The organism is Pseudomonas sp. AC172 (assembly GCF_979258595.1).
Map to the genome: position 1 here is coordinate 3,195,223 of NZ_OZ409868.1, position 57,671 is coordinate 3,252,893.

Genomic DNA, 57,671 nt, shown 5'->3' on the forward strand with positions numbered 1-57,671 from the left:
TGAGTTCGCGCTTGGCATTGTTGTTCGCCGCTTGCACCGCTGTGGTCTCGCTGTTCGCCGGGGTGCTGTTCAACCGCGCCAGCGAGGCGCACTTCATCGAACTCGACCAGCAACAACTGGACGGTAAACTGATCGGCCTGCGCCGCGCCTTGCAGGATGTACAGCCCGGGCAACGCGAGGCGCGGTTGGCGGATGAGCTGAGCCGCCAGGCCGATCTGTCGCTGCGCATCACTGGCAGTGACGGTCAACGCTGGTACGACAGTTCGACACTGATCCCCAAGGATTTGCCGCAACAATCGGGTCTATCGACAATCAGCAAAGACGGCGCGGACTATCGCGTGCTCAACGCCCCGCTCTACCCGGACAAAAACGATTCGCCGCAACTGACTTTGCTTTTGGACATCACCCATCACCAACACTTTCTGCAACGCATGCAGCACTTGATCTGGCTGACCGTCGGCCTCTCGGCGCTGGCCACAGCGCTGCTCGGTGCCTGGGCGGCGCGCAGTGGATTACGGCCGTTGCTCCGCATGAGTGCAGTCGCCCGTGGGATTTCCGCACAATCGCTGAATGCCCGACTCCCAGAAGAACAAATACCGCCAGAACTTGCGGAAATGGCCCACAGCTTCAACGCCATGCTCGCACGCCTCGACGACTCGTTTCAGCGGCTCTCGGCGTTTTCCGCCGACATCGCCCATGAACTGCGTACACCGCTGTCGAACCTGCTGACCCACACTCAGGTCACCCTCACCCGGCCACGGCCGATCGAGGATTACCGCGAAGCGCTGCACAGTAACCTCGAAGAGCTGCAATGGATGGCGCAACTGGTCAACGACATGTTGTACCTGGCCAAGGCTGACCACGGTTTGCTGATGCCCAAACGTGAAGCGCTGGAACTGGCGGATGAGGCGGATGTATTGCTGGAGTTTTTTGCACCGTTGGCGGAGGACGCCGGGGTCAGGCTGTCGCGCGAAGGTCATGCGCGAATCGAAGGTGACCGCAGTATGTTGCGGCGAGCCTTGTCGAACTTACTGGATAACGCTCTGCGGTTTACCCCGGTTGAGGGCGCGGTGAATGTGCGAATCGTTGATGTATCGAACGCGGTGCGGGTTTCAGTCGAAAACAGTGGCGAGGGGATTTCTGCAGAGTTGTTGCCACGGCTGTTTGACCGTTTTTATCGAGCGGATCCGGCGCGGCAGGAAGGCAGCAGTGAACATGCGGGATTGGGGCTGGCGATTACCCAGTCGATCATCCGCGCCCATGGTGGGCAGATTCATTGCGAATCGGAGGCGGGATGGACGCGGTTTGTGATCGAGTTGCCCAAGGGCGATTGAGGCCAGCCATTCAGGCCCCTTCGCGAGCAGGCTCGCTCCCACATTGGATCTGCGTCGTTCACAAATCCCCTGTGGGAGCGAGCCTGCTCGCGAAAGCGGTCTAAAGGTTTACGAATATCTCAGGGCATGAGCCGGCTCGATCTTCGCCGCCCGCCAGGCCGGATACACCGTCGCCAGGAAGCTCAGGATAAAGCCCGCCGAGCAGATCAACAGCACATCCCCGCCCTGCAATTCCGACGGCAGATTGCTGACGAAATACACGTCGGAACTGAAGATATGCTGCCCGCTCACACGTTCGACCCAGCCGACCAACTCACTGACATTGAGCGCCGCGATCACACCGAGCACGCCGCCGATCAATGTGCCGACAATGCCGATCACCGTGCCCTGCACCATGAAGATCGCCATGATCTGCCGTGGCGTGGCGCCGATGGTGCGCAAAATCGCGATGTCCGCGCCCTTGTCGTTCACCACCATGATCAAGGTTGCGATGATATTGAACGCCGCCACCGCGACGATCATCAGCAACAGCAGGCCGATCATGGTTTTTTCCATTTTCATTGCGCTGAACAGACTGCCCTGGGTGTGGGTCCAGTCGTCAGCCTTGAAGTCCGCGCCCAAACCAGAGGCGATGTCCGAGGAGACTTTCGGCGCGGCGTACAGATCCTTGACCGCCAGACGCACACTCTGTACCTGATTCGGCTCCCAGTGCTGCATGGTCGCGGCGTCAGCCACGTGGATCAGGCCCATTGAGCCGTCCAGTTCAGCGCCAACCTTGAACACGCCGACCACATTCAGACGCTGCATGCGCGGGGTGATGCCGCCCGGTGCGGTGCTGACTTCCGGCACGATCAGGGTGATCTTGTCGCCAACATTGAGGCGGAAGCGCCGCGCAGTAATTTCACCAATCACCACGCCGAACTCACCCGGTTTCAACGCGTCGAGGCGGCCCTGCACGATGTGCTGGGCAACGATCGACACCTTGCCTTCCTGTGCCGGATCAACGCCGCTGATCTGGATCGGCTGCATCAGGCCCTTATAGGAGAGCATCCCTTCCATTTCGGTGAACGGCACGGCGGCAGTCACTTCAGGATTTTTCATCGCAGCGGCAGCCACCGGCTGCCAGTCATCAATCGGCTTGACGCCCACGATGGTCGCGTGCGGCACCATGCCGAGGATGCGCGAACTCATTTCACGCTGGAAGCCGTTCATTACCGACAACACCACGATCATCGCCAGCACGCCGAGGGCGAGGCCGATCATCGAGGTCATCGAAATGAACGAAACGAAGCGATTGCGGCGCTTGGCGCGGGTATAGCGCGTGCCGATAAAGATCGATAACGGTCTGAACATTCGCTGGGGCACCGTATAAAAATAAAAGACCCGACGCCGTTTCCGGCGTCGGGTTTCAGCCAATCAGATAGGCGTGAGGCGACCTTCTTGCAGGTGCAGTACGCGGTCCATCTGGCGGGCCAGGTTCATGTCGTGAGTCACCACCAGAAACGCGGTGCGCATCGAGGTGCTGAGTTCCAGCATCAAATCCTGAATGCCCTGGGCGGTGTGAGAGTCGAGGTTGCCGGTCGGCTCGTCGAGCATCACCAGGCCTGGCTTGTTCACCAGCGCACGGGCGATGGCGACACGTTGACGCTCACCACCGGACAGTTCGGACGGTTTGTGCTCCAGACGATGGCCGAGGCCGACGCGCTCCAGCAATGCCGTGGCCCGCTGACGCGCTTCCGGGATCGGCGTCTTGCCGATCAGCAGCGGCATGCAAACGTTTTCCAGCGCGGTGAATTCCGGCAGCAAGTGGTGGAACTGGTAGACGAAGCCGAGCGAACGGTTACGCAGCAGGCCACGCTTCTTCTCGCTCAGTGCCGACAGTTCTTCACCGTCGAGCCAGACGCTGCCTTTGGTTGGCGTGTCCAGACCACCGAGCAGGTTGAGCAAAGTACTTTTGCCCGAACCCGAGGTGCCGACAATTGCCACACGCTCGCCCGGGTGCAACTCCAGTTGCAGGCCGGCCAGTACTTCTACCGATTCCGGGCCTTCCTCGTAGGATTTGCCCAGGTTGCGGCAGCTCAAGATTGCTTGTTCACTCATGCCCGACTCACTCATAACGTAGCGCCTCCGCCGGCTGGGTGCGCGCAGCACGCCAGGCGGGATACAGGGTGGCGAGGAAACTCAGGACCAACGCCGCCGCGCAGACCATGACGACATCCTGGCTCTGCACTTGCGACGGAAGGTAATCAATGAAATACACGTCAGCATTAAGGAATTTATGGCCGATCAGGCCTTCCAGTGCCGAGATCGCGGCGCTGACATTAAGCGCGGCGAGAATCCCGAGCACCGCGCCAATCGCCGTACCGACCACGCCGATCACCGTGCCTTGCACCATGAACGTGCGCATGATCGTGCCCGGCGTCGCGCCCAACGTGCGCAGAATGGCGATGTCGCCTTTCTTGTCGTTGACCACCATGACCAGCGTAGAAATGATGTTGAACGCGGCAACAGCGACAATCAGCAGCAACAGCAGGCCGATCATGGCTTTTTCCATGCGGATCGCCTGATACAGATTGCCGTGGGTACGGGTCCAGTCGCGGGCGTAGTAATGGTCTTCGCCAAGCTGCTGGGCGATGTTCCACGCCACACGCGGCGCCTGGAACAGGTCGTCGAACTTCAGGCGGATGCCCTGCACCTGATCAGGCTTCCAGCGGTGCATCTTCGCCAGATCTTGCAGGTTGGTGACGCCCAGATAACCGTCGAGCTCACCGGCACCGACATGGAAAATACCGACCACGGTGAAGCGCTTCATGCGCGGAAACATCCCGGCCGGGGTCACGCTGACCTCCGGCGCAACAAAGGTGACTTTGTCACCGATGCCCACGCCGAGCTTGGTCGCGGCCTTGTCGCCGATGACGATGCCGAAGCTGCCCGGCGTCAAATCGTCGAGTTTGCCCTGCTTCATGAAGTTGTCGATGATCGAGACGTTGCGCTCGAGCGCAGGGTCGATGGCGTTGAGCAACACCTTGGACACCTGACCGTTATTGGTCAGCAGGCCCTGCATCTGGGTGAACGGCGCAACGGCCGTCACCTGCGGGTTCTGCTTGACCTTGGTGGCCAGGCTTTGCCAATCGTTGATCGGCTCAGTGGATTCAATGGTCGCGTGGGGCACCATGCCCAGCACGCGGGTGCGCATCTCATGATCGAAGCCATTCATCACCGACAGCACGACGATCATCACGACCACGCCAAGGGCGAGCCCGATCATCGAAGTCAGGGAAATGAATGACACAAAATGATTGCGACGCTTTGCACGGGTATAACGCGTGCCGATAAATACGAAGAGAGGTCTGAACATGTCGGGGCTTGTTCGGAGGGAAAAGGAACGTCCTTGTGGCGGGGGTCGATAACCAGCTTTACACTCAGACCACCGCCGCTACCATGGGTTCGCCATGTCGACATTAGATGAAGAAGATCGCCGCGAATACTACCGTATCGAGGACACGATCGCACTGGAAATTCGGCCCCTGTCCGCTCCCGAAGCCGCAGGCCAGGAAGTGTTGCAGGATGCTTCCCCACTCTTCAACCTGCTCAGCGAACTGCACCTGAGCGAATTCGAGTCGCAACACCTGTTGCGCCAGATCAGCGAGCGCGACCGGGCCATCGCCGCGTTCCTGAAATCCCAGAACAAACGCATCGACCTGCTCAGCCAGGTGGTCGCCCTGACCGTGCTCGGCCATATCGGCGAGCCGCAACCGGTGATCATCTCCGAAGGCGGAATCGACTTTCAGTACCCGACGCCGATTGCCACTGGCGCACACTTGTCGGTGAAACTGGTGCTGATGCCACAAGCACTGGGCCTGTTGCTGCGCGCCCGTGTCACGCATTGCGACCGCAAGGGCGAAGGTTATGACGTCGGCACAGAGTTCGAACACTTGACCGACGCCCAGCGCCAGCTGCTCGCCCGCTATATCTTGCAGAAGCAGGCTCAGGAACGACGTCTGGCCCGCGAACAGAACGAATCAGGCATTTAATTTAAGGAAGAACCGTGACCCTCATCTACGGCCACCGCGGCGCCAAGGGCGAAGCACCGGAAAACACCCTGAGCAGCTTTCAGGAATGTCTAAAGCACGGCGTGCGCCGCTGCGAACTGGATCTGCACCTGTCCAAGGACGGCGAGTTGATGGTCATCCACGACCCGACCCTCAAACGCACCACGGAACGGCGCGGCAAGGTCGTCGAGCACACCGCCGCTGAACTGGTGACCTACGACGCGCGCAAGGGTGGCCCGGGCTGGATCAAGCCGTGCCCGATTCCGACGCTGGAAGAGTTGTTCGAACAGTGTGATTTCGAGCACTGGCAGCTCGAGGTGAAAAGCGCTTCGCGCACGCGCGCCGCAACTACCGTGCTGGCGATTCGCGAAATGGCCCAACGGCATGGCCTGCTCGACAAGGTGACGATCACCTCGAGTTCGCGGGAAGTGCTGAAAGCGGCGCTGGATCTGGTGCCGGACGTGTCGCGCGGACTGGTCGCCGAGTACGCCTGGCTCGACCCGTTGAAGGTCGCGGCCAGCTATGGCTGTGAAATTCTGGCTTTGAACTGGACGCTGTGTACACCGGAACGCCTGCAGAAGGCGCAACGTCAGGGGCTGCATGTGTCGGTATGGACCGTCAACGAGCCTGCGCTGATGCGCAGACTCGCCGACTTCGGCGTTGACAGCCTGATTACAGACTTTCCCGGTTTGGCCACTGCCACCCTCGAGAATTGCTGAAATCGGTCTCCCCGGCCGGCTCAGGCCACCGGCCGGAGCCCGTCAAAAAAGCCGGTTGAGGCCGTCGTACGCTGCTACCCGATAGGCTTCAGCCATGGTCGGGTAGTTGAACGTCGTGTTGACGAAATACTTCAGGGTGTTCAGTTCGCCCGGCTGGTTCATGATCGCCTGACCGATGTGGACGATCTCCGATGCCTGATAACCGAAGCAGTGAACGCCCAGCACTTCCAGGGTTTCACGGTGGAACAGGATCTTCAGCATGCCTTGCGGCTCGCCGGCAATCTGCGCACGCGCCATGCTCTTGAAGAACGCCTTGCCGACTTCGTAAGGCACCTTGGCCTGGGTCAGTTCCTGCTCGTTCTTGCCGATCGAGCTGATCTCCGGAATGGTGTAGATGCCGGTCGGCACGTCATTCACGAAACGCCAGCTACCGTTATCAACGATGCTGCCGGCAGCCGAACGACCTTGGTCGTGGGCGGCACTGGCCAGGCTCGGCCAGCCGATCACGTCACCGGCACCGTAGATGTTCGGCACGCAGGTGCGGTAAGCCTCGTCGACTTCGATCTGGCCACGGCTGTTGACCTTGACGCCGATGTTTTCCAGACCCAACTGATCGGTGTTACCGGTACGGCCGTTGCACCAGAGCAAGGCGTCGGCCTTGATCTTCTTGCCGGATTTGAGGTGCAGGATCACGCCGTTGTCGACGCCTTCAACGCGATCGTAATCTTCGTTGTGGCGCACGGTGATGTTGTTGTTGCTGAAGTGGTAGCTCAACGCCTGGGAAATTTCCGAGTCGAGGAAGCTCAACAACTGACCACGGTTATCGACCAGCTCGACCAGCACACCCAGACCGCTGAAGATCGACGCGTATTCGCAACCGATCACGCCGGCGCCGTAAACGATCAGTTTGCGCGGGGTGTGGCCGAGGCTGAGGATGGTGTCGCTATCGTAGATACGCGGGTGGTGGAAATCGATGTCCGCCGGACGATACGGGCGCGAACCGGTGGCGATGATGATGTGCTTGGCCACCAGTTTTTCGACCACACCGTTGGCACAGACCACTTCGATGGTTTGTTCGTCGGCGAAGCTGCCGGTGCCGAAGAACACGTCGACGCGGTTGCGGGCGTAGTAGCCGGTGCGCGAAGCGACTTGCTTGGAAATGACTTTCTCGGCGCTTTTCAACACGTCCGGGAAGGAGAACCAGCGTGGCTCGCCGATCGCCCGGAACATCGGGTTGGTGTTGAACTGCATGATCTGCCGCACCGAGTGACGCAGTGCCTTGGACGGGATGGTGCCGAGGTGGGTGCAGTTGCCGCCGACCTGGCGACGGCTGTCGACCATCGCGACCTTGCGCCCTGCTTTGGCGGCGTTCATTGCCGCGCCTTCTCCCGCCGGGCCGGAACCCAGCACCACCACGTCGTAGTTGTAGACAGCCATGCGTACTCCTCAGAACAGGCCGCGGTGCCAGCAGCACCGGCGGCTAAATCACGCCGAACGGCGGCGCGAAGGAACAATTGGGGGTCAATCAAGAACCCGGACACAGTCTATAGAAGCGTCAACGCCGCGCACATTAACCCTTGGTCGCGTCGTAGGCTACTTTTGCCTGCACTACAACGCCAGCTTTCGTATTGTTCTCAGTCAGTTTTTGCGCCACTGAGGCGTTCGAAAGCCTTGTTTGTGCGGACGACAAAACCTGTATCGGCACGAATCACAAAGAATGCACCAATGTCATGTTTTTCGGCATAGTCCCAAGCCCGTTCGGGGCCGAGAATCAGCAACAGCGTCGATAGTCCATCGGCCATCAGCGCTGAAGGATGAATCACCGTGACTGACGCCAGGTCGTGTAGGACAGGTGCGCCGGTGCGCGCATCGAAGGTGTGGGAATAGCGCCGACCGCCTTGCAGGAAATAGTTGCGGTAGTCGCCGGATGTAGAAACACCGTAGCCGTCGACATCGATGATGCGCTCGGCGACCTGCTGATCGTCGCGGGGCTCTTCCAGAGCGATGCGCCACGATGAGCCGTCAAGCTTTCGACCCTTTGCCTTTAACTCACCCGTGGCTTCAGCGAGGTAATTGTGGATGCCCATGGCATCGAGCCTTGCCGCGATGGTATCGACGGCATAACCGGCGGCGATGCTGTTGAAGTCGACTTCGACGGCCGCGTCTTTGCACAACTGCTCGCCATTGATACGCAGGTGTTGGCGACCAATGCGCTGCAGCACCTCGACCAGCGCTGCAGCGTCAGGGACTTTCTCTTCGCGGCCTTGTGGGCCGAAGCCCCAGAGATTCATCAGTGGTTCGACGGTCAGGTCGTAGGAGCCTTCGCTTTGCGCTGAGAGCTGTTCGCCAACGCGGACCAATTCAAGGACCGATCCAGGCATTTTCTGACAGCTGTTGGCGGGCAAAGCGTTGAAACGCTCGATGTCCGAATCATTGCGATAGGTGGACAACTGCTGATCGACTTCGCCGAGGATGCTCTCCACTTCACTGCGAACCTGCGTCGCTTCAGGCATGCCAGCGTGACGCACGTACTTGATCGAATACGTGCTGCCCATGGTAGGCCCGCCGAAGCTTTCCATGGACTCGCCATTACCGCAGCCAGCCAATATGCCGCCAAGAATCACAAGCCCAAGCAATCGTCCAGTGAACAATTATTCATCTCTCCGTAAAACCGCGGCGGCCATTATGAATTAAAGGATCTGCAACATCTTTATACAAAATCCAATAGTGAGTACCTGAACATGTCCTCCACCACGGGCAAAGGCAAAGCGATCTTTCGCGTTGTCAGCGGCAATTTTCTCGAAATGTTCGACTTCATGGTCTACGGCTTTTACGCCACGGCCATCGCCAAAACCTTCTTCCCTACCGACAGCGCCTTCGCTTCGCTGATGCTTTCGCTGGCGACCTTTGGTGCCGGTTTCCTGATGCGACCGCTGGGAGCGATCTTCCTCGGTGCCTACATCGACCGTCACGGTCGTCGCCAGGGTCTGATCATCACGCTGGCGTTGATGGCGGCCGGTACTGTACTGATTGCCTGCGTTCCGGGGTACGCCACGCTTGGGGTCGCTGCGCCACTATTAGTGCTGTTCGGCCGTTTGCTGCAAGGTTTCTCGGCGGGCGTGGAGCTGGGCGGCGTGTCGGTGTATCTGGCAGAAATCGCCACACCGGGCCGCAAGGGCTTCTTTGTCAGTTGGCAGTCTGCGAGTCAGCAAGCGGCGGTGGTGTTCGCCGGGTTGCTCGGCGTCGGCCTGAACCATTGGCTGAGCCCGGAACAAATGGGTGATTGGGGCTGGCGCGTGCCGTTCCTGATCGGCTGCATGATCGTGCCAGTGATCTTCGTCATTCGTCGCTCACTGGAGGAAACCCCAGAGTTCCAGGCCAGAAAACATCGCCCTACCCTGCGGGAAATCGTACGCTCTATCGGTCAGAACTTTGGCATCGTGATCGCTGGCATGGCGCTGGTGGTGATGACCACGGTGTCTTTCTACCTGATCACCGCATACACCCCGACGTTCGGCAAGGCTGAGCTGCACTTGTCGGATTTCGATGCGTTGCTGGTGACGGTGTGCATCGGCCTGTCGAACTTCTTCTGGTTGCCTGTGATGGGTTCAGTGTCTGACAAGATCGGACGTAAACCCTTACTGCTGGCAGCGACGATTCTCGCGATCCTGACCGCCTACCCAGCGCTCTCCTGGCTGGTGGCGAACCCGAGCTTCAGCCATTTGCTGATCGTCGAGTTGTGGCTGTCGTTCCTGTACGGCTCGTACAACGGCGCGATGGTGGTGGCACTGACCGAGATCATGCCGGTGGAAGTGCGTACGACCGGGTTCTCGCTGGCCTATAGCTTGGCAACGGCCACTTTCGGCGGGTTTACCCCGGCGGCGTGTACGTATCTGATTCATGTGCTGGATAACAAGGCAGCACCGGGGATCTGGCTCAGTGGCGCGGCGGTACTGGGGTTGTTGGCGACGCTGGTGTTGTTCCGTGGCAACAAGCATGAATTGCGTACTGCGCAAGCTGCCATACCCGGCGGCGCCCGATAAATCGCCTTCGCGAGCAAGCTCGCTCCCACAGGGGATTTCTGAGCGACATAGATCCAGTGTGGGAGCGAGCTTGCTCGCGAAGGGGCCCGCACTGACAACACAGCTCAAAAAAGGCCCACAAACAAAAACGCCCCGACCAAAGTCGGGGCGTTTTCATGTGCAGCTATCGCTTAGCGCGGGAACGCTGGCGGATTCACATCAGCCATGTCTTCCATCACGCGGATAACCTGACAGCTGTAACCGAACTCGTTGTCGTACCAGACGTACAGAACAACGCGGTTGTCCTGAACGATGGTCGCTTCAGCGTCGACCACACCGGCGTGACGCGAACCCACGAAGTCAGTCGAAACCACTTCCTGCGAGTTAACGAAGTCGATTTGCTTGTGCAGATCGGAGTGCAGCGCCATGTAGCGCAGGTACTCGTTCATCTCTTCACGGGTGGCGGCTTTCTCAAGGTTGAGGTTGAGAATGGCCATCGACACGTTTGGCGTCGGAACACGGATCGCGTTACCGGTCAGCTTGCCGGCCAGCTCAGGCAGGGCCTTGGCAGCAGCGGTGGCAGCACCGGTCTCGGTGATTACCATGTTCAGCGCGGCGCTACGACCACGGCGATCGCCCTTGTGGAAGTTGTCGATCAGGTTCTGGTCGTTGGTGTACGAGTGAACGGTTTCGACGTGACCGTTGATGATGCCGAACTTGTCATTCACAGCTTTCAGCACCGGCACGATGGCGTTGGTGGTGCAGGAAGCGGCGGACACGATCTTGTCATCAGCGGTGATTTCACCGTGGTTGATACCGTGAACGATGTTCTTCAGCTTGCCTTTGCCAGGCGCGGTCAGAACAACGCGGTCGATACCCGGGCACTGCAAGTGCTGACCCAGGCCATCGGCGTCACGCCATACACCGGTGTTGTCCACCAGCAGCGCGTCTTTGATGCCGTACTGGGTGTAATCCACCTCGGTCGGGTTCTTCGCGTAGATCACCTGGATCAGGTTACCGTTGGCGGTGATGGTGTTGTTTTCTTCGTCGATGGTAATGGTGCCGTTGAACGAACCGTGTACCGAATCGCGACGCAGCAGGCTGGCGCGTTTGGTCAGGTCGTTTTCGGCGCCTTTGCGCACGACGATGGCGCGCAGACGCAGGCCGTCGCCACCACCGGTTTTTTCGATCAGGATGCGCGCCAGCAGACGGCCGATACGACCGAAGCCGTACAGCACAACATCGGTGCCTTTACGTGCGGAAGCGTTTTGCTGGCCAACCACGTCGGCCATTTCTTCACGAACGAACTGCTCGGCGCTGCGGCCATTGCCTTCGTTGCGGAATTTGAACGCCAACTTGCCCAGATCTACCGAAGCCGCGCCGAGCTTGAGCTCGCTCATGGCTTTGAGCAGTGGGAATGTTTCGTGGACGGAGAGTTCGCTGTCGTCGGAAGAACGGTGGCGCGCAAAGCGGTGAGCTTTGAGAATCGCGATGACAGACTGGTTGATCAGGCTGCGGCCATAGATCGAGCTCACCACGTTGTTATTGCGGTAGAGCTGACCGATAAGCGGAATCATCGCTTCTGCGAGTGCTTCACGGTCGATCCATTCACCAAGACACTGGTCGGGCTTCTGAGTCACGGTAACCTTCCACATGTAGGGGCAGAAAAAAGGGGCTACATTATGCCGCCGACAACCTCATTCAGCAATGCGCGCTTGTCGCGAAATCGGTAACAAAATCCCTTTCAAAAAAATCACGTCTCGCGCCAGCCCAGTAAATACGCGGCTTCCAGCACTGTCAATTTTTCGTCGACTGTTAGACGATGTCTGTAACCCTCCGTAACACGAGCCAATTTCGGCACTACATAATCGCTAAAAAACGCCTGCTTTTTATGGTTACCACTACATTTCGTCCAAACAGCGAAGATAGACGTAGTCTGCAACTGACAGGCGGCACCGGACGCCGCTACAATTACCGACTTTGTCGCAAAGCCTGGAGCTCAACCTTCCGTGCCCGTTCTGCGTCTACCGCTACTCCCTGCCGAGGCAGGTAAACAGCATTGGGGCAATCTGCCCGGTGCTGCCCTCAGCCTGGCGATTGCCGAGGCTGCCAGCGCTGCCAAGCGCTTCACCCTGCTACTGACCGCCGACAGCCAGAGTGCTGAACGACTGGAACAGGAGCTGAGTTTCTTCGCCCCGGATTTGCCCGTGCTGCATTTCCCCGACTGGGAAACCCTGCCGTACGACCTGTTCTCGCCGCACCAGGACATCATTTCCCAGCGCATCGCCAGCCTATATAGGCTGCCGGAACTGGAACACGGTGTGCTGGTAGTGCCGATCACCACAGCGTTGCACCGCCTGGCGCCGACCAAGTTTTTGCTCGGCAGCAGCCTGGTGCTTGATGTCGGGCAGAAGCTCGATGTCGAACAGATGCGCTCGCGACTTGAAGCCAGTGGCTATCGCTACGTCGATACGGTTTACGAACACGGCGAATTCACCGTACGCGGCGCGCTGATCGACCTGTTCCCGATGGGCAGCAAACTGCCTTATCGCATCGACTTGTTCGACGATGAAATCGAGACCCTGCGCACGTTTGATCCGGAAAACCAGCGCTCGATCGACAAGGTCGAATCGGTCAAGCTGCTACCGGCTCGTGAGTTTCCGCTGCAGAAAGATGCGGTCACCCGCTTCAAGGCGCGCTTCCGCGAGCGTTTCGACGTCGACTTCCGGCGCTGCCCGATCTTTCAGGATCTGAGCAGTGGTATTACTCCGGCCGGCATCGAGTACTACCTGCCGCTGTTCTTCGACGAAACCTCGACGCTGTTCGATTACCTGCCGCAAGACACGCAAGTGTTCTCACTGCCAGGCATCGAGCAAGCGGCGGAGAATTTCTGGAACGACGTGCGCAATCGTTATGAAGAGCGCCGCGTCGACCCTTCACGTCCTTTATTGCCACCGGCGGAATTGTTCCTGCCGGTGGAAGACTGCTTCGCCCGCTTGAAGAGCTGGCCACGCGTGGTCGCCAGCCAGCAAGACGTAGAAACCGGCGCTGGCCGCGAGCGCTTCCCCGCGCAAGCCCTGCCGAATCTGGCGATCGAGGCCAAAGCCACGCAACCGTTGGCAGCGCTCTCAGCCTTCCTCGACGAGTTCCCCGGACGCGTGCTGTTCACCGCCGAATCCGCCGGCCGTCGTGAAGTGCTGCTGGAGTTGCTCGAACGCCTGAAGCTGCGGCCGAAAACCGTCGACAGCTGGCCGGATTTCGTCGCGAGCAAAGATCGTCTGGCGATCACCATCGCCCCGCTCGACGAAGGCCTGATGCTCGACGATCCGGCGCTGGCATTGGTCGCGGAAAGTCCGCTTTTCGGTCAACGCGTCATGCAGCGTCGTCGTCGCGAGAAACGCAGCGACGTCAGTAATGACGCGGTGATCAAGAACCTCACCGAGCTGCGCGAAGGCGCGCCAGTGGTACACATCGACCACGGCGTCGGCCGCTATCTGGGCCTGACGATTCTGGAAATCGACAATCAGGCTGCAGAATTCCTCACCCTCGAATACGCCGAGAACGCCAAGCTTTACGTGCCGGTGGCCAACCTGCATCTGATCGCGCGCTACACCGGAAGTGATGACGCATTGGCCCCGCTGCACCGCCTCGGTTCCGAGACCTGGCAGAAAGCCAAACGCAAAGCCGCCGAACAGGTACGTGACGTCGCCGCTGAATTGCTCGACATCTATGCCCGTCGCGCCGCTCGCGAGGGTTACGCATTTGCCGACCCGAAAGCCGATTACGCGACGTTCAGCGCCGGTTTCCCGTTCGAAGAAACACCCGATCAACAAACCACCATCGAAGCCGTGCGCGCCGACATGCTCGCGCCGAAACCGATGGATCGTCTGGTCTGCGGCGACGTCGGCTTCGGCAAGACCGAAGTGGCCATGCGCGCTGCCTTCATCGCCGTACACGGTGGCCGTCAAGTGGCGATCCTGGTGCCGACCACCCTCCTCGCCCAACAGCACTACAACAGCTTCCGCGACCGCTTTGCCGACTGGCCGGTGACTGTGGAAGTGATGAGCCGCTTCAAGTCGGCCAAGGAAGTCAACGCGGCGATCGCCGATCTGGCGGAAGGCAAGATCGACATCGTCATCGGCACGCACAAGCTGCTGTCCGACGACGTCAAAATCAAAAACCTCGGGCTGGTAATCATCGACGAAGAGCACCGTTTCGGTGTGCGTCAGAAAGAACAGCTCAAGGCCCTGCGCAGCGAAGTCGACATTCTCACGCTGACCGCGACGCCGATTCCGCGCACGCTGAACATGGCAGTTTCGGGCATGCGCGACCTGTCGATCATCGCCACGCCGCCGGCACGACGCCTGTCGGTGCGCACCTTCGTCATGGAACAGAACAAGAGCACGGTCAAAGAGGCCCTGCTCCGCGAACTTTTGCGTGGCGGCCAGGTTTACTACTTGCACAACGATGTGAAAACCATCGAGAAATGCGCTGCCGATCTCGCCGAACTGGTACCGGAAGCGCGTATCGGCATCGGTCACGGACAGATGCGCGAGCGCGAACTCGAACAGGTGATGAGCGACTTCTATCACAAGCGCTTCAACGTGCTGATCGCCTCGACCATCATCGAGACCGGCATCGACGTGCCGAGCGCCAACACCATCATCATCGAGCGCGCCGACAAGTTCGGCCTGGCGCAACTGCACCAGTTGCGCGGTCGCGTTGGCCGTAGTCACCACCAGGCTTACGCCTACCTGCTGACGCCGCCGCGCCAGCAAATCACCTCGGACGCGGAAAAGCGTCTGGAGGCAATTGCCAATACTCAGGATCTCGGCGCCGGTTTCGTGCTGGCCACCAACGACCTGGAAATCCGTGGTGCCGGCGAATTGCTCGGCGATGGCCAGAGCGGTCAGATTCAAGCCGTCGGTTTTACGCTGTACATGGAAATGCTCGAACGCGCGGTGAAATCGATCCGCAAGGGCGAGCAACCGAACCTCGATCAACCGCTCGGCGGTGGCCCGGAAGTCAACTTGCGAGTACCGGCGCTGATTCCGGAAGACTACCTGCCGGATGTCCACGCGCGCCTGATCCTGTACAAGCGCATTGCTTCGGCGACCGACGAGGAAGGCTTGAAGGATCTGCAAGTCGAGATGATCGACCGCTTCGGCTTGTTGCCGGAACCGACGAAAAATCTGGTGCGCATCACGGCGTTGAAGTTGCAGGCCGAGCAGTTGGGCATCAAGAAAGTCGATGGCGGGCCGCAAGGTGGGCGCATCGAGTTCGAAGCGCAGACGCCGGTCGATCCGATGACGCTGATCAAGCTGATCCAGAGCCAGCCGAAACGCTACAAATTCGAAGGCGCCACGATGTTCAAGTTCCAGGTGCCGATGGAACGCCCGGAAGAGCGCTTTAATACTGTAGAGGCGCTGTTTGAGCGCCTCCTCCCGAAATCTGTTTAAAGGACGCCGCATGCGCCTGTTTCGCTCGCTGACTTTGCTACTCACCCTGGTAGCACCTTCGGTTTTCGCCGATGACCTGTATCAGGTCGAAATGATTCTGGTGCGCCAGAACGCCGTGCCGGCCATCGTCAGCCGTGCCGCGCCGGAAGACTGGGCCGCAGGCGCCCAGCGTTTGGGCGATGACAGCAAACGCACCCCGGCGCTGAATGACGTGGTGACTAAACTCACCGCCAGTGGCGACTACACAGTCCTGATGCACAAGGCCTGGCAGCAGACCCTCGGCGAAGCACCGGCGAAAGTCGCGGTCAGCGACGGTCAGGAGCAATACGGCCAGTTCCCGATCGAGGGCACGCTGGAGATGAAGCTCGGGCGCTTCACCGACGTCGCTGCCGATTTCTGGGTCAATCAGATCGACGGCAATGGCCTGGTCACCGCCAGCGAGCGGCTAAAACAGGACAGCCACACCAAGAATGGCCAGCTCAACTATCTCGACAACGGCCATTTGGCCCTGCTGATCAAGATCACTTCCCTGACCGCGCCTGCGCCACGGGAAGCGCCTGAAGCGATTCCGGACTGATCGAAGTCCTTATGAACCCGCCGCTGAGTAAACCGTTGGCGCCCTCCTGGGTCAGCCGATTCAAGGAACAGAGCCTGGAGCGTGGCCGCCGCTACGCCCTGGAAAACCGGGTACGTATCGCCCAGGTCGGCGATGCAACGATCACCGCCAGCTGCGAAGGCTCTGGCGGTAACGTTTACCGCCAGACCATTCATCTTCGCGAGTCAGCCAAAGGCACTCTGCTGCTGGTCGATGCCGGGTGCACCTGCCCGGTGCGCACCAACTGCAAACACTGCGCCGCTGTTTTGCTGAAGGTCCAGGAAACCCTCGACTACCCCGCCGCTTCCAAAGACGCCGAGCTGTTGGAGAAACTTCAAGCCGTGCTGGAAAACCGCAGCCCGAAAGCGCCACCACAAGTGTTGGTCGATAACGTGCAGCCGTTGCCACGTTTATGGCTGGCCAGCGTCGAGTTCAGCGCTTTCGAACCGCGCAACGGCAAGATGCAGCGCTACATCCAGCATCGTGCGGCGCTGTCGTTCAGCTATCTGGATGAATACGTCAGCGGGCAGAAGAACAGCGATATCCTGATTCGTCAGGAAGCCCAGACACTGCGGATAAAACGTCATCCGGACGTCGAACAGTCCTACCGCGAACAGTTGCGCATCCTCGGCTTCCGCATCGCCACACGCCAGAGCAAAGCCCTGCCGGAAAGTGCCGGCGAGCTGTATGAAATGGTCAATGACAGCGCATGGCTGACGTTCACCCTCAACGATTTGCCGAAGCTGCGCAGCCAAGGCTGGGAACTGCAGATCGATGAGGAATTCGGCTTCGATCTGACCGCCGTGGATGACTGGTACGCCACCGTCGCGCAGGTGCCGGAGCGTGACTGGTTTGATCTGGAGCTGGGGATCATCGTCAACGGTGAGCGCCTCAGTCTGTTGCCGATCCTCCTCAACCTGATGCGCTCCCATGCGGAAATCCTCAATCCCGAACGCCTCGCCCGTCGCCGCGATGATGAACTGATTCTGGTCAACATTCCGCAACGCACCAGCGAGCACGGGCCGCTGCAAGTGGCCTTGCCGCTGGGCCGGTTGAAACCGGTATTGATGACGCTCGGCGAGTTCTATTTGCAGGAGCCGGGCGAAACCACCCTGCGCCTGAGCAAGGCGGATGCCACGCGCCTTAACTCGCTGGAAGGCCTGCCGCTGCTGTGGGAGGGTGGGGAACAGATCCGCACGTTGGCTCAACGCCTGCGCGACATTCGTGATTTCAGCGTTGAAGCGCCAGAAGGCTTGAATGCGACGCTGCGTCCTTATCAGCTCGAAGGCCTGAGCTGGATGCAGTCGCTGCGACAACTGGAAGTCGGCGGGATTCTCGCGGATGACATGGGTCTGGGTAAAACCCTACAGACCCTGGCGCATATTCTCAGTGAGAAAATCGCCGGTCGTCTCAATCGCCCGTGCATGGTGGTGATGCCGACCAGTCTGATTCCGAACTGGCTCGATGAAGCGGCGCACTTCACCCCGCAACTGAAAGTGGTTGCGCTGTACGGCGCCACTCGCAAAAAGCACTTCGACAATCTCGCGGATTACGACCTGATCCTCACCACTTACGCACTACTGCCCAAGGACGTCGAACGTCTGGCCAGGCAGCCGCTGCATGTGTTGGTGCTGGATGAAGCGCAGTACATCAAGAATCCAAACAGCAAAGCCGCTCAAGCAGCGCGCGAGCTCAATGCACGTCAGCGCTTGTGCCTGAGCGGTACGCCGCTGGAAAACCACCTGGGCGAGTTGTGGTCACTGTTCCACTTCCTGCTGCCGGGCTGGCTCGGCGACGTGAAAAGCTTCAACGCCGATTACCGGGTGCCGATTGAAAAGCGCGGCAGCGAAGTCAGACTTCAGCACTTGAACGGTAGGATAAAACCGTTTCTGCTGCGCCGGACCAAGGAACAGGTTGCCACCGAGTTACCGCCGAAAACCGAGATCATCCATTGGGTCGATCTCAACGAAGCACAGCGCGATGTGTACGAAACCATGCGTCTGGCGATGGACAAGAAAGTCCGCGACGAGATCACCCGCAAAGGTGTGGCGCGCAGCCAGATCATCATTCTTGAGGCGCTGCTCAAGTTGCGACAGGTTTGCTGCGATCTGCGCCTGGTCAACGACGCCACCCTGCCCGCTCGCGGCAGCACCTCGGGCAAGCTCGACAGTTTGATGGAAATGCTTGAGGAGTTGTTTGAGGAGGGTCGGCGGATTCTGTTGTTTTCACAGTTCACGTCAATGCTGTCATTGATCGAAGAAGAGCTGAAAAAGCGTAACGTGTCCTACGCGCTACTGACCGGCCAGACCCGGGATCGGCGCACGCCGGTGAAGGAATTCCAGAGCGGCAAGCGTCAGATCTTTCTGATCAGCCTGAAGGCTGGTGGCGTGGGCTTGAACCTGACGGAAGCGGACACGGTGATTCATTACGACCCGTGGTGGAACCCGGCGACCGAGAATCAGGCGACCGATCGTGCGTATCGAATCGGCCAGGAGAAACCGGTATTCGTCTACAAGATGATTGCCCGGGGCACGGTGGAAGAAAAGATTCAGCACCTGCAAAAGGAAAAATCCGACTTGGCGGCCGGCGTGCTGGACGGGCGCAAGGCCGGGGACTGGAAGTTGCAGAGTGATGATATTGAAGCGCTGTTTGCGCCGTTGCCGGATAAGCTCGACAAGCGTTGAGACCTTTGTCGCCTGTTAAATAGCTTTCGCGAGCAGGCTCGCTCCCACAGTTGGAACGCATCTCCCCTTGTGGGAGCGAGCCTGCTCGCGAACGGGTCACCTCGGTCTAACGGTTAAAACCCAAGCTCAATCCTTGGAAACCGGCAACGGTGCAAACAGCGCCTCGATTTCAGTCTGCTCCAGCTTCCAGCCACCTGTTGTCCCGCCCTCAAGCACCGCCCCGGCCAACGCTGCTTTCTCCTGCTGCAACGCCTGTATTTTCTCCTCTACCGTGCCGAGAGCGATCAGCTTGTAAACGAACACCGGGTTGTTTTGCCCGATTCGATACGCACGATCGGTTGCCTGATTTTCCACTGCGGGGTTCCACCAAGGGTCAAAGTGGATCACCGTATCCGCAGCGGTCAGGTTCAAACCGGTACCCCCGGCCTTCAGACTGATTAGAAACAACGGCACCTTGCCGCCCTGAAAATCCTTTACCGGCGTGCGTCGATCCGTGGTGTCACCGGTCAGCAGCGAATAGGCAATGTCACGTTGCTGCAACTCTTGCTCGATCAACGCGAGCATCGAGGTGAACTGCGAAAACAGCAGGATCCGGCGACCTTCGCCGAGCAGCTCTTCAAGCATTTCCATCAGGCTGACCAGCTTGCCACTGCCGGAGCGTAGAGCCTTCGCCGTCAGCGGCATGTTGATCAGACGCAAATCGCAACAGACCTGCCGCAGCTTGAGCAAGGCATCGAGAATGATGATCTGACTGCGCGCCACGCCACTGCGGGCAATTTCGTCGCGGACTTTTTTGTCCATCGCCACGCGCACCGTTTCATAGACATCACGCTGACCGTCGCTGAGATCAACCCAATGGACAATTTCGGTTTTCGGCGGCAGTTCGGTGGCCACCTGATCCTTTTTGCGGCGCAGTAAAAACGGCTTGATGCGCGCTGTCAGGTGCTGCATACGCTGAACATTGCCGTGCTTTTCGATTGGCGTGCGGTAATCGCGATTGAAGGACTTGCTGTCGCCAAGCCAACCGGGCATGAGGAAATGAAACTGCGACCAAAGCTCGCCCAAGTGGTTTTCCAGCGGCGTGCCGCTCAGGCATAAGCGCTGGCGGGCCTGCAGGTCACGGGCCGCTTGCGCCGCTTTGCTGATCGGGTTTTTGATGTTCTGCGCTTCGTCGAGAATCAGCACGCTCCACAGCTGCGGCTGTAGAACCTCGAGATCCCTCGGTAGCAAAGCGTAAGTGGTCAGTACCAGATCGTACTCAGCCAGATCAGCGAAATCCTTCTGCCGCCCCGAGCCGTGCAGCGCCAATACTTTCAACTGGGGGGTGAAACGCTCGGCCTCGTCGAGCCAGTTGGGAATCAGGCTGGTCGGCATCACCGCCAGAGCCGGACAATCAAGGCGCCCGGCGTGTTTTTCCGTGAGCAAGTGCGCCAGGGTCTGCAGCGTTTTGCCCAGCCCCATGTCATCGCCCAGAATGCCGCCGACCTCAAGCTCGCGCAGGGTCTGCATCCAGTTGAGGCCTTCGAGCTGATACGGGCGCAGTTGCGCGTTAAGGCCGGCCGGCGCAGCGACGTGGGTGTGACTGGAATTCTGCAAGCGCTTGGCGAAGGTGCGCAGCCGCTCGCCACCCTGCCAATCCAGCGGTACGCCATCGAGCATACTCAAGCGCGCGGCATCCGGGACACTCAAGCGCAGTGCATCGCCCTGATGACCACCCAGGTACAACTCGCCCAGCGTGGCCATCAGCGGTTTGACCCGACTCAGCGGCAGCGCGACCTTGGCGCCTGAAGGGTCGCCAAAACCGCTGGGCTTGAGTTCGATCAGGAGTTTTTCGTCATCGCCGCGTTGAGCCAGATCGACCGGGTCAAGCAAGCGCGGCTGCGTGCGCAACAAGTGCAGAAGGATCGGCAGCAAGCTGTAGCGCTGACCATTGACGACGATACCCAACTGCAAATCAAACCACTGATGCCCGGCCTCTTCTTCGACCTCCGCGTACCAATGCTCAACCGGTTGCACATTGAAATGAAAGCCGGGACTCATCCCCACTTCCCAGTTCGAGGCGCGCAACGTGGCAAGCCCTTCGTGCATAAACCTGAGCCAAGCGGAGTCATCCGGCAACGTGAACATCTCGCCGGGACGATCCAGCGAGCTCTTGCGCGTGGCTTTTTTAAAGCCGAACTTTTGCAGGATCTGGCGCAGTTTCTTTTCCACCGCAGGCTGGCGTTGAATGCGCTGGGTTTCGGTACCGTTGAGGATCATCACTTCCGGGTTGCGATCCACCGTCGGCTGGCCGTTGTAGGTAAACACCAGGGCGGAGCGGTGCTCGAGAATGTATTCCCAGCGCGAGCGCTCCCGACCGCTGACGAGGGTCAGTTTCGGCTGCGGAAGTACGTCGTCGATGACTCGTTCGGTCAGTTGGTGGGGCGGCGGGACTCTCGTCGCTGCGCTCATGCGATGGCTGAACTGCATGGCCTGACGCGCCGGAATGTCCGGCGCCAGAGTCAAATGACTGGCCAGCTTTTCTTCCAGTTCATTGAACAGAGGGCCAATCTGCCGCTGTTCACGATCCAGGTAATAAAGCGGCTCCAGCGCCAGCACGATTTCCTGCGCCGCCTCGGCACTGCTCCACTGCGCGCGGAACCCGCCGTCGGCCTGCTCGGCCCAGGCGAACTGGCCGATGCGTTTCGCGCCCGACACCAACGGTTGCAGATCCTCGAAATCGAGGAACAGCCGCGAGGTGCGCAAGAGCATTTCGAGCAGTTCGGCGCCGCTGCTGCCTTCCAGCGGATAGCCGCTGTAATAGGCGTGATGGGAGTGCATGGCAACCAGCAGCCTGGCGACGCGCAAATCCAGCTCGGTCAGGTAGCCGGGCTGACGCATGAGCATTTCCGCCAGCGAGTACATCGGTTTGACTTCGCGTAACTCGCCGCTCTTGAGCTGGGAAACCTTGAAAATATCGAGCAACCACTTGCCGCTCACTGACGTTGGCTTGAGCTTGTAAAACAGGCGCGTGCCTGCGGTTTGCGCGCCTTCTTCGGCGGGCTTGGCCGGCACGGGAATTGTCGAAAGCCAATGTTCCAGCGCCCGACCCAACTGGGGCTGTGCGTCACTCTCAGACGCATCATCAGCACCGCCCTGCAGGTGATAGAGCACCGCAGCGCAGTGCTTGCAGTCGATTACGACAGGACAGCTGCACAGGCAACGCAAGTTGACGGAACCCAGGCGATCTTCGGACAGGTAAATGCTTTGTTCATACGCCTGATCTTCCGAACCGACGCAGAACGCCTCGATCTTTTTGTCATTGATCTCGATGATCTCTACCCGGTCATCGGCGGCATAAGCGCGAGCCTTGGCCAGCGCCTTGCTACTGAATGCCTTAGTCCAGGCCAACGACTTGAGCCGTTCGATGAGAATGCTCATGGGCAGCCCTTAGCCGGCCAACACCCGCGCCAACGCCGACTTCACCTTACCCATCCCGTCATGCAAGGCCTGCTCGATCTCGGCCATGGTAATCACTTCAGTGGTCTTGCCCGCGGCCGGGTTGACCACCAGCGCCAGACAGGCGTAATCCAGATCCAGCTCGCGGGCCAGCGCCGCCTCCGGCATACCGGTCATACCGACGATGTCACAGCCATCACGTTCCAGTCGCACGATCTCGGCAACGGTTTCCAGACGCGGGCCTTGGGTGCAGGCGTACACACCCCGATCGCTGTACTCGCAACCTTCGGCAGCCACCGCAGCAATCAATTGCTGACGCAACGGCTCGCTGTAGGGAAAGCTGAAGTCGATGTGGGTGACGTGCTCCAGATCATCGGCGAAAAAGGTGTGCTCGCGGCCGCTGGTGTAGTCGACGATCTGGTGCGGCACACAGAAATGCCCGGTGCCCATCGCTGGGTGAATACCGCCCACCGCGTTAACGGCAATGATCGCCTCGGCACCGGCCTGCTTCAACGCCCACAGGTTGGCGCGGTAATTGACCTTGTGCGGCGGGAAGCGATGCGGGTGGCCGTGACGAGCAAGGAACAACACTTCCTTGCCTGCGTACTCGCCGATCTGCACGTCGGCCGATGGCGCGCCGTAGGGCGTGTCCACTGCCAACGATTGGCGAATGGTCAGGCCTTCGAGTTGGGTCAGGCCGGTACCACCGATGATTGCGTAAACCGTCATAACAAAATCCTTAATCGATCAGTTGAGCGTCTTTGAGCGCGCCGATGGCGGTGAGCCAGCGCGGATCCTGACGATAATCGGTGCTGGCAAATGCCTGACCGCGCATACGGGCGATGCGGTCGGAAGGCTTGACCTTCATGCGTTGTGCGGCGCTGAGGGCCAGTTCGGCAGCGGCGCGGTCGTTGCACACCAGGCCCATGTCGCAACCGGCAGTCAGTGCGGCTTCGATGCGGCTGGCGGCGTCGCCCACCACATGAGCACCGGCCATCGACAGGTCGTCGCTGAAAATCACTCCGTCGAACTGCAATTCGCCGCGCAGGATGTCCTGCAACCAGCGGCGGGAGAAGCCGGCAGGCTGTGAGTCCACCTGTGGATAGATGACGTGCGCTGGCATGATCGCGGCCAATTGCTTGCTGAGCCTGGCGAATGGCACGAGGTCGTTGGCGCGGATTTCGTCGAGGCTGCGCTCGTCGTTTGGAATCGCGACATGAGAGTCGGCTTCGGCCCAGCCGTGGCCAGGGAAATGCTTGCCAGTGGCGGCCATGCCGGCGCTGTTCATGCCACGAATGAACGCTCCGGCGAGCAGTGCCGCGCGCTCGGGATCACCTTCGAACGAACGGGTGCCAACGACGGCGCTGCGCTGGTAATCCAGATCAAGCACCGGGGCGAAGCTCAGGTCGAGCCCGACCGCGAGTACTTCGGTGGCCATGATCCAGCCACATTGTTCGGCGAGGTATTCGGCATTCGGGTTGTCGGCGATGGCGCGCATGGCCGGCAGACGCACGAAGCCCTGACGCAGGCGCTGCACGCGGCCACCCTCTTGATCCACCGCCAGCAGCAGATCCGGACGAATTGCCCGAATCGACGCACTTAGTTCACGCACCTGGCGCGGATGCTCGATGTTGCGCGCGAAAATGATCAGGCCGCCCACTTCGGGCTGACGCAACAATTGGCGATCCTCGGCAGTCAGCCAGGTACCGGCGACGTCCACCATCAACGAGCCTTGCAGGCCAGCAGTCATAGAGATTCCTTGAAAACGAAAAACCCGACCCGCAGCAAATCGCTACCGTGAGCAACGCTCGGCAGGTTGGCGATTTCTATGGAGATCGGGTTCAGAACGAGAGTCGGCATGGGCGGCTAGCTTAGCGGATACAAGCTGCCGCGCCCACCCGTGCGCGGTTAAACCTTGGCGGCGACCGGCGTTGATTTGCTGCGCGGCCGCAGTTGCGCGGTGGCCATGGCTGCATCGGTGACGCCGGTTTCGGCGCGCATGCCCGCAGCGAGGAACGGCACCATCAGACGCATCACTTGTTCGATGGAAGTGTTGACGCCGAAATCGGTCTCGGCGATCGCGCGCAGGGCCTTGATACCGGACATGCTGAACGCTGCAGCGCCGAGCATGAAGTGCACGCGCCAGAACAGTTCGATCGGCGGAATGCGTGGTGCGGCTTCGTTGACCAACAGCATATAGCGACGGAACACCTTGCCGTACATGTCTTCCAGATAACGGCGCAAATGGCCCTGGCTCTGGCTGAACGCGAGGCCGAGCAGGCGCATGAAGATCGACAGGTCGTTGCCGCTGCGTGGTTGAACCACGAGGGCCTGTTCGACAAGGATTTCCAGCAGCTCTTCGAGGGTTGGCTTGTTTTCAGGCTTGGCCTGACGGCGCTCCAGCTCTTTGTCGAGGCTGATGCAGAACGGCCCGAGGAAGCGCGAAAAAACCGCCTGGATCAGCGCTTTTTTCGAGCCGAAGTGATAGTTCACCGCTGCCAGGTTGACGCCAGCCTTGCTGGTGATCAAACGCAATGAGGTTTCAGCGAAACCTTTCTCCGCGAACAACTGCTCGGCAGCATCAAGAATGCGTTCAACGGTTTCCGACTGGGCCATGGCTACTCCGCCTGACAAACACTTGTTTGAAACATACGTTTCAGCCTGTGCCTTGTCAAGCCTGTCGGTTCGTTTTGGGAATGGTCGGTCAGCTATTTAACCACACAAGACCGATGCATTAATAAGCAAGGCTGCCGACCGTCTGGCGGCCTGCAGAAAAACGGGCATTGCCAAGGGCGTTTCACTGTATATAATCCCAGTCACTGTATAAAAAGACAGAGCGATCAATATGCTAAAGCTGACGCCACGCCAAGCCGAGATTCTGGCCTTTATCAAACGCTGCCTTGAAGACAACGGCTACCCGCCAACCCGTGCGGAAATCGCTCAGGAACTGGGCTTCAAGTCGCCGAACGCGGCTGAAGAACACCTCAAGGCACTGGCCCGAAAAGGTGCCATCGAGATGACCCCAGGGGCTTCTCGCGGTATTCGCATCCCCGGTTTCGAAGCCAAAGCAGACGACTCTACCCTGCCGATCATTGGCCGGGTCGCTGCCGGCGCGCCGATCCTCGCCCAGCAGCACATCGAAGAGTCCTGCAATATCAACCCGGCCTTCTTTCATCCACGCGCCGACTATCTGTTGCGCGTGCACGGCATGAGCATGAAAGACATCGGCATTTTCGACGGTGACCTCCTCGCCGTGCACACCACCCGCGAAGCGCGTAATGGCCAGGTTGTCGTCGCCCGCATTGGCGATGAAGTGACCGTCAAACGCTTCAAGCGTGAAGGCAGCAAGGTCTGGCTGATTGCCGAAAACCCTGAGTTCGCCCCTATCGAAGTCGACCTGAAAGATCAGGAACTGGTGATCGAAGGCTTGAGTGTCGGCGTCATTCGCCGCTAAAGGAGGCTTTATGCAGTTCCCACACACACCTCAGCAAACACAACTGCCTTTATTCGAAGCGTTTCTGGCACAACCGATGGCGCCGACCCTCAAAGAGGTCGTCGAGCGCCCGTGGACTGCCGAACCTGAAGTATTCAGCGAGCTGTCACTGCGCGGTGCTACCGGGAACTGCCTGAACCTGCTCGCCCCGATCCTTCGCGAACTGAGCGAGGATCAGGACGCGCGCTGGCTGACGCTGATAGCGCCTCCTGCGAGCCTGACCCAGACATGGCTGCGGGATGCCGGGCTGAATCGCGAACGCATTCTGCTACTGCAACCAAGGGGCGCTCAAAGCGCTCAACAACTGGCATGCGAAGCTCTGAAGCTGGGTCGCAGTCACACCGTCGTCACCTGGCTCAACCCGCTAAACGCGAACGCGCGGCAACAACTGATCAGCGCCGCACGCACAGGCGATGCTCAGAGTCTGAACATTCGTTTAGGTTGATTGTTGGCAATACGCGCTGTGTGAAGCGCAGGGCTTCTCCAAGGACAGAGAAGCCGATTTGAAGCGGTAACGTCAAAAAGTAAAAAGACGGGGATCAATGAAGAACCCGCGGCCCTTCTTCCTTATCAAACTCGCCTTCGACCATGCGACCGGCCATTTGCACGCCGACACTTAACATCGCCTTGGCGATCTCCACATGCTGACCTTGCAGGAACGCCTTGGCATCCTCGGAGAAATCCAGCGTCACCAGAGAACCTTCGTCCTCGGCCCTGCGCAGCTCGATTCGGCCGTCGGGTAACTCGACAATTTCTAGAAAGGACGTTGGCATATAGGTCTGTTCTCCACGAAAGGCAGGGATTATATAGACATCATTCAAGCTTCGCTCGGGATCTTGACCAGCAGCATGTTTCAGATTGCCACCGTGTCAATCACCCTCAGCATTCGTTCAAGCCTTCGCGGAAACGTATTGCCAGACCTTTCAAGTTCTGCCGCCAGCTCTCCAGCTCCTCTCGACTCAACTCTTCTGGCGCTTCTTTTTCATCCAGATTAATCGCCTGAATCAACGGTTGCGTCACATCACCCTTCGGCTTGTGCGGCACTCGTGGCGGTTGAAACAGCGCCGAATGCGCTGCCAGCAGTTTTGCCAACCAGGTTTCAGAATTGCCCGCCAACTCAACCATTTCGGCCAGTTCGGGAATCGCAATCGACTCCAGCACTTCACGCGTCAGCAGCATCTCGGCCCGCGGCGCATTGGCCTGCGGCAGACGATAGAAACCCGCGATCTCATGGCAAAGCCCCAGCAAGGCGCCGTACAGGTGAAACAAGGCCGATTCACGCCCAGCCTGAATCAACGCCAGAGAATTCATCGCCCGCCCTTCTTCAGCGCGAGCCAAGGCTTCGAGCGACAGTCCGGCGAAATAGATCTTCTGGTTGGTGCGGGTATAGAGTTCGTGAGCCATGACGGCGCTCTCCACGACGAAATAATTGCTTCACACAGGCCGGACAGTGTCGTGGATCAGCCGATCCCACCGCAAGCAGAAAACCAAAAGGCCGCATGAAAACCCGAGGGTTCGCATGCGGCCTTTCAGTGTCGGACTAACGCTTACTCAGCCTTGGCTTTTGTGCGCTTGTCTTCAACGGTCCACTTGCCGCCGTCGTAGTAAGCTTTCCAACCGGTAGGCTTGCCGTCGACTTCGGTCTGCACGTATTGCTCCTTGGTCTTGCGGCTGTAGCGGATGACCGCTGGCAGACCATCAGGATCCTTCTTCGGCGCGTCGCAGAGGAAGTGGTACTTCGGATCGATCTCGTCCTTGTGCGGCACAATCTCGATCACCAGCGGAGCACGGGTCTCACGGTTTTTCGGGAACTGGCTGGCGGCCAAGAACAGACCAGAGGCACCGTCACGGAGGATGTAGGTGTCGTTGACCTTTTCGCATTTCAGCTCAGGCATCTTTACCGGATCCATCTTCGGCGGCGCTGCATCACCGCTTTTCAGCAGTTTGCGGGTGTTCTTGCACTCAGGGTTGGTGCAACCGAAGAACTTGCCGAAACGGCCAGTCTTGAGCTGCATCTCGCTGCCGCACTTGTCGCATTCCAGGCTCGGACCTTCGTAGCCCTTGATGCGATAGCTGCCTTCTTCGATTTCGTAGCCAGCGCAATCCGGGTTGTTACCGCAGATGTGCAGTTTACGTTTTTCGTCGAGCAGGTAAGCATCCATCGCCGTGCTGCAGATCGGGCAGCGATGCTTGCCGCGCAGTACCAGCGATTCCGACTCACCTTCGTCGTCGGCAGCGATCTCGTCGCCCGGCACCAGGTTGACGGTGGCCTTGCAGCGTTCTTTCGGCGGCAGACTGTAGCCCGAGCAACCGAGGAACACGCCGGTCGACGCAGTACGGATCTGCATCGGACGACCACAGGTCGTGCACGGAATATCGGTCATGACTGGCTGATTGGCGCGCATGCCGCTTTCAGGATTTTCAGCTACTTCGAGTTTCTTTTTGAAATCGCCGTAGAACTCGTCCAGCACACTTTTCCAGTCGCGCTCACCCTGTGCCACGTCATCGAGGTTCTCTTCCATGCCGGCAGTGAAACCGTAGTCCATGAGGTTGGAGAAGCTTTCCGACAGACGCTCGGTGACGATGTCGCCCATCTTTTCCGAGTAGAAACGACGGTTGTGCAGGGTCACATAGCCGCGATCCTGAATGGTCGAAATGATCGCAGCGTAAGTCGAAGGACGACCGATGCCACGTTTTTCCATTTCTTTCACCAGGCTGGCTTCCGAGTAACGCGCCGGCGGCTTGGTGAAGTGCTGGGACGGATCGAGCTTGATCAGCTTCATCACGTCGCCCTGCGCCATATCAGGCAAAACGTCGTCATCGCCTGGCTTGGCAATCTGCGGCATGACACGGGTGTAACCGTCGAATTTGAGGATACGGCCCTTGGCGCGCAGCTCGAAGTCACCAGCGCCGACGCTGACAGTGGTCGACAGGTATTGCGCCGGCAGCATCTGGCAAGCAAGGAACTGACGCCAGATCAACTCGTAGAGGCGCTCAGCGTCACGCTCCATGCCTGCGAGCTTGCTCGGCGTGGTGTTGGCGTCGGAAGGACGAATCGCTTCGTGAGCCTCTTGCGCGCCTTCTTTGCTGCTGTAGACGTTTGGCGTTTCCGGCAGGTACTTCTTGCCGAACTCGTCTTCAATGTAAGTGCGCGCCATCGCCACGGCATCGGCCGAGAGGTTGGTCGAGTCGGTACGCATATAAGTGATGTAGCCGGCTTCATACAGACGCTGGGCCATCATCATGGTTTTCTTCACGCCGAAGCCCAGGCGGTTGCTCGCAGCCTGTTGCAGAGTCGACGTGATGAATGGCGCCGACGGCTTGCTGCTGGTCGGCTTGTCTTCGCGTTTGACGATGCTGTAGCTGGAAGACTTGAGCTTCTCCAGCGCGGCCATGGCCTGGGCTTCGTTGAGCGGCTTGAAGGCTTCGCCTTTCTCGCGAGCCACTTCAAAACGCACGGTCGAGCCTTTGGTGGTGCCGAGATCGGCATGCACTTCCCAGTACTCTTCCGGGTTGAACGCGCGAATTTCGCGCTCACGCTCAACCACGAGCTTCACGGCTACCGATTGCACGCGACCGGCGGACAGGCCACGGGCAATCTTTGCCCACAGCAGCGGCGAGACCATGTAGCCAACAACGCGATCGAGGAAACGACGCGCCTGTTGAGCGTTGACACGATCAATGTCCAGCTCGCCCGGTTCCGAGAAGGCTTCCTGAATCGCCTTCTTGGTGATTTCGTTGAACACCACGCGCTTGTAGCGGCTGTCATCACCACCGATGGCTTCGCGCAGGTGCCAGGCAATGGCTTCCCCCTCGCGATCCAAGTCGGTTGCGAGATAGATAGTGTCAGCGTCTTTGGCGAGCCGGCGCAGCTCTTCGATGACCTTCTCTTTGCCCGGAAGGATCTCGTACTTGGCTTTCCAGCCATGATCGGGATCGACACCCATACGCGAGACCAGCTGCTTGCGCGCCTTCTCTTTCGGCGAGAGCACCGGACCTTCACCCGCAGCAGCCTTGCCGCGCTTGGCGGCTGGATCTTTGCTGGCGCTAGCCGAACCGCTGGTGGGCAGGTCTCGGATATGGCCGATACTCGACTTCACCACGTATTGGTTACCCAGATACTTGTTGATGGTCTTGGCCTTAGCCGGGGATTCCACAATGACCAGCGATTTGCCCATGGATCAGAAAATTCCTGAATTCTAGAAGTGAAAGGCGGTTGGCGCCTGACGCGGCACCGCTATATATAGTTGATACAAGGTGAGGTCAAGCACAGGGTTCTGTGCGCACTCGCCTTATGCCTTGGAAAAAAGGCTTGGTTCGGCTTGCACCAAAGCAAAGCGTGGCACCTGCTCGCCGTCAACCTCGACTGACTCGAGAAACATGCTCAGAGGGCGCACCCAAAAGCCGTAATCGCCATACAGGGCTTGGTAAAAGACCACTTCTTCTTCGGTTTCGGAATGCCGCGCAACACTGAATACGCGGTACTGCGGACCTTTGTAATGTTGGTAGAGCCCAGGTTGTATCGGCATGCTTCGGCCCTCACTCAAATTTTTTCAAAATAAAAACAAAATAAATCCACAAAAACAAAAACCGGGGCACTTGGCCCCGGCTTCCATCGACGAGACGCTTAAACGCGTTCGAAGACGGTGGAGATGCCTTGGCCGAGACCAATGCACATAGTAGCCACCCCGAAAGTGCCGCTATTCTGCTTCATCACGTTCAGCAAGGTGCCGGAAATACGCGCACCGGAGCAACCGAACGGGTGACCCAGGGCGATCGCGCCGCCGTGCAGGTTAACCTTCTCGTTCATCTTGTCGAGAACTTTCAGATCTTTCAGCACTGGCAGGGCCTGTGCGGCGAAAGCTTCGTTCAGTTCGAAGAAGTCGATATCGTTGATGCCAAGGCCCGCACGTTTCAGGGCTTTTTGTGTTGCCGGAACTGGACCATAGCCCATGATTGCCGGATCCACACCCGCCACTGCCATCGAACGGATAACCGCCATTGGCTGGATACCCAGGTCCTGAGCACGCTGCGCCGACATCACGATCATGCACGAAGCACCATCGGTGATCTGCGACGAAGTACCGGCAGTCACGGTGCCGCCCTTTGGATTGAAGGCTGGCTTGAGAGCCGCCAGACTTTCCAGGGTGGTTTCCGGACGAATGGTTTCGTCGTAGTCGAACAGTTTCAGGAAACCGTTCTCGTCGTAGCCCTGCATCGGAATGATTTCGTCTTTGAACTTGCCTTCCACGGTGGCCTTGTGGGCCAACTGGTGGGAGCGCACGCCGAAAGCATCCTGCTGTTCGCGAGTGATGCCGTGCATTTTGCCGAGCATTTCCGCGGTCAGGCCCATCATGCCCGAGGCTTTCGCCGCGTACAGCGACATGTGCGGGTTCGGATCGACACCGTGCATCATGCTCACGTGGCCCATATGCTCGACGCCGCCAACCACGAACACGTCACCGTTGCCGGTCATGATCGCTTGCGCGGCAGTGTGCAGCGCACTCATCGACGAGCCACACAGACGGCTGACGGTCTGGCCAGCCGAAGTGTGCGGGATCTGGGTCATCAGCGACGCCATGCGCGCGATGTTCCAGCCCTGCTCCAGGGTCTGGTTTACGCAACCCCAGATCACGTCTTCGACTTCGTTCGGGTCAACCTTGACGTTGCGTTCCAGCAGTTTGCTGATCAGGTGCGCCGACATGTCTTCAGCGCGGGTGTTGCGGTGCATGCCGCCCTTGGAGCGGCCCATCGGAGTACGACCGAAGTCGACAATCACGACGTCTCTTGGATTCAAGCTCATAAAATTTCACTCTCGCTCAAAAGTTGGGACGCTTAACCGAAGAACCGTTGGCCGGTTTTGGCCATTTCACGCAGTTTCGCGGTCGGGTGGTACAGCGCGCCCAAATCAGCGTACTGGTCAGCCAGGGCAACGAACTCGGCAACACCGATCGAATCGATGTAGCGCAGCGCACCGCCACGGAATGGAGGGAAACCGATACCGTAGACCAGACCCATGTCGGCTTCGGCGGCAGTTTCAACGATGCCGTCTTCCAGGCAACGCACGGTTTCCAGGCACAGCGGGATCATCATCCAGTTGATGATGTCTTCGTCAGTGACGTCGCGCTGCTCGTAGACGATCGGCTTGAGCACTTCCAGCACCGACGGATCGGCGACTTTCTTCTGCTTGCCTTTCTTGTCGGCCTCGTAGGCATAGAAACCCTTGCCATTCTTCTGGCCCAGGCGCTTGGCTTCGTACAGCACGTCGATGGCCGAACGACGGTCATCCTTCATGCGATCCGGGAAGCCCTCAGCCATTACGTCACGACCGTGGTGACCGGTGTCGATGCCGACCACGTCCATCAGGTACGCCGGGCCCATCGGCCAGCCGAACTTTTCCATGACCTTGTCGATACGGACGAAGTCCACACCGGCGCTGACCAGCTTGGCGAAGCCGCCAAAGTACGGGAACAGAACGCGGTTAACGAGGAAGCCCGGGCAGTCGTTGACGACAATCGGGTTCTTGCCCATTTTCTTGGCGTAGGCAACGGTGGTGGCAACAGCCAGCTCGCTGGACTTCTCGCCACGGATCACTTCTACCAGCGGCATCATGTGCACCGGGTTGAAGAAGTGCATGCCGACGAAGTTTTCCGGACGCTTGAGGGCTTTCGCCAGCAGGCTGATGGAAATGGTCGAGGTGTTGGACGCGAGGATGGTGTCCTCTTTGACCTGGCCTTCAACTTCAGCCAGCACGGCTTGCTTGACCTTTGGGTTCTCGACGACAGCTTCGACCACCAGATCAACGTGACCGAAGTCGCCGTAGGACAGGGTTGGACGAATGGCGTTGAGCACTTCAGCCATTTTCGCAGCGGTCATGCGACCTTTATCAACGCGGCCAACCAGCAGTTTGGCGGCTTCGGCCAGACCCTGCTCGATACCGTGCTCGTTGATGTCCTTCATCAGGATCGGCGTACCTTTGGAGGCCGACTGATAAGCGATACCGCCACCCATGATGCCGGCGCCCAATACAGCGGCCTGCTTCACGTCTTTGGCGATTTCGTCGTAGGCCTTGGCCTTTTTCTTCAGTTCCTGATCGTTCAGGAACAGACCGATCAAGCTCTGCGCGGCAGAGGTCTTGGCCAGTTTGACGAAACCGGCGGCTTCGACTTCCAGCGCCTTGTCACGACCGAAGTTCGCGGCTTTCTGGATTGTCTTGATCGCTTCAACCGGCGCCGGGTAGTTCGGGCCAGCTTGCCCTGCCACGAAACCTTTGGCGGTTTCGAAAGCCATCATTTGTTCAATGGCGTTCAGCTTGAGTTTTTCAAGTTTTGGCTGACGCTTGGCCTTGAAGTCGAATTCGCCGGAAATGGCGCGCTTGATCAGTTCAAGAGCCGCTTCCTGCAGCTTCTCCGGAGCAACCACGGCGTCGACGGCGCTGACTTTCAGGGCGTCTTCAGGGCGGTTTTCCTTACCGGAGGCAATCCACTCGATGGCGTTGTCGACACCGATCAGGCGCGGCAGACGCACGGTGCCGCCGAAGCCTGGGTAGATGCCCAGTTTGACTTCCGGCAGACCGATCTTGGCCTTGGTTGACATGACGCGATAGTCAGCCGCCAGGCACATTTCCAGACCGCCGCCCAGTGCGATGCCATTAATGGCCACTACGGTTGGGACGTTGAGGTCTTCGAAATCGCTGAAGATCTTGTTGGCTTCGAGATTGCCAGCAACCAGCTCGGCATCCGGCAGCTTGAAGTTGTCGACAAATTCGGTGATGTCGGCGCCGACGATGAACACGTCCTTGCCACTGCTGACGATCACGCCCTTGATCGAAGCATCTGCCTTGATGGTGTCTACGGCCTGACGCAGTTCGTTCAGGGTTAGACGGTTGAACTTGTTGACGGACTCACCCTTGAGGTCGAATTTCAATTCGACGATGCCACTTTCAAGAGCTTTAACCGTGATGGCTTTACCTTCGTAAATCATCAACTGATCTCCACGATATGGAAGCTGAACAGTACACGTCGGACGCAGGCGAATGGCTCGGCAGGACGCTTTTTCGTCGATGCTAACGCCAATCCACCCGGCACACCCGCCAACGCGATAGTCGGGATTCTGTAGGAGCAGTCTGTAAGACAAACGCTCAATTCATACGCCCGTTTGATTTGGGTACGTCACCTTCACGGAATTTCCGACAATTGTCAATCGCCCAAAATACGGGTTGAAATGCGACTTTGCGGTCATTTCTGTAAGACGAAGACCCGCAACACGCGTCTGCATGTAAAGCCATTCATAGAATCAATAGTTAGAAAAGTCGCCCTAATTAGCCGCAGCCCTTGTTTAAAGGGCTACGCTGGGGACTACAGGTAAATGCGCTGAGCGCTCCAAGCCACATCTCAACAATAAAAAAAGGTTTCCGGCCTGCCTGGCCAACCCCGCCCGATGAATCATGTCGGGCTTTTTATTGCGCGTCTGCCGGACCTTCCCCACCGTTGCAGTGGGAAAAGTCCGCGCGTCACGCCAGCGCTTTCAGAGTGGCATCGATATCCAGCAAAACTGTGGCTTCGCCTTTTTCGCCCCAGTACAAGGCGATCATCTGCTTGTCTGCCTCGACTTTGAAAACGTTGCCCGGCAACTTTTCGAAATGATTGAGCAGCACCCGATCTTCGCAGACTTCCTGCCATTGATTGACCCACACACCCGGCGACTTCTGCCAGTAAGTCCAGCAGGCAGGCGACTTGCCACGGCGCGGTCGATGATACTGCGCGCACGGGTTTGGTGGCTCTTGCGCCAGCCAGTGTGGCCATTCCTGCGGTGCCAGCTGCATGGCCAGACCGATACGTCGCGCCTCCATACGCAGGGCAATGCGACCGCTTTGCGCGCGCGATGGGCGTAACCACGCCAGCGGACTTAAAACCACCAGCAGGATTGACACCACCAACCAGACCGTCATATCTCTATCCCCAATTCTTGGTGAGCGCATTGTGTCACTTTGGAACCAATGCGCTTGAAACCAGCCATACTTAACAATATTGAAACCTCACGAGGAGCACCTCATGCCCTACCACCACATCCTGGTCGCCGTAGATCTGACCGAAGAGTGCGACCCTGTGATTCACCGCGCCCGAGAGCTGTCGGCGAGCAATGGCGCCAAGCTTTCGCTGGTGCATATCGTCGAGCCGATGGCCATGGCATTCGGCGGCGATGTGCCGATGGATCTGTCACAACTGCAACAACAGCAGTTCGATCAGGCCAAGGAACGCCTCGAGCGCCTGAAACTCAAGTACTCCGAACTCGAAGGTGCCAACTGCCATTTGACCTATGGCCAGCCGCGTCAGGAAATTCATCATTTCGCCAAGGAACAAACGTGCGATCTGATCGTGGTCGGCAGTCATGGCCGACATGGTCTGGCGCTGTTGCTCGGCTCGACCGCCAATGACGTGCTGCACGGCGCGCCATGCGACGTCCTCGCTGTCCACCTGGTCAAACGTTGAAACACTGATCATTGTGGCAGCGAGCCTGCTCGCGAAGGCGTTGGCACATTCAGCATTAATGCCGTCTGACACACCGCATTCGCGAGCAGGCTCGCTCCCACATTAGATCCCCAACCCCATATGAAAAGCCCGGCGCTCATCACTGAACGCCGGGCTTTTTCACATCAGGATCAATCAGGCATCCAGCTCGGCCCAACGTTCCACCAACGCATCCAGCTCAGCCTGCAACTGCTCCAGCGAAGCAATCACCTTGGCCGTTTCAGCCGCAGGACGCTGATAGAAACCGGCTTCAGCCATTTCAGCTTCCACGGCAGCAATCTGCTGTTCCTTGGCGTCGATATCGCCCGGCAACGCTTCCAGCTCTCGTTGCAGCTTGTAGCTCAACTTCTTCTTGGCAGCCGGAGCAGCAGCGGCTGGCGCTGCGACCACAGCAGGCTCAGCGGTCACTACTGCGGAGTTCAGGTCAGCCTTGCCGGATTTGCTTTCAGTCACGCCCAGCAGGCGCGGCGAACCGCCCTGACGGATCCAGTCCTGATAGCCGCCGACGTATTCACGCACCTTGCCTTCACCTTCGAAAACCAGGGTGCTGGTGACCACGTTGTCGAGGAATGCCCGGTCGTGACTGACCATCAGCACGGTGCCGTTGAAGGTCAGCAGCACTTCTTCCAGCAGCTCAAGGGTTTCCACGTCGAGGTCGTTGGTCGGTTCGTCGAGGACCAGCAGGTTCGCCGGTTTGCTGAACAGTTTTGCCAGCAACAGACGCGCACGCTCACCACCCGACAGCGCCTTGACCGGCGTGCGGGCACGCTGCGGGCTGAACAGGAAGTCGCCAAGGTAGCTCAGCACGTGACGGCTCTGACCGTCGATATCGATAAAGTCGCGACCTTCGGCGACGTTGTCGATCACGGTTTTTTCCAGATCCAGTTGATGGCGCAACTGGTCGAAGTACGCCACGTCGATCCGCGTGCCCTCTTCCACTTTGCCGCTGGTCGGTTGCAGACCGCTGAGCATCAGTTTCAGCAGGGTGGTCTTGCCGGTGCCGTTGGCGCCGAGCAGACCGATACGGTCGCCGCGCGTCAGCACCATCGAGAAATCCTTGATCAGGAACGGGCCGCCCGGGTGAGCGAAACTCACGTTCTCGAGGACCATTACCTGCTTGCCGGACTTGTCGGCAGTGTCCAACTGAATATTGGCCTTGCCAGTGCGCTCACGACGCTCGCTGCGCTCGACGCGCAACGCTTTCAGGGCGCGAACGCGGCCTTCGTTACGGGTGCGGCGGGCCTTGATGCCCTGGCGGATCCAGACTTCTTCCTGGGCCAGTTTCTTGTCGAAGAGCGCGTTGGCGGTCTCTTCGGCGGCCAGCGCGGCTTCTTTGTGCACGAGGAAGCTGGCGTAGTCGCCGTTCCAGTCGATCAGGCCGCCGCGATCCAGTTCGAGGATGCGCGTGGCGAGGTTTTGCAGGAAGGAACGGTCGTGCGTGATGAACAGCACGGCGCCCTGGAAATCTTTCAGCGCTTCTTCGAGCCAGGCAATCGCACCGATGTCCAGGTGGTTGGTCGGTTCGTCGAGCAGCAGCAGATCCGGCTCGGACACCAGCGCCTGCGCCAGCAGCACGCGACGACGCCAGCCGCCGGACAACTGGGCGAGGGTCTTGTCGGCCGGCAGTTGCAGACGGCTCAAGGTGCTTTCGACCAGAGTCTGCAAACGCCAGCCATCACGGGCTTCGAGGTCTTGCTGAACATGCATCAGCTTGTTCAGGTCTTCTTCAGTGACGCAGTTCTGCGCGAGGTGATGGTACTCGGCGAGCAACGCACCCACGCCATCAAGGCCTTCGGCAACCACGTCGAACACAGTCCGATCGTCGGCCACTGGCAATTCTTGCGGCAATTCGCCGATTTTCAGACCGGGGGCACGCCACACCGAGCCTTCATCGGGCTTCTGGTCGCCCTTGACCAGTTTCATCATGCTGGACTTGCCAGTGCCGTTGCGGCCGATGATGCACACCCGCTCACCACGGGCGATCTGCCAGGACACCTTGTCCAACAACGGCATAGCGCCGAACGCAAGGGACACATCGCTGAATTTGAGCAGGGTCATGAGCTTCTCCAAAAACCGGGCGCGCATTCTACCTGAGTTAGCGCTTCAGCAGGCCGGCAATTTGTCTGTCGAAGCACTCTGCACAACATTTGTTGCGAACTTGTGCTGCGAGGCCGGCAAAGCTTTCGCCGCTTGCTGGCAAAAGGCTAAGCTACAGACAATTCAGTGCTGACCGAGGTCGGCACTTGTCATGATTTCTCTGCCCGGATGTCTCATGCGCAGTCGCCTTTTCAGTGTTTTGTCCTGTTTGCTACTTACCGCCGCTGCCGCTCAATCCGCCCAGGCGGTGGACCTGTCCACCCAACGCCAGTATTACGATGAAGCCAAGCGCGCGCTGGCCAAGGGCGATACCGGCCCGTACTTTCGCTACAGCCAGGCGCTGGCTGATTACCCGCTGGAACCGTACCTGGCCTACGACGAACTGACCGCGCGCCTGAAAACCGCGAGCAATGCAGAAATCGAGAAATTTCTCGCCGAGCACGGCGACCTGCCCCAGGCCAACTGGATGAAACTGCGCTGGTTACGCTGGCTCGCCGACCGTGGCGATTGGGCGACCTTCGTCAAGTACTACGATCCGAAACTCAATTTCACCGAACTGGACTGCCTCAATGCGCAGTACCAGATCAGCAGCGGTCACAAGGCCGAGGGTTACGCCAACGCCGACAAGCTTTGGCTGACCGGCAAATCGCAACCCGCTGCCTGTGACGGACTGTTCGGCCTCTGGGCCGCCGACGGCCAGCTCACCGAACAGAAACGCTGGGAGCGCACCAAACTCGCCGCTCAGACGCGCAACTATCCACTGGCCAACAGTTTGGTCAATGGCCTGACCACCCTCGCCCCACGCGGTCGTTTGCTGGTGGATGTGGCGCAGAAACCGGAGTTGCTGAATCAACCTTCGCGCTTCACCCCGGCCGATGAGCCGATGTCCGATGTGGTCAGCCTCGGCCTGCGCCGTCTCGCCCGTCAGGATCCGGACAAGGCCATGGCGCTGCTCGACGGTTACGCCAGCAGCATGCATTTCTCCCGCGATGAAAAAGTCGCGATCGCCCGGGAAATCGGTCTGACCCTGGCCCGACGCTTCGACAGCCGCGCGCTGGACGTGATGACCAAATACGACCCGGAGTTGCGCGATAACACCGTCTCTGAATGGCGTTTGCGCCTGCTGCTGCGTCTGGCGCGTTGGGACGATGCGTATCAGTTAACCCGCCGTCTGCCGCAGGATCTGGCCACCACCAACCGCTGGCGCTACTGGCAGGCGCGCAGTCTGGAACTGGCCCAGCCGCAAAACCCGGAAGCACAGACCCTGTACAAAGGCCTCGCGCGGGAACGTGACTTCTACGGTTTCCTTGCCGCCGACCGCTCGCAATCGCCGTACTCGCTGAACAACAAGCCGTTGGTCCTCAGCCAGGCACTGATCAACAAGGTGCGCAACACCCCGGGCGTGCGCCGCGCGCTGGAATTCCATGCTCGCGGGCAGATCGTCGACGGTCGTCGCGAGTGGTATCACGTCAGCCGCCATTTCAACCGCGATGAAATGGTTGCCCAGGCGAAACTGGCTTACGACCTGAAATGGTACTTCCCGGCGATCCGCACCATCAGCCAGGCGCAGTACTGGGACGATCTGGATATTCGCTTCCCGATGGCCCACCGCGAAACCCTTGTGCGTGAAGCCAAGGTGCGTGGCCTGCATTCGAGCTGGGTGTTCGCCATCACCCGCCAGGAAAGCGCTTTCATGGACGACGCCCGCTCCGGCGTTGGCGCCAGTGGCCTGATGCAGTTGATGCCCGGCACCGCCAAGGAAACCGCGCGCAAGTTCAGCATCCCGCTGGCCTCGCCGCAGCAGGTACTCGATCCGGACAAGAATATCCAGCTCGGCGCCGCTTACCTGAGCCAGGTGCACAGCCAGTTCAACGGCAACCGCGTCCTCGCCTCCGCCGCCTACAACGCCGGCCCGGGTCGAGTGCGCCAATGGCTACGCGGCGCCGATCACTTGAGTTTCGACGTGTGGGTGGAAAGCATCCCGTTCGATGAAACCCGTCAGTACGTGCAGAACGTATTGTCGTACTCGGTAATCTACGGCCAGAAGCTCAACTCGCCACAGCCGCTGGTGGATTGGCATGAGCGGTACTTTGATGATCAGTGATCACGAGGCTGACGCCGAGTAACAAAAAATGCCCGTATCGCGAGATACGGGCATTTTTTATAGGTACAACCTGAGCGGTTACTTAGTGAATGGCAGGATCGGTGACAGGATTAGTTGAAGCGCTCTTGCCATCATTGAACTGCAACGCCGCCAATCGCGCATACAGCGGATTGCTGACAATCAGTTCCTGATGGGTGCCAATGGCCACAAGCTTGCCCTGATCCATCACTGCAATCCGGTCAGCGTTTTTCACCGTGGCCAGTCGATGCGCAATCACCAGTGTGGTGCGGTTCTGCATCAGACTCGGCAGCGCTTCCTGAATCAGGTGTTCGCTCTGCGCATCGAGGGCGCTGGTGGCTTCGTCCAGCAGCAGGATCGGTGCGTCGACCAGCAACGCCCGGGCGATCGCCAGACGCTGACGCTGCCCACCGGAAAGACCGAGGCCACCATCGCCGAGATGGGTTTGGTAACCGTTGGGCATTTTCTCGATGAAGTCGTGGGCGTGAGCAATTTTTGCCGCCTCCTTGACTTGCTCCAGCGTCGCCCCCGGATTGCCGTAACGAATGTTTTCTTCAACGCTGCCGAAAAACAGCGCCGGCGACTGGGATACCAAAGCGAAGTGACGGCGCAGGTCCAGCGGGTCGAGACGGGTCAGCGGCACACCATCAATGAGGATCCGACCCTCCAGAGGGTCATAAAAGCGCAGCAGCAAGTCGTACACCGTGGACTTGCCGGCACCGGACGGCCCGACCAGCGCCAGTGTTTCGCCAGCCTGGATGGTCAGGTTCAAGCCGTTGACGGCGTAACTTTCGGGGCGCGAAGGATAGGCAAAACGCACCGCCTGCAATTGCAGTTCACCCCGGACGCGCTCCGGCAGGGTCACAAGCCCGGCGGTTGGCGGCTGGATGATATTTTCCGAACTCAACAGCTCAGCGATTCGCTCGGCGGCACCCGCCGCGCGTTGAAGCTCGCCGATCACCTCACTCAACGTGCCGATGGCACTGCCGACGATCAGGCTGTAAAACACAAACGCGGCCAGTTCGCCTCCAGTGATGCGCCCGGCGATCACGTCCATGCCACCGACCCACAACATCACTGCCACCGCGCCGAGCACGAGCACAATGACCATGGTGATCATCCACGAACGCTGAAAGATCCGCTTGCGCGCCGTGTCGAACGCATCCTCGACGGTTGTCGCAAAACGGCGCTCATCCTGCACCTGATGGTTGTACGCCTGTACGGTTTTGATCTGGCCGAGGGTTTCGGAAACGTAGCTACCGATATCGGCGACCCGGTCCTGGCTCAACCGCGACAGATTGCGCACGCGCCGGCCGAAAATCAGAATCGGTGCCACCACGAACGGCAAGGCAATCACTACGATGCTGGTGAGCTTTGCGTTGGTCACGAACAACAGGATGACACCACCAATGACCATCAGCAGGTTGCGCAGGAACATCGACAGCGACGAGCCGATCACCGATTGCAGGAGTGTCGTGTCGGCAGTCAGCCGCGACTGAATCTCCGAACTGCGGTTGTTCTCATAGAAGCCGGGGTGCAGATAGACCAGATGGTTGAAGACCTCACGGCGAATGTCGGCGACGCAGCGCTCACCGATCCACGACACCCAGTAAAACCGTGCGAACGTGCCGACCGCCAGACCCAGCACCATCAACATGAAGATGCCGATGCTCTGATTGAGCTGATGCGGTGACTGAGTCATGAAGCCCCGGTCGACCAACAGTTTGATCCCCTGCCCCATCGACAACGTAACGGCGGCGGTGACGATCAATGCCAGCAGAGCGCCGATGACTTGCCAGCGGTAAGGGGCCAGAAATCGGCTGGTCAGACGCAGGGCGCGCCGGTGCCTTGAAGAAAGCTTCGGGGTCATTCAAGTACGCATCCGTGTTGATGAAAGGGCTAGCGTAAACCTTCTTTGGGGTGGAACTCTGTAAATCACAATGAGTCAGGTTAAATATGCCCCCAAAGACTAGGCCATAGTTGCTATCGGTCTAACGTCGCGGTTGAGACGAACGGTCATTTCTGTTGGACTGGAATGGCCGCTTATGACGGATCGAAGGCGCTGTCACAGCCTGGTCACGTGGCGGTTTTAATCTGGGTACACAACCTGATGAGGAGACAGGCCATGTCCTTGCAACACAGCAGCGATGACAAGATTGAAGTGATCCGCACCAAGCCCGGCCAGACTCTGGGTTGCTCGATTATCGATAAGGATGGGCATGAAGTACCGATCACTGAAGACATGATCCAGGACGCGTGCCGCGAACTGGAGAAGCGATTGGTCAAGCCTGCCGAACAAGAGTGATATAGCCACCGTCTTCCTGACCCGGCCCCTTTGGCCGGGTTTTTTCTGTCTGAACAGTTGAGCTTTGTGTTGAAGCCATCGCTGGCAAGCCAGCTCCCACAAGTTTCGCGGGTGTACTCGGATTTTGAGTACGACGAAAATCTTGTGGGAGCTGGCTTGCCAGCGATGAAGCCACCTCGGTTGCTAGACAGCCACCGCGCCGAGCGCCGCCACGATTCTCGCCAACGCCGGCGACTCCCCTTCAATCCGCACCTTCAGCCCTTCAATCTCGCGCCGCACCGGATACTGCTTGCGCAACACGTCGAACGCCGCCCGCTGCTCGCCGACATTGCCTACAAGGCTGCGGCGAAAATCCGCGTCATCGCGGCGCGGGTCGTACACCCCACGGCATAACATCGCCAGCGCCCACGCCGGATCGCTGTCAACATGCAGGGTCACTTCAGACAACCACGGCGCCGGCAACAGATCACTGAGTTGAATAATTGCCGGTTGGCCGATGAATGCGCAATACGCCTGATAGATCTGCGCCGTTCCACGTTGTTTGCCGTCGAGGCTGTAACCGGCAATGTGCGGGGTCGCCAACACGCAGAGTTCGGCCAGTGCCACATCAACCTCCGGTTCGGCTTCCCAGACGTCGAGAACGGCTTGCAGGTCTTCACGCTCCAGTAGCACTTCTCGCAGGGCTACGTTATCCACCACTGGACCGCGCGCCGCGTTGATCAACCACGCACCGGGCTTGAGCTGCTGCAAACGCTGCTGATCGAACAAATGCCAGGTTGCGCCGTCACCGCTACGGGTCAACGGCGTGTGCAGACTGATCACGTCGCATTGCTCGATGATCTGTTCGAGGCTGACGTAATCGCCACCCTCGGCAGCCTGACGTGGCGGATCGCAGACTTTGACGTTCCAGCCCAGGCCCTTCAGGACCTGGATAAGCCGCCCTCCCACCTCACCCGCGCCGACGACACCATAACTGCGCTGAGTGAGATCGACGCCTTCGATTTCGGCGAGGGTCATCAGGCTACCCAGCACGTAATCGACCACGCCCCGAGCGTTACAGCCGGGGGCACTGGACCAGGTAATGCCGGCCTCATTGAAATACCCGAGATCCAGATGATCAGTGCCAATGGTGCAGGTACCGACAAAGCGAACCTTGCTGCCCTCAAGCAACGCACGATTGACGTTGGTCACCGAACGTACGAGCAAAACGTCGGCCTGCTCGACCGTCGTACGGTCGATGGAACGGCCCGGCACCCGGCGGATCTCGCCGAAACCGGCAAAAAAAGCATCGAGCAGCGGGATATTTTCGTCGGCAACAATCAGCATGGCGGGCTCCTTTGGCGGATCGGCAGTTTAGGTGCAGATCGGTCGCCGGGCCAGCGGGCTTTGCGCTTACAAATCCGCAACAGAGGATTTTTCCTGACTGTAACGTCAGCGGCGTAGAATGCGGCGCCTTGCGCATCAACCTCTGTGGACGCTTTGCCTGTGAATTCTGTAACTGACCAACCTGTCGCCGTCTCCCTGACCCGCCCCGCGCGGATTCGTCTGGAATTCAAGAACCTGCTGGCCCTCGCGCTGCCGATCATCATTGCGCAGTTGGCGACCACGGCCATGGGCTTCGTCGATGCGGTGATGGCCGGCCGCGTCGGGCCGAAGGATCTGGCGGCGGTGGCGCTGGGCAACTCGATCTGGGTGCCGGTGTTTCTGCTGATGACCGGCACGCTGCTGGCAACCACGCCGAAAGTCGCCCAGCGTTTTGGCGCTGGCACTCACAGCGAAATCGGCCCGCTCGTGCGTCAGGCGTTGTGGCTGGCGCTGGTGGTAGGGCTGATCGCGACGGCGATGCTGGTCGCCGCCGAGCCGGTGCTGCACTTGATGAAGGTCGACCCCGAGCTGATCGGCCCGTGCATGCAATACCTGCACGGCATCGCCAGCGGCCTGCCGGCAGTGGCGTTCTATCACGTGCTGCGCTGCACCAGTGACGGCATCGGTCGTACCCGCCCGGCAATGGTGTTGGGCCTGTGCGGTCTGGCGCTGAATATTCCGCTGAACTACGTCTTCATCTATGGCCACTTTGGTGTGCCGGCCATGGGCGGCGTCGGTTGCGGTTGGGCCACGGCGATCGTGATGTGGGTGATGGCGTTGGGGCTGGCCGGGTATGAGCGTTGGGCGCCGGCCTATCGTTCAAGCGAGATTTTCAGCCGTTTCGACTGGCCGCAATGGACGGTGATTAAACGTCTGCTGGCGATTGGTCTGCCGATCGGCATCGCGGTGTTTGCCGAATCGAGCATTTTTGCCGTCATCGCCCTGCTGATCGGTAGCCTCGGCGCGACCGTGGTGGCAGGGCACCAGATTGCGCTGAACGTCAGCTCGCTGGTGTTCATGATTCCCTACTCGCTGGGCATGGCCGTTACCGTGCGCGTCGGTCAGGCACTGGGCCGCGAAGAACCACGCGAAGCGCGCTTTGCCGCTGGCGTCGGCATGGGCACTGCGCTGGGTTACGCCTGCCTGTCGGCGAGCATGATGCTGTTGCTGCGCGAGCCGATTGCGGCGATCTACACCGCTGACCCGACGGTGATTCACATCGCGGCGATGCTGATTGTGTATTCGGCGCTGTTCCAGTTTTCCGACGCCATCCAGGTGACCGCTGCCGGCGCGCTGCGTGGTTATCAGGACACTCGGGTGACGATGATCCTGACGCTGTTCGCTTATTGGGGCATTGGTTTGCCGGTGGGCTATGCCCTCGGCCTGACCGACTGGCTCGGCGAGCCACGTGGCCCGAGCGGCTTGTGGCAGGGTTTGATCGTTGGCCTGAGCTGTGCGGCGTTGATGCTGTCGATTCGCCTGACGCGTAGTGCGCGCAAGCGTATTCGGATCAGTCGCTCGGCGGGTTAAATACCTTACGCAAGACAAAAAAATGTGGGAGCGAGCCTGCTCGCGAATGCGGTGTATCAGTCGCCATCAATAGTGACTGAGATCCGCTTTCGCGAGCAGGCTCGCTCCCACATCTGGTTTTACGTTTGCCCGGGATTCAGGCGTGCTTCTTGCGAATCCAGTACAGGTAAGTACCGGCCTCCTCGTGCTGGCTCACCAGTTCGTGGTCGAGAAACACACAGAACTTGGGAATGTCGCGTCGGGTCGACGGGTCGGTGGCGATCACCTTGAGCAGTCCGCCGGGCGCCAGGTCACGGATGTGCTGGTGCAACATCATCACCGGCTCCGGGCAATTGAGGCCGGTGGCGTCGAGGGTGCCGTCGACCGGGGTATCGATCATTTCACTCATGATTCACTCCTGAAACTGGCCGGCATTGTCGCGCATTGCCGGGGGAATCGTCTAACCCCTGTGGGAGCGAGCTTGCTCGCGAAAGCGGTATGTCATTCAGCATGGAGGTGACTGATACGGCGCCTTCGCGAGCAAGCTCGCTCCCACAGGTTACGTGTTGTTTCAGCGGGATTTGGCTTTCTTGGTGTCGTGACGGCGCAAATGGCAGGTCACTTCTTCGCGGTCGTGATACAGCTGCTTGCAGCCGATATCGACCTTGATCCCGCGTGCCTTGAAACCATCGGCAATGCGCTCGAGCAAGCGCTTCACTTCGGCGTAACGTTGTTTCATCGGCAACTTCAGGTTGACCACCGCCTCGCGGCAATGCCCTTCACCGATCCACTCTTCAAGCATCGCGGCATTACGCGCCGGCTTCTCAACGATGTCGCAGACCATCCAGTCCACCGGTTGCTTGGGCTTGAAGGTGAAACCGTCGGCCATCAAATGCTGCACCAGACCAGTGTCCATCAGGCTTTCGGCCATCGGGCCGTTGTCGATGGCAGTCACCAGCATACCGCGATTGACCAGTTGCCAGGTCCAGCCGCCCGGCGCCGCGCCGAGGTCGACGCCGGTCATGTCGCTGTGCAGGCGATCTTCCCACTGATCACGCGGGATAAAGTGGTGCCATGCCTCTTCCAGCTTCAGCGTCGAACGACTCGGCGCTTCACGCGGGAACTTCAGGCGCGGAATGCCCATTGGCCACATCGCCGAGTTACCGGCATCGGCCATCCCCAGAAACACTTCACGACCGCTCTTGAAGGTCAGCAACAGACGCGGCTTGCTGGCGTCATCGACCAGTTTGCCAGCGCCGGTCAACGCCTTGCGCAGCGGGCCTTCGAATTTCTTGCAGAAGTTCGAGAGTTCCTTGCCGTCGTTGGTGTCGACGACTTCCAGCCACAAGCTGCCGCACACCGGGAAATCGGCCATTTGCGCGAGGATCACGCTGATGCGATCGTTTTCCGGCAGGTCGATGAAGACCCCGCGCGCCCATTGGCGCGGGAAGATCAGTTCGGCAAAGCGCTGTCCGCGCATCAGGCGCTCGGCGCCGTCTTCTTCGGTGCAGACAAACTCGGCGCACGCGGTGGCCGCTTTGGCCTTGGCGTAGCCGGCCACGTTAAGTTGGGCGGCGAGGTCGGAAATCTCCGAACAGACTTCGCCTTCGAAGCCTGGCCGGCAATGCATGAATAGGGTGTTCATTCTTACTCCTGGGCAGAGGGCGGTGATTCGGCCCCTGCGCGATGCTCAGGCCTTGCGCTGAAGCAAAGCCTGTCACGAAAACCGGCGCATGATAGCCGATGTCGGAACCTTGGTTCCGCTCATAGAGTCCAGTTATTAGCCAGCTACCTAAAACAGGGCTAGGTTTAAAGCTCTATTCGTCCCCCGATCCGTAGCCGTGCGGATTCAAAGGAGTGATTGTAATGCCGTCCCTCGATAGCCTGAAAACGCTCAAAACCCTGCAAATCGACGACAAGATCTACCACTACTTCAGCCTGCCGGATGCCGCCAAAAGCCTGGGCGATCTCGACAAGCTACCGATGTCACTGAAAGTCCTGCTGGAAAACCTGCTGCGCTGGGAAGATGAAAAAACTGTCACCGGCGCTGACCTCAAGGCGATTGCCGCCTGGCTCAAGGAGCGTCGCTCCGATCGCGAGATTCAATACCGCCCTGCCCGCGTCCTGATGCAGGATTTTACCGGAGTACCCGCCGTGGTTGACCTCGCCGCCATGCGTGCGGCGATGGCCAAGGCTGGCGGCGATCCACAGCGAATCAATCCGCTATCGCCGGTGGACCTGGTGATCGACCACTCGGTGATGGTCGACAAATTCGCCACGCCTAGCGCGTTCGAGCAGAACGTCGACATCGAAATGCAACGTAACGGCGAACGTTATGCCTTCCTGCGTTGGGGCCAAAGCGCCTTCGACAACTTCAGCGTGGTGCCGCCGGGCACCGGCATCTGCCATCAGGTTAACCTCGAGTACCTCGGCCGCACCGTGTGGACCAAGGATGAAGACGACCGCACCTACGCGTTCCCCGATACGCTGGTCGGCACCGACTCGCACACCACCATGATCAACGGCCTCGGCGTACTCGGCTGGGGCGTCGGCGGGATCGAAGCCGAAGCGGCGATGCTCGGGCAACCGGTGTCGATGCTGATTCCGGAAGTGGTCGGCTTCAAACTGACCGGCAAACTCAAGGAAGGCATCACCGCCACCGATCTGGTGCTGACCGTCACGCAAATGCTGCGCAAGAAAGGTGTGGTCGGCAAGTTCGTCGAGTTCTACGGTGACGGACTCGCTGATCTGCCGCTGGCCGACCGCGCGACCATCGCCAACATGGCTCCGGAATACGGCGCGACGTGCGGCTTCTTCCCGGTCGATGACGTGACGTTGGAATATCTGCGCCTGTCCGGCCGGCCACCAGAAACAGTGAAACTGGTCGAGGCGTACACCAAGGCTCAAGGCCTGTGGCGTCTGCCCGGTCAGGAGCCGGTGTTCACCGACAGCCTGGCGTTGGACATGGGCAGCGTCGAAGCGAGTCTGGCAGGACCGAAACGCCCGCAGGATCGCGTCTCGCTGCCGAATGTACCGCAAGCCTTCAGCGACTTCATCGATCTGCAATTCAAACCCACCAGTAAGGAAGAAGGACGCCTGGAAAGTGAGGGTGGCGGCGGCGTCGCGGTGGGCAATGCCGATCTGGTCGGCGAAACGGAATACGAGTACGAAGGCCACACCTATCGGCTGAAAAACGGCGCCGTGGTCATCGCTGCGATCACTTCATGCACCAACACCTCGAACCCGAGCGTGATGATGGCCGCCGGATTACTGGCGAAAAAAGCCGTGGAGAAAGGCCTGACGCGCAAACCGTGGGTGAAGAGTTCGCTGGCACCGGGCTCGAAAGTGGTCACCGACTACTACAAGGCAGCGGGGTTGACGCAATACCTTGATCAGCTCGGCTTTTCGCTGGTCGGTTATGGCTGCACCACCTGCATCGGCAACTCGGGACCGCTACCCGAGCCGATCGAGAAAGCCATTCAGAAAGCCGACCTGACCGTCGCGTCGGTGCTATCCGGCAACCGCAACTTCGAAGGCCGCGTGCATCCCTTGGTGAAAACCAACTGGCTGGCGTCGCCGCCGCTGGTGGTCGCCTATGCGCTGGCCGGCAGCGTGCGCAGCGATATCAGCAGCGAACCGCTGGGCGAGGATCAGCAGGGCAATCCGGTGTATCTGCGCGATATCTGGCCATCGAGTAAAGAGATTGCCGATGCGGTCAATCAGGTCAACACCGCGATGTTCCACAAGGAATACGCCGAAGTGTTTGCCGGCGATGAGCAGTGGCAGGCCATCGAGGTGCCGCAAGCGGCGACTTACGTGTGGCAGGACGATTCGACTTACATCCAGCATCCGCCATTCTTCGACGATATTTCCGGCCCGCTGCCAGAAGTCAAAGACGTCAAAGGCGCACGCGTGCTGGCCCTGCTTGGCGATTCGGTGACCACTGACCACATCTCCCCTGCCGGCAACATCAAGGCTGACAGTCCGGCCGGTCGTTATCTGCGCGAAAAAGGCGTGGAGCCACGGGACTTCAACTCTTACGGCTCACGACGCGGCAATCATGAAGTGATGATGCGCGGCACCTTCGCCAATATCCGTATCCGTAACGAAATGCTCGGCGGTGAAGAAGGTGGCAACACGATCTACATTCCAACCGGCGAGAAACTGGCGATCTACGACGCAGCGATGAAGTATCAGGCTTCGGGCACGCCGCTGGTGGTGATTGCCGGGCAGGAATACGGCACCGGTTCCAGCCGTGACTGGGCGGCGAAGGGCACCAACCTGCTGGGCGTCAAAGCGGTGATCGCCGAGAGTTTCGAGCGGATTCACCGCTCCAACCTGGTGGGCATGGGCGTGCTACCACTGCAGTTCAAGCTTGATCAGAACCGCAAGAGCCTCAACCTGACCGGCAAGGAAACCTTTGAAATCCAGGGTCTGACCGGCGTCGAGCTGACACCGCGAATGAATCTGCCGCTGGTGATCACCCGTGAGGATGGGCGTCAGGAAAAAATCGACGTACTGTGCAGGATCGATACGTTGAATGAGGTCGAGTACTTCAAATCGGGCGGGATTTTGCATTACGTCCTGCGCCAGTTGATCGCCTCGTAACGCACAAACCAAAGTAGGAGCTGCCGCAGGCTGCGATCTTTTGATCTTGCTTTTAAAAGCCAAAGTCAAAAGATCGCAGCCTGCGGCAGCTCCTACATACAGGCGAAAAAAAACCCGCCGAAGCGGGTTTTTCCCAAGACCATTATCGACTCCCTGTCGGCAGCGATCCTTGCAAATGGTCGATCATCCTTGATCCTGAAACACTCCCTGTGTCTCAGTTGATGTGTGTAGATTACGCAGTGGATCCAATCGGCAATAGTCGTAAAAGCTACCAGTGCGTGTAAGACATTCGCCATAGCAACCCTTCCGAAAACCCTTAGCCCTGTCAGGCATCGAGCATGGAAGCCGCGATCTGCACGACTTTCAGCTGGCCCGAGGCCTTTTCCAGCGCGTCATCCTCCAGAAACCACGCAGCCGACAACCCGGCGAACGCCAGCACCCACTGCAGCAGCCTGCGGCGATCAAGCCCGGCAGCCTCGACAATCACATCCAGCTGTCGGCGAAAGCGCGAGGGATCCGTGGCCGTCGGCAAGTCCGGGTTGCAAATCAGGTTGGCGTAATCAAAACCGCGCTCGCCCTTGACCCGTTTCGGATCGATGGCCAGCCAGCCACGCGACTGGAAATCCAGCACATTGTCGTGATGCATGTCGCCGTGGAGCACCACCACTTCCCGTGGATCGGCGAGCAGGGCTTCGGCGGTTTGCAGGCTCAGAGCATAGAGACCGCCATGTTGTGCAGCCGCGATGCGCAGCGACGCAAACCATGGCCCTAACTCCACCAGCGGCGGTGGTGGCGTTTCACGCGGTGCATGCAATCGCGCCAGCGCGGAACAGAGAATCCGGCTCGCCTCGTCCTCCTCGCCGTTTATTGCCATGTGCATCAGCGAGCGCCGGCCCATAGCGCGTTCCATCAGCAGACCATCCTCGTGATGCGCCAACACTCGTGCAGCGCCGTCACCGTCCCACCAGGTCATCAGCAGATTGCCGTACTTCTCGTCGACATCCAGCGCCACCTTGAGCATCGCCGGTGTGTCGTTCAGGCAGACCGGCAACAGATGGCTGCCGGGCGTGATGATCGGCGCACCGTCTGGCAGCAGTGCCCAGCGCTTCAGCCAAGGTTGAAAAATGTCAGCCACCGTCACGCTCGCGGGCCTTGGCGCTCTCGGCAAGAAACAGTTCAAGCCGGCTCAACTGCTCCTCCCAGCCCCGGCTGTCCATGAAATAGGCTTCTTTCTGGCGAACATCCGGGATATGCGCGAAACCCGACTCGGAAACCTTGAGCAGTGTGCCGTCCTCGTAATCCTGCAACTCGAACTTGACCAGCGTGGTCGGCTCCTGGGAATAGTCGATCTTCGGATTCACCGCGTACGGATGCCAGCGAAATGAAAACAGCTGCTGTGGCTCGACCCGCTCGATCAGCACATTCCACAACACATGTTCATAACCTGGATACGTGACCTGCCCTTGCGTCCATTCGCCGGCAATAAACCGCCTGCCCTCGAGCGCCACCCCAAACCACTGGCCAAACGCCTCGGCATCGACCAAAGCGCGCCAGACATGGGAACGCGGCGCCTTGAGTGTGATCTTGCGTTCGAAACTATTGGGTACTGGTTTCATACGTCACCTCCTGTTTTGAACACTAGGCCTGTATGACCACATGTCCAATGTGAAGTTGTATCAAGCGGCTATTTGGTAGACATCGAAGGTGCACTGCAGTGTCTACACTTACTTGGTTATTTCCACATGTGGCGGAGCAGACCATGCAGTTTTTGCGATTCATCAGCCTGTGGACATTGCCGCTGACGCTTTGCGCCTGCGTCACTTCTGTCGATCACTGGAGCAGAGCGGGTGCAACCCAGGCCACGATCGACCACGACAAGGCTGAGTGCCAGTACCAAGCCAAGTCTGCGACGGCCAGTTACAACAGCACACCTTCGGATAAAAGCATGGAGGCCGCCGTCGGCGCCGGGGTGGGTGATGGAATCGTGGTGGCCGAAAAACAGATCGAACTGACCAATGACTGCATGCGCCTGCGCGGCTACAGCGGCAGTTGAGTCTGATCGATACAATGCCTGCTATTCCTGATATCTAAAGCGAGAACTCCCATGTCCCCACGCCTGCTTCTGGCCCTGACACCTTTCCTGTTCACTCCGCTCGCCCACGCCGCCGTCGACTGCGCCAACGCCAGCGATCAGGCGACGATGAACCAGTGCGCCGGGCAGGACTTCAAAGCGGCGGACAAAGAGTTGAACACGGTGTATCAGCAGATCACCGCGCGCTTGAAGGACAACCCGGATGGCAAGAAGCTGTTGGTCAGTGCACAGCGGGCGTGGCTCGGGTTTAGGGATGCCGAGTGCAAGTTTTCATCGTCCGGGGTAACGGGCGGGAGCGTTTATCCGTGGGTTTACAGCAGTTGCCTGACCGGCGTGACCAAGGTCCGGGTTGAGTCGCTGAAACAGTATTTGAAGTGTGAGGAAGGTGACATGAGTTGCCCGGTGCCTGGGGCCTGATTTATTGCGGCGGTATTGAGAGATCTTTCGCGAGCAGGCTCGCGCCCACATTGGAACGCATTTCAAATGTGGGTCAACGCCCGTGCAATGCGTTGCGCGTGATCATGTTATGCTCAGGCCGATACGACTCGGCCCGGTGCGCACTCGCGCACACGACAGGCGCACCACTGCGCAAACTTTCCTCAAGCACCTGCCGTAGCCGCAACAAACCCTCCCGCTGTAGCGCCAGGTTGGCCTCGATCTGGCGTATCTCATCCATACGGATATCGATTTGCTCGATGGTCAGCGATTTCGAACAACTCCCGTCCTGCAAGAACAGCCCGCGTATGGTGTCGAGAGAAAATCCCAGCCGCTGGGCATCGCGCACCAGAATCAATCGCGCGACAGCCGCCTCGCCATAGTGGCGATATCCGTTGGCGTCACGGGTAGAAGGCTCCAGCAAACCCTGCTCCTCGTAATAACGTATTGCCGAAGCGGCCACACCGGTGCGCTTGGAAACCTCTCCAATTTTCATAAAAGAGCTTGACCTTCAAGTTGGCTTTAATCGTTAGCATAAGCCCAGGTTCAGCACGGCAGCCAGTCGTTATTGACCCACCTGAACATCTTTCACCTTTATGGAATTTGATGATGAGCACACTGACAGACCTGCTGAAATGGCGCTACGCAACGAAAAAGTACGACCCTTCCCGGACGGTGTCCGATGAAAAAATCGAACGCATTCTGGAAGCTGTACGGTTAACGCCGACATCAAGTGGACTGCAACCTTTTGAATTGCTCGTAGTGACCAATCCAGAGATTCGCGAAAAGATCAAAGCCGTCAGCTGGAATCAGCAGCAGGTTACCGACTGCTCTCATTTGCTGGTGTTTGCCGCTTGGGATGACATCACTGCGGAGCGAGTCAATATGATGTTCGACCTGACCAATGAAGTACGCGGAACCGTTAACGAGGGCTGGGAAAATTATCGTCAGATGCTCTTGGGCATTGTCGCTGAACGTGGCAAGGAGGCTAATTATCAGGCGGCTGCGCGGCAGGCCTATATCGGTTTGGGCTCGGCTTTGATCGCCGCGGCATTTGAAGAAGTCGATGCCACACCGATGGAAGGTTTCGACCCCGCAGCCATCGATGAAATCCTCGGACTCGCGGCTCGTAACTTACGCAGTGTGGTGATTCTGCCACTGGGCCATAGAGCCACTGAGGGAGACTGGTTGGTCAACTTGAAAAAGGTTCGCCGCTCGCGGGAAAACTTCATTACCGAGATCAAGTAAGCGCTACAGGAGCGGGCGACTGAGCATGCCTGTGGCGTGTGTCCCCGCTCTAATCAATTCCTGCCCCCGTCATCGATACCCGCGGCCACCGAATAGATCGCGCTCCCTCCTCTGCTCTCGACTTGCATCGAATTCGAGAGCCTATCGACATTGAAATCCCTCCAAAGCGAATGAACTGAAGACGATGCCGTGGCCCGGCATCCCGATGCCAAGAGCGACCTTAACAAAACAAGAACAATTTATTATTGCCATTCGATAATTTTACATCGAGAATTAGTCATTCCCAATGACACCGCAAGGATTTTTCATGAGTACTCGTAACAACGGATTGGCACTGCAGCGCATGCATTGGGTCGGACTACTGGCAGCGATTCTTGTCTGGGTTTTAGGGGCGACCGAGGTCGGCGGCAATGCGTCGATCTGGTTCTTTAAAACGGATGAAATGCTCGCCGCCCTGCTCTACGCCTTCGCCGAAAACTCGCCGCAATTACTTGACCCGTTTGTCGAAGGTACGCTGCTTGACCCCAATACATGGCTCTCGCCAGTGGTTACTGCATTACTCGTAATGTTGGACTTCGTGCCCGTTTTGCTTTCGACCTACGTGCTCTGGCTGACAGGGCTGTTTTTCCTGCGCTTGTCCCGCGGCGAAACCTGGACAGAGCGTAATATCAAGGTGCTGTGGCGAGTGGGGATTCTGTGCATCATTGCTCCGGCCACCTACCCGCTGGTAGAGACCTTGCAAGGTTTGGCACTGTCTATTGATCTGCCTCCTGGGGATCGCATCTTTCAATTCTCGATTGGCCTGTCTTCCTCTTCTGCCTACGAGATTGTCAAAGGCGTATTGCTCTGTTTATTTTCAATTATCATGCGCGATGCAAAAGTACTCAGCGATGAGCAAAGTCAATACATATAGAACAATACAATGACCATTATCGTCCGCCTTGACGTTGTCATGGCCACGCAAAAAATTCGCTCGAAAGAGTTAGCCAGCCTGCTGGGCATCACCGAGGCCAATCTGTCATTACTGAAAAATGGCAAGGTCAAGGGCGTGAAAATGGCCACTCTGGATAAACTCTGTGCAGCACTCGATTGCCAACCCGGCGACCTGCTGGAATATCAGAAAGACTGAGCCTTGCGCATGCGCGAACGTTAATTGTCGCCAGTCCCCACCGTTTAACTCTTATTCAATCCTTAGTTGCAAGGCGGCTTAGTCATGACCCGGTTTTTATTCTGCGCGCTGTTTTTACTGACAGCGTTGATCAGCGGCTGCGCCACACAAATGGACGTGGCGCTGAATGCCACACCTGATCCGGACTATCACTTCGATCGAAAAGCGACTGTGCTGGTGACTTCTGCGGGCGGCAGTGACGAAAACGCACTTAATGCACGCTACTACCTACGGGACATGGTTAATGCGCTAAAAGACAGGGGCTACCAAGAGGTTTATACCGACGCCAGTCTGCCGAAGAATCACGCGCCGATAAAAATGACCGTCAGCCTCGATATCGGCAGCCGACAGGTGACTTACCGCTATACCGCCACCGAGTATGGGCAGGTGCCGACCAGCACTTCTACCGTGTGCAAGACCAGCAAGAAAAAGGACGATCGGCTGACGTGCACGAGTAAACCGAATACGACCTATGGCCCGATAGGTACCTCGGAGCGAACCGGTTACACCACGCTCAGTACTTTCATTGCCACTGCCCGGGATGAGGCCAGCAAGCGCACCGTCTACCTGCTTCGCGCCTCGTCGTATAACGAGGACTGCCAGTCCGCCAAGGTCGAAGACTTTCTAGTAGAGCAAGGCTTGCAGAACCTGAACTTCGAGGACCGTGTGCAGCGCAACTACACCGTCACGATGCCCGAAGGCTACCGCTGCAAGTAGACTTTGCAGGTCAACCAACAGCCTCGGCTCTCCAGCATGAGCCGGGGCTGCGAACCTTTAGACGTGCGGGTCTCCAGGCGCCTTGGACGGCGCCGCATATTGCGGCTTGAGATGGCCGTCCTGATCAAGTAGCCAAGCGTCCATGATCTGCCGCACCACAGGGCCGGCGACACGACCACCGGCCTCGCCGTTTTCGATCATCACCGAAATCGCAATCTTCGGATGCTCGGCCGGCGCGAAGCCAACGAACAAGGCGTTGTCGCGGTGGCGCTCGAGGGTTTTCTCGCGGTTATAACGCTCGCCCTGCTTGATGGCCACCACCTGCGCCGTACCACTCTTGCCAGCGATACGGTATTGCGCACCGGCCGCGGCCGCACGAGCGATGCCTCGGGCATCGTGCATCACCATCTGCATGCCGTGATTGACCTGCTCCCAGTCTCGCGGATCCTTGAGCAGGATGTTCGGCATCGGATGCTCATCGACCGGGGCAACGCCATCGACGGTTTTGGCCAGGTGTGGGCGGTTCCACACACCTTTGTTGGCGATCAATGCCGTGGCCTGAGCCAGTTGCAGTGGCGTGACCTGCATGTAGCCCTGACCAATGCCGAGGATGACCGTTTCGCCCGGGAACCAGGCTTGCCGGCGAGTCGCGCGCTTCCAGGCTTGCGATGGCATCAGACCGGGCGACTCTTCAAACATGTCCAGCGAGACTTTCTCGCCTAGGCCGAACATCGCCATGTAATCGTGCAGGCGATCGATGCCGAGCTTATGCGCGAGGTCGTAGAAATAGGTGTCATTGGAACGCATGATCGCCGCGTCCATGTCCACCCAGCCATCGCCGCTGTGGTTCCAGTTGCGGTACTTGTGATCGAAGTCCGGGAGCTGGTAGTAACCGGGGTCGAAAACGCGGGTCTGCGGCGTCACGACACCGGCGTCGAGGCCGGCGATGGCCACCTCTGGCTTGATCGTCGAGCCCGGCGCGTAGAGCCCGCGCAGTACGCGGTTGAACAGCGGACGGTCGATCGAATCTCGCAGTGCCGAGTATTCCTTGGAGCTGATACCGGTGACGAACAGATTCGGGTCGAAGCTGGGATTGCTGACCATGGCCAACACTTCACCGGTCGACGGATCGAGCGCTACCACGGAACCACGACGATCACCCAGAGCCGCTTCGGCAGCTTCCTGGAGTTTGATGTCGAGGCTCAGGACGATGTTCTGGCCAGGAACTGGATCGGTATGTTTGAGTACACGGAGCACACGACCCTGGGCGTTGGTTTCCACCTCTTCATAACCAACGTGACCGTGCAACTGCGCTTCGTAGAAACGCTCGATGCCGGTTTTGCCGATGGATTGAGTACCGCGATATTCGACCGAATCGAGGCTTTTGGATTCTTTTTCGTTGATCCGGCCGACGTAACCGATTGAGTGGGCGAAATGTGCGCCGAGCGGATAATGACGGACAAACTGCGGTTCGACATCAAGGCCTGGGAGGCGGAACTCGTTGACGGCCAGTACGGCGATCTGTTCCTCCGTCAGCTCATAGAACAGCGTCACCGGCGTAAATGGGTGGCGGGACTGCTTCATGGCTTTATCGAAGACTGTGCGATCTTCTGCAGGCAGATGCAGGAGATTAATGACTTCGTCCAGTTCTTGATTGACGTCAGTGGCTCGTTCGCGGGTGACGGTCAGGTTGAAACTGGGACGGTTATCGGCGAGCAGCACGCCATTGCGATCGTAGATCAAGCCGCGTGTCGGCGGGATCGGCAAGACGTGGACGCGGTTGTTTTCGGAGATGGTCGAGTGGTAGTCGAACTCCACCACTTGCAGGATGTACAGGCGCACGACCAGGGCGCAGCTGATGGCAAAGACAAATAAGGCGCAGGCAATCAACCGTTTGTTGACCAGACGCGTCTCTTTTTCGTGATCCTTGATCGGGATGGGTTCAGGCATTTCTACAGCAACTCTTTGACATAAATGAATGCCGATCCGTGGGCATGACATCAGTCCGTTAAAAAACGAGCTGCACCATACCAAAAACTGCCCGGTCACTTCAGAAGGAATTTCCCCAATGGCCATTTCTTGCGACGGCTGGGACAGCGGTGCCCCACGAAAACTTTCCTGCGGACAAAACAAAACCCCAACTGCTTTCGCAATTGGGGTTTCGGAATTTAATCTTGACGATGACCTACTCTCACATGGGGAAACCCCACACTACCATCGGCGATGCATCGTTTCACTGCTGAGTTCGGGATGGGATCAGGTGGTTCCAACGCTCTATGGTCGTCAAGAAATTCGGGTACTGAGTCGTGACCAGATGGCCTCGCTTCAGCAAATTGGGTATGTGATAGTTTTCGGTGTTTTGTGAGTCTTTCGAACTTTCGGTTCGTTTCGTCTTCACACACCGCAATCTGGTTGCTCTGGTTTAGAGAGCCGACGCAAATTGCTTGGGTGTTATATGGTCAAGCCTCACGGGCAATTAGTATTGGTTAGCTCAACGCCTCACAGCGCTTACACACCCAACCTATCAACGTCGTAGTCTTCGACGGCCCTTCAGGGAACTCAAGGTTCCAGTGAGATCTCATCTTGAGGCAAGTTTCCCGCTTAGATGCTTTCAGCGGTTATCTTTCCCGAACATAGCTACCCGGCAATGCCACTGGCGTGACAACCGGAACACCAGAG

The 57,671-nt window shown here is 58.8% G+C and carries 46 protein-coding genes and 2 rRNA genes (2 of these 48 only partly in view); 20 read left to right on the forward strand and 28 right to left on the reverse strand.

Annotated elements, in window-relative coordinates:
* On the forward strand, positions 1 to 1,334 hold the 3' portion of the coding sequence (locus ACZ0A4_RS14345) for a heavy metal sensor histidine kinase (protein WP_463575289.1). Its footprint begins 16 nt before the window's first position; 1,334 of the gene's 1,350 nt are visible here — the last part of the coding sequence; its start codon lies beyond the left edge, outside the window; it ends in the stop codon at positions 1,332 to 1,334.
* 108 nt (positions 1,335 to 1,442) lie between these two features.
* Here the strand turns inward: ACZ0A4_RS14345 and ACZ0A4_RS14350 are convergent, their stop codons facing one another.
* The 3 genes from ACZ0A4_RS14350 to ACZ0A4_RS14360 all read right to left on the reverse strand — a co-directional run bounded on the left by ACZ0A4_RS14350 (position 1,443) and on the right by ACZ0A4_RS14360 (position 4,692).
* The gene (locus ACZ0A4_RS14350; protein ID WP_463575290.1) at positions 1,443 to 2,687 is read right to left on the reverse strand and encodes a lipoprotein-releasing ABC transporter permease subunit; all 1,245 of its coding nucleotides are present in this window, start codon (positions 2,685 to 2,687) and stop codon (positions 1,443 to 1,445) included.
* A gap of 63 nt (positions 2,688 to 2,750) precedes the next feature.
* Complete coding sequence (gene lolD, locus ACZ0A4_RS14355) at positions 2,751 to 3,449, reverse strand: lipoprotein-releasing ABC transporter ATP-binding protein LolD (protein ID WP_053122064.1); 699 nt, start codon at positions 3,447 to 3,449, stop codon at positions 2,751 to 2,753.
* Positions 3,442 to 4,692 (reverse strand): lipoprotein-releasing ABC transporter permease subunit, encoded by a 1,251-nt coding sequence (locus ACZ0A4_RS14360; protein ID WP_150730818.1) that lies wholly within the window; start codon positions 4,690 to 4,692, stop codon positions 3,442 to 3,444. Before ACZ0A4_RS14360 ends, lolD begins: the two co-directional genes overlap by 8 nt.
* Before the next feature lie 94 nt (positions 4,693 to 4,786).
* On the opposite strand from ACZ0A4_RS14360, the gene ACZ0A4_RS14365 reads away from it, so the two are divergent.
* Positions 4,787 to 5,368, forward strand: coding sequence for a PilZ domain-containing protein (locus tag ACZ0A4_RS14365; protein WP_016986736.1), 582 nt, complete (start codon positions 4,787 to 4,789; stop codon positions 5,366 to 5,368).
* A 14-nt stretch (positions 5,369 to 5,382) separates the two neighbouring features.
* Positions 5,383 to 6,105, forward strand: coding sequence for a glycerophosphodiester phosphodiesterase (locus ACZ0A4_RS14370; protein WP_236428758.1), 723 nt, complete (start codon positions 5,383 to 5,385; stop codon positions 6,103 to 6,105).
* Between the two features lie 42 nt (positions 6,106 to 6,147).
* Here the strand turns inward: ACZ0A4_RS14370 and sthA are convergent, their stop codons facing one another.
* Both sthA and ACZ0A4_RS14380 read right to left on the reverse strand, forming a co-directional pair.
* Positions 6,148 to 7,542 (reverse strand): Si-specific NAD(P)(+) transhydrogenase, encoded by a 1,395-nt coding sequence (gene sthA / locus ACZ0A4_RS14375; protein ID WP_007984277.1) that lies wholly within the window; start codon positions 7,540 to 7,542, stop codon positions 6,148 to 6,150.
* Between the two features lie 197 nt (positions 7,543 to 7,739).
* Complete coding sequence (locus ACZ0A4_RS14380) at positions 7,740 to 8,684, reverse strand: FAD:protein FMN transferase (protein WP_463577555.1); 945 nt, start codon at positions 8,682 to 8,684, stop codon at positions 7,740 to 7,742.
* A 162-nt stretch (positions 8,685 to 8,846) separates the two neighbouring features.
* On the opposite strand from ACZ0A4_RS14380, the gene tcuC reads away from it, so the two are divergent.
* Positions 8,847 to 10,148 (forward strand): tricarballylate/proton symporter TcuC, encoded by a 1,302-nt coding sequence (gene tcuC, locus ACZ0A4_RS14385; RefSeq protein WP_463575294.1) that lies wholly within the window; start codon positions 8,847 to 8,849, stop codon positions 10,146 to 10,148.
* Positions 10,149 to 10,318: 170 nt separating this feature from the next.
* On the opposite strand, the gene ACZ0A4_RS14390 is transcribed toward tcuC, so the two are convergent.
* Positions 10,319 to 11,782, reverse strand: coding sequence for a glyceraldehyde-3-phosphate dehydrogenase (locus ACZ0A4_RS14390; protein WP_016986741.1), 1,464 nt, complete (start codon positions 11,780 to 11,782; stop codon positions 10,319 to 10,321).
* 354 nt (positions 11,783 to 12,136) lie between these two features.
* On the opposite strand from ACZ0A4_RS14390, the gene mfd reads away from it, so the two are divergent.
* The 3 genes from mfd to ACZ0A4_RS14405 are packed head-to-tail and all read left to right on the forward strand — an operon-like array spanning position 12,137 to position 18,865.
* Positions 12,137 to 15,586 (forward strand): transcription-repair coupling factor, encoded by a 3,450-nt coding sequence (gene mfd / locus ACZ0A4_RS14395; RefSeq protein ID WP_463575295.1) that lies wholly within the window; start codon positions 12,137 to 12,139, stop codon positions 15,584 to 15,586.
* 10 nt (positions 15,587 to 15,596) lie between these two features.
* Positions 15,597 to 16,163: a CsiV family protein gene (locus ACZ0A4_RS14400; RefSeq protein ID WP_463575296.1), complete on the forward strand. Its 567-nt coding sequence runs from the start codon at positions 15,597 to 15,599 to the stop codon at positions 16,161 to 16,163.
* 11 nt (positions 16,164 to 16,174) lie between these two features.
* Positions 16,175 to 18,865 carry a DEAD/DEAH box helicase gene (locus ACZ0A4_RS14405; protein ID WP_463575297.1) on the forward strand — a complete coding sequence of 897 codons (2,691 nt, stop codon included), beginning with the start codon at positions 16,175 to 16,177 and terminating at the stop codon, positions 18,863 to 18,865.
* A gap of 126 nt (positions 18,866 to 18,991) precedes the next feature.
* Here ACZ0A4_RS14405 and ACZ0A4_RS14410 read toward each other — a convergent pair whose 3' ends face one another.
* From ACZ0A4_RS14410 to ACZ0A4_RS14425, 4 genes are all read right to left on the reverse strand, one after another.
* The gene (locus tag ACZ0A4_RS14410) at positions 18,992 to 22,285 is read right to left on the reverse strand and encodes a DEAD/DEAH box helicase (protein ID WP_463575298.1); all 3,294 of its coding nucleotides are present in this window, start codon (positions 22,283 to 22,285) and stop codon (positions 18,992 to 18,994) included.
* A gap of 9 nt (positions 22,286 to 22,294) precedes the next feature.
* Complete coding sequence (locus ACZ0A4_RS14415) at positions 22,295 to 23,032, reverse strand: S-methyl-5'-thioinosine phosphorylase (RefSeq protein ID WP_463575299.1); 738 nt, start codon at positions 23,030 to 23,032, stop codon at positions 22,295 to 22,297.
* 10 nt (positions 23,033 to 23,042) lie between these two features.
* On the reverse strand, positions 23,043 to 24,053 hold the full coding sequence (gene nagZ, locus ACZ0A4_RS14420; protein WP_141127476.1) for a beta-N-acetylhexosaminidase: 1,011 nt from the start codon (positions 24,051 to 24,053) through the stop codon (positions 23,043 to 23,045).
* Between the two features lie 158 nt (positions 24,054 to 24,211).
* Complete coding sequence (locus ACZ0A4_RS14425) at positions 24,212 to 24,919, reverse strand: TetR/AcrR family transcriptional regulator (protein WP_007910473.1); 708 nt, start codon at positions 24,917 to 24,919, stop codon at positions 24,212 to 24,214.
* A gap of 229 nt (positions 24,920 to 25,148) precedes the next feature.
* On the opposite strand from ACZ0A4_RS14425, the gene lexA reads away from it, so the two are divergent.
* Together lexA and sulA are read left to right on the forward strand one after the other, a co-directional pair.
* Positions 25,149 to 25,757, forward strand: a complete 609-nt coding sequence (gene lexA, locus ACZ0A4_RS14430; protein WP_003226590.1) for a transcriptional repressor LexA — start codon at positions 25,149 to 25,151, stop codon at positions 25,755 to 25,757.
* Positions 25,758 to 25,767: 10 nt separating this feature from the next.
* The gene (gene sulA / locus ACZ0A4_RS14435; protein ID WP_463575300.1) at positions 25,768 to 26,241 is read left to right on the forward strand and encodes an SOS-induced cell division inhibitor SulA; all 474 of its coding nucleotides are present in this window, start codon (positions 25,768 to 25,770) and stop codon (positions 26,239 to 26,241) included.
* Positions 26,242 to 26,335: 94 nt separating this feature from the next.
* Here the strand turns inward: sulA and ACZ0A4_RS14440 are convergent, their stop codons facing one another.
* From ACZ0A4_RS14440 to ACZ0A4_RS14470, 7 genes are all read right to left on the reverse strand, one after another.
* On the reverse strand, positions 26,336 to 26,569 hold the full coding sequence (locus ACZ0A4_RS14440; RefSeq protein ID WP_003226592.1) for a hypothetical protein: 234 nt from the start codon (positions 26,567 to 26,569) through the stop codon (positions 26,336 to 26,338).
* A gap of 106 nt (positions 26,570 to 26,675) precedes the next feature.
* Positions 26,676 to 27,200 carry a DUF6586 family protein gene (locus ACZ0A4_RS14445; RefSeq protein WP_463575301.1) on the reverse strand — a complete coding sequence of 175 codons (525 nt, stop codon included), beginning with the start codon at positions 27,198 to 27,200 and terminating at the stop codon, positions 26,676 to 26,678.
* Between the two features lie 143 nt (positions 27,201 to 27,343).
* Positions 27,344 to 29,974: a type I DNA topoisomerase gene (gene topA / locus ACZ0A4_RS14450; RefSeq protein WP_463575304.1), complete on the reverse strand. Its 2,631-nt coding sequence runs from the start codon at positions 29,972 to 29,974 to the stop codon at positions 27,344 to 27,346.
* A 114-nt stretch (positions 29,975 to 30,088) separates the two neighbouring features.
* Positions 30,089 to 30,325, reverse strand: coding sequence for a DUF1653 domain-containing protein (locus ACZ0A4_RS14455; RefSeq protein WP_007910467.1), 237 nt, complete (start codon positions 30,323 to 30,325; stop codon positions 30,089 to 30,091).
* A gap of 98 nt (positions 30,326 to 30,423) precedes the next feature.
* Positions 30,424 to 31,599 (reverse strand): acetyl-CoA C-acyltransferase FadA, encoded by a 1,176-nt coding sequence (gene fadA, locus ACZ0A4_RS14460; protein ID WP_463575305.1) that lies wholly within the window; start codon positions 31,597 to 31,599, stop codon positions 30,424 to 30,426.
* A 32-nt stretch (positions 31,600 to 31,631) separates the two neighbouring features.
* Positions 31,632 to 33,779: a fatty acid oxidation complex subunit alpha FadB gene (gene fadB, locus ACZ0A4_RS14465; RefSeq protein ID WP_141127480.1), complete on the reverse strand. Its 2,148-nt coding sequence runs from the start codon at positions 33,777 to 33,779 to the stop codon at positions 31,632 to 31,634.
* 529 nt (positions 33,780 to 34,308) lie between these two features.
* On the reverse strand, positions 34,309 to 34,746 hold the full coding sequence (locus ACZ0A4_RS14470; protein ID WP_463575307.1) for a hypothetical protein: 438 nt from the start codon (positions 34,744 to 34,746) through the stop codon (positions 34,309 to 34,311).
* Positions 34,747 to 34,849: 103 nt separating this feature from the next.
* Between ACZ0A4_RS14470 and ACZ0A4_RS14475 the strand changes: the two genes are divergently transcribed.
* Complete coding sequence (locus tag ACZ0A4_RS14475) at positions 34,850 to 35,287, forward strand: universal stress protein (RefSeq protein ID WP_463575308.1); 438 nt, start codon at positions 34,850 to 34,852, stop codon at positions 35,285 to 35,287.
* Between the two features lie 174 nt (positions 35,288 to 35,461).
* Here the strand turns inward: ACZ0A4_RS14475 and ACZ0A4_RS14480 are convergent, their stop codons facing one another.
* Positions 35,462 to 37,384, reverse strand: a complete 1,923-nt coding sequence (locus tag ACZ0A4_RS14480; protein WP_064117843.1) for an ATP-binding cassette domain-containing protein — start codon at positions 37,382 to 37,384, stop codon at positions 35,462 to 35,464.
* A 214-nt stretch (positions 37,385 to 37,598) separates the two neighbouring features.
* Between ACZ0A4_RS14480 and ACZ0A4_RS14485 the strand changes: the two genes are divergently transcribed.
* Positions 37,599 to 39,527, forward strand: coding sequence for a transglycosylase SLT domain-containing protein (locus ACZ0A4_RS14485; RefSeq protein WP_463575309.1), 1,929 nt, complete (start codon positions 37,599 to 37,601; stop codon positions 39,525 to 39,527).
* A gap of 82 nt (positions 39,528 to 39,609) precedes the next feature.
* On the opposite strand, the gene ACZ0A4_RS14490 is transcribed toward ACZ0A4_RS14485, so the two are convergent.
* Positions 39,610 to 41,415: an ABC transporter transmembrane domain-containing protein gene (locus tag ACZ0A4_RS14490; protein ID WP_463575310.1), complete on the reverse strand. Its 1,806-nt coding sequence runs from the start codon at positions 41,413 to 41,415 to the stop codon at positions 39,610 to 39,612.
* Between the two features lie 255 nt (positions 41,416 to 41,670).
* Here ACZ0A4_RS14490 and ACZ0A4_RS14495 point away from each other — a divergent pair, with 255 nt between their 5' ends.
* Complete coding sequence (locus ACZ0A4_RS14495; protein ID WP_463575311.1) at positions 41,671 to 41,850, forward strand: PA1571 family protein; 180 nt, start codon at positions 41,671 to 41,673, stop codon at positions 41,848 to 41,850.
* A 183-nt stretch (positions 41,851 to 42,033) separates the two neighbouring features.
* On the opposite strand, the gene pdxB is transcribed toward ACZ0A4_RS14495, so the two are convergent.
* Positions 42,034 to 43,176: a 4-phosphoerythronate dehydrogenase PdxB gene (gene pdxB / locus ACZ0A4_RS14500; RefSeq protein WP_463575313.1), complete on the reverse strand. Its 1,143-nt coding sequence runs from the start codon at positions 43,174 to 43,176 to the stop codon at positions 42,034 to 42,036.
* A gap of 159 nt (positions 43,177 to 43,335) precedes the next feature.
* Between pdxB and ACZ0A4_RS14505 the strand changes: the two genes are divergently transcribed.
* Complete coding sequence (locus ACZ0A4_RS14505) at positions 43,336 to 44,745, forward strand: MATE family efflux transporter (protein WP_463575314.1); 1,410 nt, start codon at positions 43,336 to 43,338, stop codon at positions 44,743 to 44,745.
* A gap of 136 nt (positions 44,746 to 44,881) precedes the next feature.
* On the opposite strand, the gene tusA is transcribed toward ACZ0A4_RS14505, so the two are convergent.
* Positions 44,882 to 45,133, reverse strand: coding sequence for a sulfurtransferase TusA (gene tusA / locus ACZ0A4_RS14510; protein ID WP_463575315.1), 252 nt, complete (start codon positions 45,131 to 45,133; stop codon positions 44,882 to 44,884).
* Between the two features lie 162 nt (positions 45,134 to 45,295).
* Positions 45,296 to 46,369: a 23S rRNA (cytidine(2498)-2'-O)-methyltransferase RlmM gene (gene rlmM / locus ACZ0A4_RS14515; RefSeq protein WP_463575316.1), complete on the reverse strand. Its 1,074-nt coding sequence runs from the start codon at positions 46,367 to 46,369 to the stop codon at positions 45,296 to 45,298.
* Between the two features lie 221 nt (positions 46,370 to 46,590).
* Here rlmM and acnA point away from each other — a divergent pair, with 221 nt between their 5' ends.
* Positions 46,591 to 49,332: an aconitate hydratase AcnA gene (gene acnA / locus ACZ0A4_RS14520; protein WP_463575317.1), complete on the forward strand. Its 2,742-nt coding sequence runs from the start codon at positions 46,591 to 46,593 to the stop codon at positions 49,330 to 49,332.
* Positions 49,333 to 49,657: 325 nt separating this feature from the next.
* Here acnA and ACZ0A4_RS14525 read toward each other — a convergent pair whose 3' ends face one another.
* Positions 49,658 to 50,473, reverse strand: a complete 816-nt coding sequence (locus tag ACZ0A4_RS14525; RefSeq protein WP_463575318.1) for an aminoglycoside phosphotransferase family protein — start codon at positions 50,471 to 50,473, stop codon at positions 49,658 to 49,660.
* On the reverse strand, positions 50,460 to 50,948 hold the full coding sequence (locus ACZ0A4_RS14530; RefSeq protein ID WP_034156451.1) for an SRPBCC family protein: 489 nt from the start codon (positions 50,946 to 50,948) through the stop codon (positions 50,460 to 50,462). Before ACZ0A4_RS14530 ends, ACZ0A4_RS14525 begins: the two co-directional genes overlap by 14 nt.
* Before the next feature lie 143 nt (positions 50,949 to 51,091).
* On the opposite strand from ACZ0A4_RS14530, the gene ACZ0A4_RS14535 reads away from it, so the two are divergent.
* On the forward strand, positions 51,092 to 51,385 hold the full coding sequence (locus ACZ0A4_RS14535; RefSeq protein WP_463575319.1) for a hypothetical protein: 294 nt from the start codon (positions 51,092 to 51,094) through the stop codon (positions 51,383 to 51,385).
* Between the two features lie 51 nt (positions 51,386 to 51,436).
* Positions 51,437 to 51,841: a lysozyme inhibitor LprI family protein gene (locus ACZ0A4_RS14540; RefSeq protein ID WP_397484470.1), complete on the forward strand. Its 405-nt coding sequence runs from the start codon at positions 51,437 to 51,439 to the stop codon at positions 51,839 to 51,841.
* Positions 51,842 to 51,914: 73 nt separating this feature from the next.
* On the opposite strand, the gene ACZ0A4_RS14545 is transcribed toward ACZ0A4_RS14540, so the two are convergent.
* Entirely contained in the window at positions 51,915 to 52,355 is a 441-nt protein-coding gene (locus ACZ0A4_RS14545; RefSeq protein WP_463575320.1) for a MerR family transcriptional regulator, read from the reverse strand.
* Between the two features lie 113 nt (positions 52,356 to 52,468).
* Here ACZ0A4_RS14545 and ACZ0A4_RS14550 point away from each other — a divergent pair, with 113 nt between their 5' ends.
* From ACZ0A4_RS14550 to ACZ0A4_RS14565, 4 genes are all read left to right on the forward strand, one after another.
* Complete coding sequence (locus ACZ0A4_RS14550) at positions 52,469 to 53,107, forward strand: NAD(P)H-dependent oxidoreductase (RefSeq protein WP_463575321.1); 639 nt, start codon at positions 52,469 to 52,471, stop codon at positions 53,105 to 53,107.
* A gap of 307 nt (positions 53,108 to 53,414) precedes the next feature.
* Positions 53,415 to 54,020: a hypothetical protein gene (locus ACZ0A4_RS14555; RefSeq protein ID WP_463575322.1), complete on the forward strand. Its 606-nt coding sequence runs from the start codon at positions 53,415 to 53,417 to the stop codon at positions 54,018 to 54,020.
* A gap of 9 nt (positions 54,021 to 54,029) precedes the next feature.
* Positions 54,030 to 54,236, forward strand: coding sequence for a helix-turn-helix domain-containing protein (locus tag ACZ0A4_RS14560; protein ID WP_007910409.1), 207 nt, complete (start codon positions 54,030 to 54,032; stop codon positions 54,234 to 54,236).
* Between the two features lie 84 nt (positions 54,237 to 54,320).
* Positions 54,321 to 54,992 (forward strand): hypothetical protein, encoded by a 672-nt coding sequence (locus ACZ0A4_RS14565; protein WP_463575323.1) that lies wholly within the window; start codon positions 54,321 to 54,323, stop codon positions 54,990 to 54,992.
* A 57-nt stretch (positions 54,993 to 55,049) separates the two neighbouring features.
* On the opposite strand, the gene mrdA is transcribed toward ACZ0A4_RS14565, so the two are convergent.
* The 3 genes from mrdA to ACZ0A4_RS14580 form a co-directional block, all read right to left on the reverse strand.
* Positions 55,050 to 56,942 (reverse strand): penicillin-binding protein 2, encoded by a 1,893-nt coding sequence (gene mrdA, locus ACZ0A4_RS14570; protein WP_463575324.1) that lies wholly within the window; start codon positions 56,940 to 56,942, stop codon positions 55,050 to 55,052.
* Positions 56,943 to 57,164: 222 nt separating this feature from the next.
* Positions 57,165 to 57,280 (reverse strand): 5S ribosomal RNA (rrf, locus tag ACZ0A4_RS14575).
* A gap of 167 nt (positions 57,281 to 57,447) precedes the next feature.
* A 23S ribosomal RNA gene (locus ACZ0A4_RS14580) occupies positions 57,448 to 57,671 on the reverse strand (it continues 2,670 nt past the right edge of the window).

What these genes read in the sequence shown, in the direction of transcription:
- ACZ0A4_RS14390 (WP_016986741.1), bottom strand. Translation starts at nt 11,782, where the DNA reads ATGTGGAAGGTTACCGTGACTCAGAAGCCCGACCAGTGTCTTGGTGAA.
- lolD (WP_053122064.1), bottom strand. Translation starts at nt 3,449, where the DNA reads ATGAGTGAGTCGGGCATGAGTGAACAAGCAATCTTGAGCTGCCGCAAC.
- tcuC (WP_463575294.1), top strand. Translation starts at nt 8,847, where the DNA reads ATGTCCTCCACCACGGGCAAAGGCAAAGCGATCTTTCGCGTTGTCAGC.
- ACZ0A4_RS14400 (WP_463575296.1), top strand. Translation starts at nt 15,597, where the DNA reads ATGCGCCTGTTTCGCTCGCTGACTTTGCTACTCACCCTGGTAGCACCT.
- ACZ0A4_RS14490 (WP_463575310.1), bottom strand. Translation starts at nt 41,415, where the DNA reads ATGACCCCGAAGCTTTCTTCAAGGCACCGGCGCGCCCTGCGTCTGACC.
- ACZ0A4_RS14535 (WP_463575319.1), top strand. Translation starts at nt 51,092, where the DNA reads ATGCAGTTTTTGCGATTCATCAGCCTGTGGACATTGCCGCTGACGCTT.
- acnA (WP_463575317.1), top strand. Translation starts at nt 46,591, where the DNA reads ATGCCGTCCCTCGATAGCCTGAAAACGCTCAAAACCCTGCAAATCGAC.
- ACZ0A4_RS14555 (WP_463575322.1), top strand. Translation starts at nt 53,415, where the DNA reads ATGAGTACTCGTAACAACGGATTGGCACTGCAGCGCATGCATTGGGTC.
- fadA (WP_463575305.1), bottom strand. Translation starts at nt 31,599, where the DNA reads ATGAGCTTGAATCCAAGAGACGTCGTGATTGTCGACTTCGGTCGTACT.
- rlmM (WP_463575316.1), bottom strand. Translation starts at nt 46,369, where the DNA reads ATGAACACCCTATTCATGCATTGCCGGCCAGGCTTCGAAGGCGAAGTC.
- ACZ0A4_RS14455 (WP_007910467.1), bottom strand. Translation starts at nt 30,325, where the DNA reads ATGCCGATACAACCTGGGCTCTACCAACATTACAAAGGTCCGCAGTAC.
- topA (WP_463575304.1), bottom strand. Translation starts at nt 29,974, where the DNA reads ATGGGCAAATCGCTGGTCATTGTGGAATCCCCGGCTAAGGCCAAGACC.
- ACZ0A4_RS14550 (WP_463575321.1), top strand. Translation starts at nt 52,469, where the DNA reads ATGAGCACACTGACAGACCTGCTGAAATGGCGCTACGCAACGAAAAAG.
- ACZ0A4_RS14405 (WP_463575297.1), top strand. Translation starts at nt 16,175, where the DNA reads ATGAACCCGCCGCTGAGTAAACCGTTGGCGCCCTCCTGGGTCAGCCGA.
- ACZ0A4_RS14480 (WP_064117843.1), bottom strand. Translation starts at nt 37,384, where the DNA reads ATGACCCTGCTCAAATTCAGCGATGTGTCCCTTGCGTTCGGCGCTATG.
- sulA (WP_463575300.1), top strand. Translation starts at nt 25,768, where the DNA reads ATGCAGTTCCCACACACACCTCAGCAAACACAACTGCCTTTATTCGAA.
- ACZ0A4_RS14365 (WP_016986736.1), top strand. Translation starts at nt 4,787, where the DNA reads ATGTCGACATTAGATGAAGAAGATCGCCGCGAATACTACCGTATCGAG.
- ACZ0A4_RS14445 (WP_463575301.1), bottom strand. Translation starts at nt 27,200, where the DNA reads ATGGCTCACGAACTCTATACCCGCACCAACCAGAAGATCTATTTCGCC.
- ACZ0A4_RS14470 (WP_463575307.1), bottom strand. Translation starts at nt 34,746, where the DNA reads ATGACGGTCTGGTTGGTGGTGTCAATCCTGCTGGTGGTTTTAAGTCCG.
- lexA (WP_003226590.1), top strand. Translation starts at nt 25,149, where the DNA reads ATGCTAAAGCTGACGCCACGCCAAGCCGAGATTCTGGCCTTTATCAAA.
- pdxB (WP_463575313.1), bottom strand. Translation starts at nt 43,176, where the DNA reads ATGCTGATTGTTGCCGACGAAAATATCCCGCTGCTCGATGCTTTTTTT.
- ACZ0A4_RS14475 (WP_463575308.1), top strand. Translation starts at nt 34,850, where the DNA reads ATGCCCTACCACCACATCCTGGTCGCCGTAGATCTGACCGAAGAGTGC.
- ACZ0A4_RS14410 (WP_463575298.1), bottom strand. Translation starts at nt 22,285, where the DNA reads ATGAGCATTCTCATCGAACGGCTCAAGTCGTTGGCCTGGACTAAGGCA.
- ACZ0A4_RS14485 (WP_463575309.1), top strand. Translation starts at nt 37,599, where the DNA reads ATGCGCAGTCGCCTTTTCAGTGTTTTGTCCTGTTTGCTACTTACCGCC.
- ACZ0A4_RS14360 (WP_150730818.1), bottom strand. Translation starts at nt 4,692, where the DNA reads ATGTTCAGACCTCTCTTCGTATTTATCGGCACGCGTTATACCCGTGCA.
- ACZ0A4_RS14560 (WP_007910409.1), top strand. Translation starts at nt 54,030, where the DNA reads ATGACCATTATCGTCCGCCTTGACGTTGTCATGGCCACGCAAAAAATT.
- ACZ0A4_RS14380 (WP_463577555.1), bottom strand. Translation starts at nt 8,684, where the DNA reads ATGGAAAGCTTCGGCGGGCCTACCATGGGCAGCACGTATTCGATCAAG.
- ACZ0A4_RS14440 (WP_003226592.1), bottom strand. Translation starts at nt 26,569, where the DNA reads ATGCCAACGTCCTTTCTAGAAATTGTCGAGTTACCCGACGGCCGAATC.
- tusA (WP_463575315.1), bottom strand. Translation starts at nt 45,133, where the DNA reads ATGAGTGAAATGATCGATACCCCGGTCGACGGCACCCTCGACGCCACC.
- ACZ0A4_RS14540 (WP_397484470.1), top strand. Translation starts at nt 51,437, where the DNA reads ATGTCCCCACGCCTGCTTCTGGCCCTGACACCTTTCCTGTTCACTCCG.
- ACZ0A4_RS14350 (WP_463575290.1), bottom strand. Translation starts at nt 2,687, where the DNA reads ATGTTCAGACCGTTATCGATCTTTATCGGCACGCGCTATACCCGCGCC.
- ACZ0A4_RS14425 (WP_007910473.1), bottom strand. Translation starts at nt 24,919, where the DNA reads ATGGCCCAGTCGGAAACCGTTGAACGCATTCTTGATGCTGCCGAGCAG.
- ACZ0A4_RS14530 (WP_034156451.1), bottom strand. Translation starts at nt 50,948, where the DNA reads ATGAAACCAGTACCCAATAGTTTCGAACGCAAGATCACACTCAAGGCG.
- ACZ0A4_RS14565 (WP_463575323.1), top strand. Translation starts at nt 54,321, where the DNA reads ATGACCCGGTTTTTATTCTGCGCGCTGTTTTTACTGACAGCGTTGATC.
- nagZ (WP_141127476.1), bottom strand. Translation starts at nt 24,053, where the DNA reads ATGACTGCTGGCCTGCAAGGCTCGTTGATGGTGGACGTCGCCGGTACC.
- fadB (WP_141127480.1), bottom strand. Translation starts at nt 33,779, where the DNA reads ATGATTTACGAAGGTAAAGCCATCACGGTTAAAGCTCTTGAAAGTGGC.
- sthA (WP_007984277.1), bottom strand. Translation starts at nt 7,542, where the DNA reads ATGGCTGTCTACAACTACGACGTGGTGGTGCTGGGTTCCGGCCCGGCG.
- mrdA (WP_463575324.1), bottom strand. Translation starts at nt 56,942, where the DNA reads ATGCCTGAACCCATCCCGATCAAGGATCACGAAAAAGAGACGCGTCTG.
- ACZ0A4_RS14415 (WP_463575299.1), bottom strand. Translation starts at nt 23,032, where the DNA reads ATGACGGTTTACGCAATCATCGGTGGTACCGGCCTGACCCAACTCGAA.
- ACZ0A4_RS14495 (WP_463575311.1), top strand. Translation starts at nt 41,671, where the DNA reads ATGTCCTTGCAACACAGCAGCGATGACAAGATTGAAGTGATCCGCACC.
- ACZ0A4_RS14545 (WP_463575320.1), bottom strand. Translation starts at nt 52,355, where the DNA reads ATGAAAATTGGAGAGGTTTCCAAGCGCACCGGTGTGGCCGCTTCGGCA.